Source organism: Nocardiopsis sp. NPDC055551, assembly GCF_053619415.1.
The window spans coordinates 226637-283759 of sequence record NZ_JBSHJJ010000009.1 but is presented as its reverse complement, the minus strand read 5'-3'; the positions used below and the strand labels follow the sequence as shown (position 1 = coordinate 283759).

Annotated in this window: 50 protein-coding genes and 1 riboswitch (1 of these 51 running past the window's edge); of the genes, 28 read left to right on the top strand and 22 right to left on the bottom strand. The window is 68.8% G+C overall.

Features of this window, described 5'->3' with window-relative positions:
• The 4 genes from ACWGSK_RS18220 to ACWGSK_RS18205 all read right to left on the bottom strand — a co-directional run.
• A protein-coding gene (locus ACWGSK_RS18220; RefSeq protein ID WP_452456317.1) for an AfsR/SARP family transcriptional regulator crosses the window boundary here: on the bottom strand, nt 1-1582 show its 5' portion. The gene continues 1526 nt to the left of window position 1, outside the view; 1582 of the gene's 3108 nt are visible here — the first part of the coding sequence; the start codon lies at nt 1580-1582; the stop codon falls past the left edge of the window.
• A 348-nt stretch (nt 1583-1930) separates the two neighbouring features.
• A complete protein-coding gene (locus tag ACWGSK_RS18215; protein ID WP_358513890.1) occupies nt 1931-2095 on the bottom strand; it encodes a hypothetical protein in 165 nt (54 codons plus the stop codon).
• A 174-nt stretch (nt 2096-2269) separates the two neighbouring features.
• A complete protein-coding gene (locus ACWGSK_RS18210; protein WP_358514480.1) occupies nt 2270-2923 on the bottom strand; it encodes a response regulator transcription factor in 654 nt (217 codons plus the stop codon).
• On the bottom strand, nt 2920-4125 hold the full coding sequence (locus ACWGSK_RS18205; protein WP_452456316.1) for a sensor histidine kinase: 1206 nt from the start codon (nt 4123-4125) through the stop codon (nt 2920-2922). Before ACWGSK_RS18205 ends, ACWGSK_RS18210 begins: the two co-directional genes overlap by 4 nt.
• Before the next feature lie 124 nt (nt 4126-4249).
• Between ACWGSK_RS18205 and ACWGSK_RS18200 the strand changes: the two genes are divergently transcribed.
• Both ACWGSK_RS18200 and ACWGSK_RS18195 read left to right on the top strand, forming a co-directional pair.
• Complete coding sequence (locus ACWGSK_RS18200; protein ID WP_452456315.1) at nt 4250-5413, top strand: DUF418 domain-containing protein; 1164 nt, start codon at nt 4250-4252, stop codon at nt 5411-5413.
• 124 nt (nt 5414-5537) lie between these two features.
• Nucleotides 5538-5930: a helix-turn-helix domain-containing protein gene (locus ACWGSK_RS18195; RefSeq protein WP_358514474.1), complete on the top strand. Its 393-nt coding sequence runs from the start codon at nt 5538-5540 to the stop codon at nt 5928-5930.
• Between the two features lie 116 nt (nt 5931-6046).
• Here the strand turns inward: ACWGSK_RS18195 and ACWGSK_RS18190 are convergent, their stop codons facing one another.
• The 3 genes from ACWGSK_RS18190 to ACWGSK_RS18180 all read right to left on the bottom strand — a co-directional run bounded on the left by ACWGSK_RS18190 (nt 6047) and on the right by ACWGSK_RS18180 (nt 8038).
• Nucleotides 6047-6658, bottom strand: a complete 612-nt coding sequence (locus ACWGSK_RS18190; RefSeq protein WP_452456314.1) for an ATP-dependent Clp protease proteolytic subunit — start codon at nt 6656-6658, stop codon at nt 6047-6049.
• Nucleotides 6655-7311 carry a ClpP family protease gene (locus tag ACWGSK_RS18185; RefSeq protein ID WP_452456313.1) on the bottom strand — a complete coding sequence of 219 codons (657 nt, stop codon included), beginning with the start codon at nt 7309-7311 and terminating at the stop codon, nt 6655-6657. Before ACWGSK_RS18185 ends, ACWGSK_RS18190 begins: the two co-directional genes overlap by 4 nt.
• A 232-nt stretch (nt 7312-7543) precedes the next feature.
• Nucleotides 7544-8038, bottom strand: a complete 495-nt coding sequence (locus ACWGSK_RS18180; protein ID WP_358514468.1) for a MarR family winged helix-turn-helix transcriptional regulator — start codon at nt 8036-8038, stop codon at nt 7544-7546.
• Nucleotides 8039-8289: 251 nt separating this feature from the next.
• On the opposite strand from ACWGSK_RS18180, the gene ACWGSK_RS18175 reads away from it, so the two are divergent.
• The 6 genes from ACWGSK_RS18175 to mnhG are packed head-to-tail and all read left to right on the top strand — an operon-like array spanning nt 8290 to nt 15088.
• Entirely contained in the window at nt 8290-11262 is a 2973-nt protein-coding gene (locus tag ACWGSK_RS18175; protein WP_358514482.1) for a Na+/H+ antiporter subunit A, read from the top strand.
• Nucleotides 11259-12092 (top strand): Na(+)/H(+) antiporter subunit C, encoded by an 834-nt coding sequence (locus tag ACWGSK_RS18170; RefSeq protein ID WP_358514466.1) that lies wholly within the window; start codon nt 11259-11261, stop codon nt 12090-12092. The genes ACWGSK_RS18175 and ACWGSK_RS18170 overlap by 4 nt, the downstream gene beginning before the upstream one ends.
• A gap of 2 nt (nt 12093-12094) precedes the next feature.
• Nucleotides 12095-13753: a Na+/H+ antiporter subunit D gene (locus ACWGSK_RS18165; RefSeq protein WP_452456312.1), complete on the top strand. Its 1659-nt coding sequence runs from the start codon at nt 12095-12097 to the stop codon at nt 13751-13753.
• Nucleotides 13750-14358 (top strand): Na+/H+ antiporter subunit E, encoded by a 609-nt coding sequence (locus tag ACWGSK_RS18160; protein ID WP_452456311.1) that lies wholly within the window; start codon nt 13750-13752, stop codon nt 14356-14358. The genes ACWGSK_RS18165 and ACWGSK_RS18160 overlap by 4 nt, the downstream gene beginning before the upstream one ends.
• Entirely contained in the window at nt 14355-14687 is a 333-nt protein-coding gene (locus tag ACWGSK_RS18155; protein ID WP_358514460.1) for a monovalent cation/H+ antiporter complex subunit F, read from the top strand. The genes ACWGSK_RS18160 and ACWGSK_RS18155 overlap by 4 nt, the downstream gene beginning before the upstream one ends.
• Nucleotides 14684-15088: a monovalent cation/H(+) antiporter subunit G gene (gene mnhG, locus ACWGSK_RS18150; protein WP_358514458.1), complete on the top strand. Its 405-nt coding sequence runs from the start codon at nt 14684-14686 to the stop codon at nt 15086-15088. Before ACWGSK_RS18155 ends, mnhG begins: the two co-directional genes overlap by 4 nt.
• Nucleotides 15089-15149: 61 nt before the next feature.
• Here the strand turns inward: mnhG and ACWGSK_RS18145 are convergent, their stop codons facing one another.
• From ACWGSK_RS18145 to ACWGSK_RS18135, 3 genes are all read right to left on the bottom strand, one after another.
• A complete protein-coding gene (locus ACWGSK_RS18145) occupies nt 15150-15533 on the bottom strand; it encodes a DUF779 domain-containing protein (protein ID WP_358514456.1) in 384 nt (127 codons plus the stop codon).
• Nucleotides 15533-17056 (bottom strand): acetaldehyde dehydrogenase ExaC, encoded by a 1524-nt coding sequence (gene exaC / locus ACWGSK_RS18140; protein ID WP_358514454.1) that lies wholly within the window; start codon nt 17054-17056, stop codon nt 15533-15535. Before exaC ends, ACWGSK_RS18145 begins: the two co-directional genes overlap by 1 nt.
• A 128-nt stretch (nt 17057-17184) precedes the next feature.
• Nucleotides 17185-18450, bottom strand: a complete 1266-nt coding sequence (locus ACWGSK_RS18135) for a GAF domain-containing protein (protein WP_358514452.1) — start codon at nt 18448-18450, stop codon at nt 17185-17187.
• A gap of 170 nt (nt 18451-18620) precedes the next feature.
• On the opposite strand from ACWGSK_RS18135, the gene ACWGSK_RS18130 reads away from it, so the two are divergent.
• From ACWGSK_RS18130 to ACWGSK_RS18110, 5 genes are all read left to right on the top strand, one after another.
• The gene (locus tag ACWGSK_RS18130) at nt 18621-19304 is read left to right on the top strand and encodes a hypothetical protein (RefSeq protein WP_452456310.1); all 684 of its coding nucleotides are present in this window, start codon (nt 18621-18623) and stop codon (nt 19302-19304) included.
• A 348-nt stretch (nt 19305-19652) separates the two neighbouring features.
• Nucleotides 19653-20501 carry a hypothetical protein gene (locus ACWGSK_RS18125; RefSeq protein WP_358514448.1) on the top strand — a complete coding sequence of 283 codons (849 nt, stop codon included), beginning with the start codon at nt 19653-19655 and terminating at the stop codon, nt 20499-20501.
• Nucleotides 20502-20601: 100 nt separating this feature from the next.
• Complete coding sequence (locus tag ACWGSK_RS18120; protein ID WP_452456309.1) at nt 20602-21258, top strand: hypothetical protein; 657 nt, start codon at nt 20602-20604, stop codon at nt 21256-21258.
• 55 nt (nt 21259-21313) lie between these two features.
• Nucleotides 21314-23011 carry a serine/threonine-protein kinase gene (locus ACWGSK_RS18115; RefSeq protein ID WP_452456308.1) on the top strand — a complete coding sequence of 566 codons (1698 nt, stop codon included), beginning with the start codon at nt 21314-21316 and terminating at the stop codon, nt 23009-23011.
• The gene (locus ACWGSK_RS18110) at nt 23008-24555 is read left to right on the top strand and encodes a serine/threonine-protein kinase (RefSeq protein ID WP_452456307.1); all 1548 of its coding nucleotides are present in this window, start codon (nt 23008-23010) and stop codon (nt 24553-24555) included. Before ACWGSK_RS18115 ends, ACWGSK_RS18110 begins: the two co-directional genes overlap by 4 nt.
• Here ACWGSK_RS18110 and ACWGSK_RS18105 read toward each other — a convergent pair.
• Nucleotides 24552-25958, bottom strand: a complete 1407-nt coding sequence (locus ACWGSK_RS18105) for a short-chain fatty acyl-CoA regulator family protein (RefSeq protein WP_452456306.1) — start codon at nt 25956-25958, stop codon at nt 24552-24554. The genes ACWGSK_RS18110 and ACWGSK_RS18105 overlap by 4 nt on opposite strands.
• 1159 nt (nt 25959-27117) lie before the next feature.
• Here ACWGSK_RS18105 and ACWGSK_RS18100 point away from each other — a divergent pair.
• The 6 genes from ACWGSK_RS18100 (at nt 27118) to ACWGSK_RS18075 (ending at nt 35612) form a co-directional block, all read left to right on the top strand.
• Nucleotides 27118-28485 (top strand): DUF222 domain-containing protein, encoded by a 1368-nt coding sequence (locus ACWGSK_RS18100; protein ID WP_452456305.1) that lies wholly within the window; start codon nt 27118-27120, stop codon nt 28483-28485.
• A gap of 1070 nt (nt 28486-29555) precedes the next feature.
• Entirely contained in the window at nt 29556-31064 is a 1509-nt protein-coding gene (locus ACWGSK_RS18095) for an MmgE/PrpD family protein (protein WP_452456304.1), read from the top strand.
• Complete coding sequence (prpB, locus tag ACWGSK_RS18090) at nt 31064-31957, top strand: methylisocitrate lyase (RefSeq protein WP_358507078.1); 894 nt, start codon at nt 31064-31066, stop codon at nt 31955-31957. Before ACWGSK_RS18095 ends, prpB begins: the two co-directional genes overlap by 1 nt.
• Before the next feature lie 15 nt (nt 31958-31972).
• A complete protein-coding gene (locus tag ACWGSK_RS18085) occupies nt 31973-33109 on the top strand; it encodes a bifunctional 2-methylcitrate synthase/citrate synthase (protein WP_358507080.1) in 1137 nt (378 codons plus the stop codon).
• 160 nt (nt 33110-33269) lie between these two features.
• The gene (locus ACWGSK_RS18080; protein WP_358507082.1) at nt 33270-34295 is read left to right on the top strand and encodes a methyltransferase; all 1026 of its coding nucleotides are present in this window, start codon (nt 33270-33272) and stop codon (nt 34293-34295) included.
• Between the two features lie 141 nt (nt 34296-34436).
• Complete coding sequence (locus ACWGSK_RS18075; RefSeq protein WP_452456303.1) at nt 34437-35612, top strand: beta-1,3-glucanase family protein; 1176 nt, start codon at nt 34437-34439, stop codon at nt 35610-35612.
• A gap of 74 nt (nt 35613-35686) precedes the next feature.
• Here ACWGSK_RS18075 and mmsB read toward each other — a convergent pair whose 3' ends face one another.
• The 4 genes from mmsB to ACWGSK_RS18055 form a co-directional block, all read right to left on the bottom strand.
• On the bottom strand, nt 35687-36604 hold the full coding sequence (gene mmsB / locus ACWGSK_RS18070; protein WP_452456302.1) for a 3-hydroxyisobutyrate dehydrogenase: 918 nt from the start codon (nt 36602-36604) through the stop codon (nt 35687-35689).
• Nucleotides 36601-37677, bottom strand: a complete 1077-nt coding sequence (locus ACWGSK_RS18065; protein ID WP_452456301.1) for an enoyl-CoA hydratase/isomerase family protein — start codon at nt 37675-37677, stop codon at nt 36601-36603. Before ACWGSK_RS18065 ends, mmsB begins: the two co-directional genes overlap by 4 nt.
• Complete coding sequence (locus ACWGSK_RS18060; RefSeq protein WP_452456300.1) at nt 37677-38819, bottom strand: acyl-CoA dehydrogenase family protein; 1143 nt, start codon at nt 38817-38819, stop codon at nt 37677-37679. The genes ACWGSK_RS18065 and ACWGSK_RS18060 overlap by 1 nt, the downstream gene beginning before the upstream one ends.
• Entirely contained in the window at nt 38816-40315 is a 1500-nt protein-coding gene (locus ACWGSK_RS18055) for a CoA-acylating methylmalonate-semialdehyde dehydrogenase (protein ID WP_358507091.1), read from the bottom strand. Before ACWGSK_RS18055 ends, ACWGSK_RS18060 begins: the two co-directional genes overlap by 4 nt.
• A riboswitch (adenosylcobalamin (AdoCbl) riboswitch) is annotated at nt 40313-40463 on the bottom strand. Its footprint overlaps the gene before it by 3 nt.
• Nucleotides 40464-40881: 418 nt before the next feature.
• Here ACWGSK_RS18055 and ACWGSK_RS18050 point away from each other — a divergent pair.
• Together ACWGSK_RS18050 and ACWGSK_RS18045 are read left to right on the top strand one after the other, a co-directional pair.
• A complete protein-coding gene (locus ACWGSK_RS18050) occupies nt 40882-42258 on the top strand; it encodes a hypothetical protein (protein WP_452456299.1) in 1377 nt (458 codons plus the stop codon).
• Between the two features lie 136 nt (nt 42259-42394).
• Nucleotides 42395-42664, top strand: coding sequence for a hypothetical protein (locus ACWGSK_RS18045; protein ID WP_358507095.1), 270 nt, complete (start codon nt 42395-42397; stop codon nt 42662-42664).
• 20 nt (nt 42665-42684) lie between these two features.
• Here ACWGSK_RS18045 and ACWGSK_RS18040 read toward each other — a convergent pair whose 3' ends face one another.
• Complete coding sequence (locus tag ACWGSK_RS18040) at nt 42685-44889, bottom strand: hypothetical protein (RefSeq protein ID WP_452456298.1); 2205 nt, start codon at nt 44887-44889, stop codon at nt 42685-42687.
• A 57-nt stretch (nt 44890-44946) separates the two neighbouring features.
• Between ACWGSK_RS18040 and ACWGSK_RS18035 the strand changes: the two genes are divergently transcribed.
• A complete protein-coding gene (locus ACWGSK_RS18035; protein WP_358507099.1) occupies nt 44947-45117 on the top strand; it encodes a hypothetical protein in 171 nt (56 codons plus the stop codon).
• Nucleotides 45118-45137: 20 nt separating this feature from the next.
• Here the strand turns inward: ACWGSK_RS18035 and ACWGSK_RS18030 are convergent, their stop codons facing one another.
• On the bottom strand, nt 45138-45731 hold the full coding sequence (locus tag ACWGSK_RS18030) for a TetR/AcrR family transcriptional regulator (RefSeq protein WP_358507101.1): 594 nt from the start codon (nt 45729-45731) through the stop codon (nt 45138-45140).
• Between the two features lie 526 nt (nt 45732-46257).
• Here ACWGSK_RS18030 and ACWGSK_RS18025 point away from each other — a divergent pair.
• Both ACWGSK_RS18025 and ACWGSK_RS18020 read left to right on the top strand, forming a co-directional pair.
• Entirely contained in the window at nt 46258-47361 is a 1104-nt protein-coding gene (locus ACWGSK_RS18025) for a WD40/YVTN/BNR-like repeat-containing protein (protein ID WP_452456297.1), read from the top strand.
• A gap of 1 nt (nt 47362) precedes the next feature.
• Nucleotides 47363-47647, top strand: coding sequence for a MoaD/ThiS family protein (locus tag ACWGSK_RS18020; protein WP_452456296.1), 285 nt, complete (start codon nt 47363-47365; stop codon nt 47645-47647).
• Nucleotides 47648-47651: 4 nt separating this feature from the next.
• Here the strand turns inward: ACWGSK_RS18020 and ACWGSK_RS18015 are convergent, their stop codons facing one another.
• Nucleotides 47652-48830, bottom strand: coding sequence for a DUF418 domain-containing protein (locus ACWGSK_RS18015; RefSeq protein WP_452456295.1), 1179 nt, complete (start codon nt 48828-48830; stop codon nt 47652-47654).
• Nucleotides 48831-48979: 149 nt separating this feature from the next.
• On the opposite strand from ACWGSK_RS18015, the gene ACWGSK_RS18010 reads away from it, so the two are divergent.
• The 3 genes from ACWGSK_RS18010 to ACWGSK_RS18000 all read left to right on the top strand — a co-directional run bounded on the left by ACWGSK_RS18010 (nt 48980) and on the right by ACWGSK_RS18000 (nt 52005).
• A complete protein-coding gene (locus tag ACWGSK_RS18010; RefSeq protein WP_452456294.1) occupies nt 48980-50203 on the top strand; it encodes a sensor histidine kinase in 1224 nt (407 codons plus the stop codon).
• Complete coding sequence (locus ACWGSK_RS18005) at nt 50200-50850, top strand: response regulator transcription factor (protein ID WP_358507111.1); 651 nt, start codon at nt 50200-50202, stop codon at nt 50848-50850. The genes ACWGSK_RS18010 and ACWGSK_RS18005 overlap by 4 nt, the downstream gene beginning before the upstream one ends.
• Nucleotides 50851-50991: 141 nt before the next feature.
• Nucleotides 50992-52005, top strand: a complete 1014-nt coding sequence (locus tag ACWGSK_RS18000; RefSeq protein ID WP_067604607.1) for a zinc-binding dehydrogenase — start codon at nt 50992-50994, stop codon at nt 52003-52005.
• Nucleotides 52006-52014: 9 nt separating this feature from the next.
• Here ACWGSK_RS18000 and ACWGSK_RS17995 read toward each other — a convergent pair whose 3' ends face one another.
• Entirely contained in the window at nt 52015-53481 is a 1467-nt protein-coding gene (locus ACWGSK_RS17995) for an SDR family NAD(P)-dependent oxidoreductase (protein ID WP_358507113.1), read from the bottom strand.
• A 197-nt stretch (nt 53482-53678) separates the two neighbouring features.
• Between ACWGSK_RS17995 and idi the strand changes: the two genes are divergently transcribed.
• Nucleotides 53679-54236, top strand: a complete 558-nt coding sequence (gene idi, locus ACWGSK_RS17990) for an isopentenyl-diphosphate Delta-isomerase (RefSeq protein ID WP_358507115.1) — start codon at nt 53679-53681, stop codon at nt 54234-54236.
• Between the two features lie 9 nt (nt 54237-54245).
• Here idi and ACWGSK_RS17985 read toward each other — a convergent pair whose 3' ends face one another.
• From ACWGSK_RS17985 to ACWGSK_RS17975, 3 genes are all read right to left on the bottom strand, one after another.
• Nucleotides 54246-54545 (bottom strand): DUF6221 family protein, encoded by a 300-nt coding sequence (locus ACWGSK_RS17985; RefSeq protein ID WP_358507117.1) that lies wholly within the window; start codon nt 54543-54545, stop codon nt 54246-54248.
• 130 nt (nt 54546-54675) lie between these two features.
• A complete protein-coding gene (locus tag ACWGSK_RS17980) occupies nt 54676-55503 on the bottom strand; it encodes a glutamate ABC transporter substrate-binding protein (RefSeq protein WP_452456331.1) in 828 nt (275 codons plus the stop codon).
• 43 nt (nt 55504-55546) lie between these two features.
• Entirely contained in the window at nt 55547-56941 is a 1395-nt protein-coding gene (locus ACWGSK_RS17975; RefSeq protein ID WP_452456330.1) for a hypothetical protein, read from the bottom strand.
• Nucleotides 56942-57123: the final 182 nt, after the last annotated feature.

Sequence of the window (57123 nt, the reverse complement as noted above, 5' to 3'; positions counted from 1 at the left end):
CCGCGTGGTCCGGAACCACCGTCGTGGGGTGCAGACCCACACAAAGAAAGACCTGTCGGGCCCACACGTCCAGAGTTTCGTAGGTGTCGATGAAGACCGCCAAAGCCTCCGAATCCGCACCTTGCTCGGACGCCCTCGTATGCCTCTCAAGGTGATCTGCGAGACGGTCCAGGCTCCACGTGAACCGGCGCCTCAGCTGAGCCGAAGCGATCCACAACCCGAGCGGCAACCGATCGGCCAAGGCCACGACCCGGCTCACGCCCTCTTCCTCGACGTCACGCCCGCTGAAGGCGGCGAACATCCGTACAGCGTCTTCTTCGTCCAAAGGTCGTAGCCACAGCCGACGAGCGCCGTGGAGTCCGGCGAGGCTGCGTCTGCTGGTCACGAGTACGACGCTCCCAGCGGCCCCCGGAATCACCGGCACCACCTGGTCGTGGTGGTCCGCGTTGTCCAGGAGAAGGAGCACCCGCCGACCCGCGACCTGATTGCGCCACAGCGCCACACGCGCCTCGGGTTCTGTGGGGATACCGCTGCCCGAAACCCCGAGCATCTGTAACAGGCGGAAGAGGACCTGGTCCGAACTCGCTCCGGTCAAATCGGTCTGCAATCTGACGTCGAAGGCGTCTCGCAGGCGATGAGCGGCGTGCACGGCCAGGCTCGTCTTACCGACTCCGCCCAGGCCATGAATCAAGTGCACCGTCGATCGGCCATCGGAAGCACGCACTGAGGTGAGCAGGGTTTCGAGTTCCTCGTCCCGTCCCAGGAAGTCGGAGACGTCGGCTCGAAGAGTGTCCACTACCTCTCGACGGGGCTCCGCGAGGGGAACGGGTTCGGCCCATCGGCCTTCGTCGCCGTCGGCCTCGGTAAGGATCCGTTGGAAGAGCACTCGTGTTCGGGGACTGGGCTGGATGCCCAACTCGGCGACCGTGTGCTCCCGTAGCTCGGTGTAACACTCGATCGCCTCGGTGTGCCGACCGCACATCTCCAGGGCCTTCATGTGCAGGTACGCCAAGGTCTCGTCACGAGGGTGGTCCTCCAGCCGGAGGAGGGCCTCTTCGGGACCACCGAGGACGAGCCCCACCTCCGCCCACTGGCCGAGCAGACGGCGGTGCCCATGGGCCATGCGCCGCCGTAGGGAATCCGCCCACACCCCGGCGAACTCGGTGAGGGGTTCGCCGTCCCACAACTCCAGGGCCTCTTCCAGGAGCGCGAATGCCGCCGCGTGCTCTCCCCGTTGGGTGAGCTTGCGTGCTTGGTCGGAGAGGTTCCGGGCCCGATGCCAGTCGACCGCGTCGGGGTCGACCTCCAGGGTGTAGGTACTGGACCGACGTTTGATGTCGGTCGGCACGCCCGCGTCCTTGAGGCTTCTCCGGATCCGGCTGCAATAGGAGTAGACACTCGTGTGCACCGAGTCGGGCGGTGCTTCGCCCCAGACGCGGTCGATGAGGGTCGAGGTCGGTACGGGACGACCGACGGACTCTGTCAGTACCGCGAGGACGAGGCGGGCCTTGGGGGAACCCACGTCGACCGATCGGTTCTCGACCAGAATCTGTGGGACCGGGGTGAGGATTCGTATTTCCAACTTGTCACCACCCAACACGAACCATCATGACATCCGAATTACGGATTGCCAAGATTATTGATTCGGTCATCTTCAAAGAGTCCAGAATAAGACCCCATGAACAGGCAGGATACCCGCCAGGCAGGCGACAAACCTCGATGCTCGCATTCACACAGGTCGCGCGGTGTACATTCCGGCCCAATGGCGCTAGCATTCTCGAAACCGTGCACGTGAATTGCGCACGTTCCGCCGCACGTCATTCTGCACATTCCTCGGCACGTGCATATGTTCGGGCATACGAAAGGTGCCGTGTCGAACCCCGCTCGACACGGCACCTCGCTCACGGCCTTGAGCCGTGGCTCCCCGGCCTCAGGCGGCCAGGGTGTGGGAGCGCGGTGTCCGAATCCGCGCCCACAGCCTGCGCAGCCCCGGCCCGCGAGTCTTCACCGAGGCGACGAGACGATCGTGACGGGCCACACGCTCGGCCTCGGCACGGTAGAGGTCGGCGGCCTGGGCGCTGAGGTCGGCGTGCATGGTGATCTCCTCCGGGGTCTGTGCCGGGGCTGTTCTCCCGACTGATTCCAGATTCGCTCTAAGGCCCCCGGCCGCACATCGGAAGAGTGCAGCGGATCCGCCTCTCGGGGATGCCTTAGGTCGAACCGCAGACCGCCTTAGAGATCGTCTCGCCCGGTCGACACGAGGACGTGCTCAGTCGTCCGCCCAGGTGGTCAGTCCATGGCGATAGGCGTAGACGGCCGCCTGCACCCGGCTCTCCAGCCCCAGCTTGGCCAGGATCCGGGTCACATGGACCTTGGCCGTGCCGTGGGTGATGCTCAGCTCCCCGGCGATCCGGGCGTTGCTGCGTCCCTTGGCCACCAGCACCAGCACCTCCCGTTCTCGGGGCGTCAGCTCTTCGACCAGCAGTGGGGGCCTGCGCGGCGAGGTCCTCGCGAAGCGCTTCACCAGGCGCGGTGTGACCCGTGGATCGATCACCCCTTGACCTGAGGCCGCTGCTCGCACCGCCTCCACGTACAGTTCCGGGTCGCTCTCCTTGAGCAAAAAGCCCACCGCCCCCGCTTGAAGAGCCCCGAACAGGTAGTCGTCGGTATCGAAGGTGGTCAGCATGACCGTCGACGGCGAGGGCGAGAGCCCCGATAGCTCCCGGGCCGCCTCGACACCGTCAGTGCCGGGCATCCGGATGTCGGTGAGGACCACGTCCGGGCTCAGTCGGCGCGCCATGGCCACCAACTCCCGGCCGTTGGCCGCCGCGCCCAGCACGTCGATGTCCTCGACCGGCCGGAAGAGCAGCCGCAGCCCCTCGCGGGCGGCCGGCTGGTCGTCGGCGATCAGCAGTCGGATCATTCGTCCCCTCTCACGGGGAGTACGGCCCGCACCCGCCAGCCCCGGCCCGGGCCACTCCCCGCATCCAAGACACCGCCCAGTTCCCCGACACGGTCCCGCATTCCCGCCAGGCCGCGCCCGCCCGATCCCTTGTCCCCCGTCACGCGCCGTCCGTCGTCCTCCACCGTGACCGTCAGCGTGTTCGCCGTGCGGCTCAATTCCACCCGGACCCGCCGTGCCGACGAGTGCCGCAGCACGTTGCCCAGGGACTCCTGGACGATCCGGTACACGTCTACTCCCACCCGCTCCGGCAGCCCCTCCCCGATTCTCTCGGGCATCATCAATTCCACGTGCACTCCCGTGTTCTCCAGAGCCGCCACCAGGGGCGGAAGGTCCGCCGGCCCCATGCCCGAGGCCGATCCGGTGAGCCGGTCCCCGTGTAGGGAGTCCAGCAGTTCGCGCACCTCCCGCACCGCGCGGCCGGACATCTGCGCGACCGACTCCAGCACCGCGACCGCCTCTGGGTCCCTGCCTCCCAAAGCCTGCCGACCACCGACCGCCAACAGCCGGATCGCACTGAGATGGTGACCCGCGATGTCATGCACCTCGCGGGCGATCCGCTCCCTCTCGTGCAGCCGTTCGCGCTCGAACTCGTTGCGCGTCGCGCGCCGGACCCCCTCGGCGCGGTCGGCCCTGAGCCGCCACACGTAGCCCACCAGGACGGACACGAGGATGGGGATCGCGGCCATGGAGAAGTCCACACCGTCCCCGTGCACGGACGCGGCCGGCGCGAAGGGATCCCCCGACCATTCGACCAGCGAGTTGGCGTCGGGGTAGACGACCACCAGGTAGGCGAACCACCACGCGACCGCCACCGGTACCAGCACCGGCACCGCGCCGGGGCGCTGGTGGGCGAGGGTCGCCACGGCGAACACGGCGGCGACAACGGAGCCGTCCTGGCCCACGAGCGCGAACGAGACGAACAGGAGGGATCCGGTGGCCAGAGCCACGGCGGCCGGGAACCGCCGCCGTAGCACCAGGGGAGCACAAGCGAGCAGCACGACCAGGTCGCTGAGCCGCCCCGGGGTGCCGGACTCGACGTTGGGCAGTCCCAGGGCCGCCAGTCCCACCAGTACCGTCACCACGATGTCGCGCACCGGAACGGGGAGCCACCGCCATCGCCGCATCCGCGCGACCACTCCGACACCCGTTCTCGCACCCATCCGTCCATAGTGCGGTACGTGGACGGTGTCCGCGTCCGCCGAAAGGTATACGGCCGGCGGGTGGAAAACGAGCTATGTCCTTTGGCAGATGCCCCGGCGGGCACCCACCCGCGACCATGCGCCCATGCACACGACCACACGCCCCTTCGAACCCGCTCGCATACCTCTTCTGGACGTGCTGCGCGGTTTCGCCATCCTGGGCACCCTCGCCATGAACATCTGGCTCTTCGGCTACCCCCGGACCGGCAGCTTCGGCCCCGTCGCCGAGGGGCTGCAAACCCTGTTCCTCAACGGCAAGTTCTTCGCGATGCTCACCCTGCTGTTCGGCGTGGGCCTGGCCATCCAGTACAGGGCCGCCACGGAGCGCGGTCGCCCTTGGGCGGGCCGACAGCGTCGTCGTGCCTTCCTCCTGCTGATCGAGGGGGCGCTGCACGGCGTCCTCCTCTTCAGCTGGGACATCCTCATGGGCTACGCGCTTACGGCACTCGTGGTGGTCTACGTGCTCGGTCTCTCCGAGCGGACGCGTTCGGCCATCATGTGGTCCGTCCTGGGCCTGCACCTCACCTTCGTGGGCGGGATGACGGCGATAATGCTCCTGTTCTTCCCCATCGTCCACGTGACTGAGCCCCCGGAGTCCACCGAGTCGGGCCGGCTGTACCTGGAAGGAAGCTACGCCGACCAGGTTCTATACCGGATGGCGAACTTTCTGGACGACCGGACGGAGATGATCACCAGTTTCCCGCTGATGGTGTTCCTCTTCTTGTTGGGAGCGCGCCTGTACCGGTCCGGAGCGTTCGGGGCCGACCTGGTCGGTCGGACCATGCGGGCCCGCATGGCGGTCTGGGGACTGGGGTTGGGTCTGCCGCTCAACGCTCTGGCCGTCATCTGGAACGAGCACCTCGCCTTTGCGGGACGTCTCGTCTTCTCCGTGGTGCTGATGCTGGGCTACCTGGGGCTCGTAGGAGTGCTGTTCGACCGGGTACGACGCCCCGGGCCCGTGACGGCCGCTTTGAGCTCGGTGGGCAGGACCGCGCTCAGCTGCTACATCCTCCAGAACATCCTGGCCTCGGTGCTCTTCTACGGCTGGGGAGTCGGTTTGGCCGCTCACGCGCACCACGCGGGCTGGATGGTGGCCGCCTGGGCGGTGATCGCTCTGATTCTGGTGGCGGGTTCTCGCTGGTGGCTGTCGCGATTCTCGCGAGGGCCCATGGAGACCCTGCAGGTCAAGATCTTGGCTCTGGGCACCGAGGGTAGACGCGCCTCCGGCCCTTCCCCCGTCAAGAGGTGAGACCCGCTTCGACGGGGCCGCTCGCTACTTCTGCCGTCCGCATAAGGCCACGGACACCTCTCCCCTTGGAGCGTTCGGCGGCGTAGTGTCGAGAAATCGGAGATCTCGACGGGGGAGGCATCAGATGAGCGAGAGCGTCCTACGCTCCCTGGAACAGGCGCGCAGGGGCCCGTCCCCCGCCGAGTCGACGAGCGAGCCGCTCATGCGCGACCTCATCGGTGATCTGCTGCGTCGCACCCGGGTCGAACAGGGCCGAACCCTGCGCGAGGTCGCCGAGGACGCCCAGGTGTCACTCCCCTACCTGTCCGAGATCGAACGCGGGCGCAAGGAGGCCTCCTCCGAGCTCCTCGCCGCCGTGTACCGGTCACTGGGCCTGAGCATCACCGAGGTGCTCGGCGAGCTGTACCAGCGCACCACGCTGTTCCGCATGGAGCGGGCCGGTTCCCACCAACCCCGCCTGGCCACGGTTCCCACCGCCCCGACCCACCAGGCCCGTGTGCTCTCCCTCGCGGCCTGACCTGCCGTATCCCCCCACACCAGACGGCACCGCGTTTCAGCTCATCCCAAGGCGCGCGGCGCCCGGCGGTGGTTCCGGGGCGCTCTGCCCGGAACCACCGCACCCCCGACCTCGAATCACACCGCGAGAGGTGCGAGCTCCCTCGTCGTGATCACGTTGTCCACCAGCCCGTACTCCTTCGCCTGCTCGGCGGTGAAGATCTTGTCCCGGTCGGTGTCGGCCCTCAACCGCTCCTGGGTCTGGCCGGTGTGCCGGGACAGGATGTCCTCCACCTGCGCCCGAACACGCAGGATCTCCGCCGCCTGGATCTCCAGGTCGGCCGCCTGCCCCTGCCCCTCCGTGGAGGGCTGGTGCAGCAGTACCCGGGAGTGCTCCAGCGCGGAACGCTTGCCGGCCGTCCCCGCCGCCAGGAGCACCGCCGCCGCGGAGGCCGCCTGGCCCATGCACACGGTCGCCACGTCCGCCTTGACGAACCGCATCGTGTCGTAGATGGCGGTCAGCGCGGTGTTCGAGCCCCCGGGCGAGTTGATGTACAGCTGGATCTCGGTCTCGTGGCTCTCATAGTCCAGGTGCAACATCTGAGCCATGATCACGTTGGCGACGTCGTCGTCGATGGGCGTGCCCAGGAAGATGATCCGTTCGGACAACAACCTGCTGAACACGTCGAACGAGCGTTCCCCGTTCGGGGTGCGTTCGACCACCATCGGCACCGTGTAGCGCCCGCTCATCGCTTTCCTCCCCTCGGACCGGCGAACCCGGGCGTGGCACCGCCCAGGCGCATGCCGCCCTCCATCTGGTCGGCGGTCTCCACGACGTGATCGACGAACCCGTACTCCCGTGCCTCCTCGGCGGTGAACCAGGCGTCCCGGTGCTGGTCCTTGGCGATGGTCTCCTCGCTCTTGCCCGTGTGTTGGGCGATGAGCCGCACCATGGTGCTCTTGGTGTGCGCGAGGTTCTCGGCCTGGATGGCGATGTCCGCGGCGGTCCCGCCCAGCCCACCGGAGGGCTGGTGCATCATGATCCGCGCGTGCGGCATGCTGTACCGCTTGCCCGGAGCCCCGGTGCAGGCCAGGAACTGCCCCATGCTGGCGGCGAACCCCATGACCAGGGTGGAAACGTCGTTGGGCACGAAGTTCATGGTGTCGTAGATGGCCAGGCCGGCACTGATCACTCCGCCGGGGCTGTTGATCGCCAGGGTGATGTCCCTGTGCGGATCCTCGTCGGCCAGCAACAGGATCTGCGCGCACACACGGTTGGCGCTCTCCTCGTCGACCTGGGTCCCCAACAGCACGATCCGGCTGCGCAGCAGGCGCGCGGCCAGTTGGTCGTCAAACCCACCACCGGGCGCGTACTCGGTGACGAGCGTGGGTCGTATCGGCATCGGTCCTCCTCATCGCCGGTGTTCGTACCGGTGATCCCAGCCTGCGCCGGGCGGGACCTCGACCGCCACGATTTCGCCCGGGAGCAGATCTGCCAACGGCAGAGCCACCCCCGGCCCACCCCCGAACATGACGAAAGGCCCCGGGTGGGGGCCTTGGAGATGCTCGGACTCGGGGCCTGGGAGTCCTTGGCGGCGGGGGGTGGAGGGAGGGAAGGGGGATGAGGTTCGTCGATCAGGTGTCGTCTATGGCGGCGCGCAGGTCACGGAGAACGTCGAGCACCAAAGGCCGAAGGGAGGGCCTTATGGCGTCGAAGACCTGCTTCTGTTTTCGCTCCAGGTGCTTGCGGCGCTCGGCGAGGACTCGTTCGCCCTCCGCCGTGATGGTGACCACCGTGCTGCGTTCGTCACGCTCGGACCGGCGTCGGGCCACCATGCCCTTGCGTTCCAGCTGTTGGATCATCCGAGTGGCGGAGGGTGAGGAAACACCCACGATGTGAGCAACCGCACCGACACTCGGATTGTCCATCCCGCGCACCGCCTCCATCAGGAGCGATTGTGTCAGTGTGATCTCCTCCGCACCACGATGCCCATGCCCGCCCCGAGAGCGGGCGTGTAGCGCCGCGTTGATGAGTTCGGTCCAGACGCGCTGGAACTCTTCGAGTTCAGCCGCGTTCGGATGATCGCATTCCTGCTGCTCAGAACAGGAATCGGGGGTCTCTTCGAGCAAGAAACGGTCCTCGCTGGATGGGCTCTGCACACGGGTCCCCGACCCGCGCGGTGGTTTGACGTATGTGTAGTCTAGCTATTAAATAGCTTGCGCACGCAAGTTCAAGTAGATCCATGCCCCACCAAAACGGAAACGACACTCCCGTCCCCTGATCTGTTCCTGGACGGTCTCGTTCTCCACCGGGGTGGTGGACGTCCGCCCGGGCACGTCGGGCGGGCCCGGACCGGTCCGGGAGGGGCGCATTGACGACAGTGCTGGTCGCGCATTTCATAACAGCTGCGGTCGCGCCCTTAGTGATACGCCAGTGGGGCCGTAACGGTTTCTACGCGCTCGCGATCGTCCCCGGCCTGGCGACCGTGTGGACCCTGTTCCAGCTCCCGACCATCCTCAACGGCGGCACGCTGTCGGAGTCGGTGGAGTGGGCCCCCGAGTTCTCCCTCCGGCTCGGCACGCACATGGACGCCCTCGGTCTGGTCATGACGCTCATCGCCGCGGGCGTGGGCACCCTGATCCTGGCCTACTGTGCGCGCTACTTCAGTGACTCCGACGAAGGTCTACCGCGCTTCGCGGGCGTGTTCGTCGCGTTCGCCGGCGCGATGCTGGGCCTCGTCCTCGCCGACGACCTCATCCAGCTCTTCATCTACTGGGAGCTGACCACGGTCTTCTCCTACCTCCTCGTCGGTCACAAGGCCGAGTCGAAGGACAGTAGACGGGCGGCGATGACGGCCCTGGTCGTCACCACGTTCGGCGGCCTGGCGATGCTGGTCGGCATGATCATGCTCGGCGAGACCGCCGGGACCTACGTGATCTCCGAGATCGTCGCGGACCCGCCCACGGGCGGAGCGCTGGTCAACTCGGCGCTCGTGCTGATCATGGTCGGCGCGATGTCCAAGTCGGCGTTGTTCCCCTTCAGCCTGTGGCTGCCCGCGGCCATGCAGGCGCCCACACCGGTCTCCGGTTACCTGCACGCCGCGGCTATGGTCAAGGCCGGTGTCTACCTGGTCGCCCGTCTCACGCCCGCCTTCGGCGACGTGGCCGTGTGGACGACGATGGCGCTGTTCTTCGGTGTCATCACCATGATCTTCGGCGGGTGGAAGGCGCTACGCCAGTTCGACCTCAAGCTCGTCCTGGCCTACGGCACCATCAGCCAGCTCGGTTTCCTCATCGCCCTGCTCGGCACCGGGACCCGCGCCGGCGCCCTCGCCGGTATCGCGATGCTGGTGGCGCACTCCCTCTTCAAAGCTCCCCTGTTCCTCATCGTCGGCATCATCGACCACAGCACGGGAACCCGGGACCTGCGCGAGCTCTCCGGCCTGCGCAAGTCCATGCCGGCCACCTTCTGGACCACGATCGTGGCACTGGCCTCGATGTCCGGTCTGCCGCCCACCGCCGGGTTCGTCGCCAAGGAACTCGCCTTCGGGGCCTATACCGAGGGCGGTGGCGTCGACACCCTGGTCCTGGTCGGCCTGGTCCTGGGATCCACCCTCACCGTGGCCTACAGCCTCCGCTTCCTCTGGGGTGCCTTCCTCGACAAGGAGGGTGTGCAGCCCAACGAGGTCCACTCCCCCGGCCCGCTCTTCCTCGCGCCCGCGGTGGTCCTCGCCGCGCTGAGCCTGATCGGCGGAATCGTCTCCGGGAGGATCGACCGACTCTTCGCCACCTACGCGGACACCGTCCCCCTGGGACCGAGCGAGGAGTACCCCACCTACCTGGCCCTGTGGCACGGCTGGGAACTGCCGCTGCTGCTGTCGGCGGTCTGCGTCGTCGGCGGTCTGGTGCTGTTCTACTTCCGCCACCGGGTCGCCTGGCTCGGCAACCGGCTGGCCTACGTCAACCCCGAGCGCAACTACCGGCGGATGATGGCCGGCCTGGAGACCCTGGCGTTGCAGGTCACCGGTAGCACCCAGCGAGGTTCGCTCCCGGTCTACCTCGGCACCATCCTGGTGTTCCTGGTGGTCACCGCCGGAATCCCGATGATCACGGGACGCCTGTGGGAGGGCGACTACCCGACGCTGCGCGTGTGGGACACCCCGGTGCAGGTCATCCCCGCCCTGATCATCGTGATCACCTGCCTGATGATCCTGTTCGTGCGACGCCGCCTCTTCGCGGTGATCCTCGTCGGCATCGGCGGTTACGGCGTGGGCGCCCTGTTCTACCTGCAGGGCGCGCCCGACATCGCGCTCACCCAGTTCCTCGTCGAGACCGTCAGCCTGGTGGTCTTCGTCCTCGTGCTGCGCCGCTTCCCGTCCCACTTCTCGGCACCCGCGCTCAAGGGCCGCCGGATCTGGAACATGGTGATCGGCGTCGCCACCGGCCTGCTCGTGTCGGCCATGACGTGGTTCGCCCTGGCCGGTCGACAGGAACCCTCCATCGCGGTGGGCGGACCCGACGGGCCCTCCTACGTGGAGGCGGCGGAGGAGGCCGGCGGGGACAACCTCATCTCCGTGCTGCTGGTCGACGTCCGCGCCTGGGACACCATGGGCGAGATCTCGGTGCTGGCCGCCGCCGCCGCGGGTGTGGCCAGCCTGATGTTCGTGCGTCGCCGGGCCCAGCCCCGAAAGGCCCCCGGTGGCGTGATGGCCCTGTCCGTCACCCAGCCGCCCACACCCACCGACGGACACGACCGGCTGGACCTGAGCAACCTGAAGGTCGCACCGCGGAACATGCACGTCAAGCCCCAGTGGAACCGTGCCTGGCTGCCAGGGGCGGAGGCGATGCCCACCGAACGCAGGTCGATCATCTTCGAGGTGGTCTCGCGCTTCCTCTTCCCGGTGATCATGGTGATCTCGGTGTACCTGCTGCTGACCGGGCACACCGACCTCGGCGGTGGTTTCGCCGGTGGCATCGTGGCGGGCCTCGCGTTCATCGTCCGCTACCTCGCGGGTGGTCGCTTCGAGCTGTACGCCACCGCGTGGGTGCAGCCGGGCGCTCTGATCGGTGCCGGTCTGGCGCTGGCGACGGGCACGGCGATCGGCGGGGCGATCTTCCTCGACGACGTGCTCGCCGGGGCGGACTACTACCTGAACTTCGGGATTCTCGGCGAAGCGCACGTCACGGTCTCGATGCTGTTCGACATCGGCGTGTACCTGCTGGTCATCGGACTGATCCTGGACATCCTGCGCAGTCTCGGCGCCCGCATCGACGAACAGATCGAACGAGACGCCGCGCACTCGGAGGCCATCGATCCGGGTACCTCCGCACGAACCGAGGAGGCCACCTCGTGAACGAGTCGCCAAGCCTGACACTCGTCATCGTCGTGGGCGTCCTCGTCGCGGTCGGCGTCGTGCTCATGTTGGAGCGCAGCCTCACCCGTGTGCTGCTGGGCTTCATCGTGTTCAGCAACGGCGTGAACCTGATGATCCTGGCGATGGCCGGAGAACCGGGCGGTCCTCCGATCCGGTGGTTCACCGACGACGTCAACGAGATGACCGACCCGCTACCACAGGCGATGATCCTGACGGCCATCGTCATCACCCTCGGCATCACCGCGTTCCTGTTGGCGTTGGCCTACCGGAGCTGGCAGTTGGAGGGCAACGACGAGGTCCAGGACGACGCCGAGGACCTCCGTATCGTGCAGGGCGAGGGCCGGCGCGCCGTGCGTCAGCGCTTCCTACAGGAACGTCGCCGGCTGCGCGCGGACATCCGCAGGCAGCGGGCCGAGCTCCAGGCCACCATCGCCGCGGCCGACGCCCAAGAGCTGGCCGAACAGGCCCGCATCAAGGCGGAGATCGCGGCCGCCCAGGCCGAGCTCGCCAGGTTCGAGGTCGAGGCCGAGGACGGCGACATCGACGAGCAGTCCCAGGAGACCATGCGTCGTCTGACCCACCGTCGGCAGAGCATGGTCAACCAGGTGACGGAACTGCGCGGCCGGATCCGCATGGGGCGCAAGCGACTGCGGGAGCACAGGCGCGCCGACCGCGCCGCCGAACGCGAGCTGTGGCGCGAGCTGCGCCGCCGCATCCGTTCGCAGCGGCGTCAGGCACGTCAGACCATGCGGGCCGAGCGTGAACGCTTGGCCCGCGCGGAGGACAGCGACCTGCAAGGGAACGACTGACCATGGAATGGGACTACCTCGCCGGAATCCTGCACTACCTCGTTCCCCTGCCGGTGGTGTTGCCGCTCTTCGCGGCCGGTGTCAAGCTCGCGATGGGTATCCGCTGGCCCCGTGTCCAGCAGTGGTTGAGCGTCATCGCGTTGACGCTGGTCCTGCTGATCGGTGCCGCGCTGATGGTGGGCGCCGACATGTTCGGCCCCCAAGCCGTCCAGGTGGGCGGTTGGGAGACCCCGATCGGCATCACGCTGGTGGCCGACCGGTTGTCCGCGCTGTTGGTGACGGTCTCCGCGGCCATCACCCTCGCCGTGCTGATCTACTCGATCGGTCAGGGCATGGCGGGCAAGGGTGAGGTCGCGCCGCTCTCGGTGTACCAGCCGACCTACCTGATCCTGGTGGCCGGTGTCTCCAACGCCTTCCTCGCCGGTGACCTGTTCAACCTGTACGTCGGCTTCGAGATCCTGCTGACCGCCAGCTACGTGCTACTGACGCTCGGCGGTACACAGTCACGGATGCGGGCGGGCGCCATCTACGTGGTGGTGTCGCTGGTCTCGTCGGTGCTGTTCCTGATCGGCATCGCGCTGGTCTTCGGCGCGACCGGCACCGTGAACATGGCGCAGCTGGGCGAGCGACTGCCCGAGATCTCCTCGGAGTTGGCGCTGGTCCTGCAGGTCATCCTGTTGGTCGCCTTCGGCATCAAGGCCGCCGTCTTCCCGCTGGCCGCGTGGCTGCCGGACTCCTATCCCACCGCGCCGGCCCCGGTCACCGCGGTGTTCGCGGGTCTGCTCACCAAGGTGGGCGTGTACGCGATCATCCGGACGCAGACCCTGTTCTTCCCCGGCGAGCAACTCAACGACGCCCTGATGTGGGTGGCCCTGGCGACGATGATCCTGGGCATCCTGGGCGCGGTGGCGCAGACCGACATCAAACGTCTGTTGTCGTTCACCTTGATCAGCCATATCGGCTACATGGTGTTCGGTGTGGCGCTCGGCAGTCAGTTGGGGATGGCGGGCGCCGTGTACTACATCGCCCACCACATCACCGTTCAGACCACGTTGTTCCTGGTGACGGGGTTGATCGAGCGAAGGGGCGGGTCGACGTCGCTGGACCACCTGGGTGGTCTGGCGAAGATGGCGCCGTTCCTGGCCATCCTGTTCTTCATCCCGGCGATGAACCTGGGCGGCATCCCGCCGCTGTCGGGCTTCCTCGGCAAGATCGGGCTGATGCAGGCCGGTGTGGACGCGGGCACCCCGCTGGCGTACACACTGGTCGGTACCTCGGTGCTCACCAGCCTGCTGACGCTGTACGTCATCGCGCGGGTGTGGAACTACGCGTTCTGGCGCACCCCGTCCGAGGGCATGGTCGCCGAGCCCGGCACGATCCTGGAGGACACCGAGGAGGAGGACGACTCCACCGCGGCCCTGGGCCCGGGTGAGGCCGTCGGTCCGAGCTCCCGGCTGAGCGACACCTCGACCGCGGCCACCCCGGTGGTGACCTCGGTGGTCCTGCCCAAGAGCATGGTGGGCGCCACGATCGGCCTGGTCGCCTTCGGTCTGGCCATGACCGTATTCGCCGGACCGCTCATCGGCTACTCGTCGGACGCCGCGACCGACCTGCAGGAACGTACGCCCTACATCGAGGCGGTCCTCGGAGGGTCCCGATGAACGCTCTACAGATCAAGAAGAAGATCGGTGCGCGCGCTCTGCGCAGCCGCATCGGCAAGGTGCAGATCCCCGTCGCCCTCGGGATGACCGTGGTCTGGATGCTGCTGTTCGACGCCTTCCGGCTGCGCCCGGAGACGTTGGGCATCGCCGTCCTGGGTTTCGGGGTGTCGGTGCTCATCATGATGGTCTTCCCACTACCGCCGATCGTTCCGGGCTTCCGGTTCTGGCCGTTGCGGGGGCCCTACATGGTCCTGTACATCCTGGGTCAGATGTTCGTCGCCAGCGTCGAGGTGAGCTCCTGGGTGCTCCGTCCCGGGCCGCCGAAGAGCTCGGTGGTGGCGGTGCGCATGCGCACCGAATCCGACCTGATCATGGTGTGCGTGGCCATCGCCACCTCGATCATCCCGGGCAGTGTGATCGTGGAGGCCTCCCAGCCCGAACGCATCCTGTACGTGCACGTGCTGGGCGCGCAGAACGAAGAGGAGGCGGCCGAGGCGAAGAGGGGCATCCACGTACTGGAGGAACGCATCGCCCGCGGAATCGGCACCCGGGAGAACATCGCCGAGCTGGAGGCCGCCCTGGCCACCGAGCGGAGGAACACGTGAACATCCTGTGGACCGTCATCGCCCTCCTACTCGGTGTGGCCGCGCTGCTGGGCATGATCCGGCTCCTGCTGGGGCCGAGCATCCTCGACCGGGCACTGTCCGTCGACGCACTGTTGGCCTTCGCCGTGACCGGCCTGGGCGCCTACGCGGCGTTCAACCGCGACCCCACGGTGCTGCCCACCTTGTTGGTGCTGTCCCTCCTGGGTTTCGTGGGATCGGTCAGCGTCGCCAAGTTCGTCGCCCGCCGTACCCAGGAGGACGACGACGATGAGCAGATCGTGCTCCCCGTCGTCGAGAACACGGTCGAAGAGGAGGGGAAGAGGTCATGAGCGATCAGGTCGTCCAGATCCTGGACTGGGCCGGAATCCTGTGCATCCTGGCCGGGGCGCTGCTGTCCTTCGTCGCCGGCATCGGCCTGGTCCGCTTCCCCGACCTGTTGTCCCGCATGCACGCGGCCTCCAAACCCCAGGTGTTGGGGTTGCTGCTGGTGTTGGTGGGGATCGGGTTCCGACTCCTTCCCGCGGAGGAGACCGGCGTCTTCAGCCTCGGCACGCTGTTCCTGGTGGGACTGTTCCAGGTGGTGACGGTACCGGTGGCCGGTCACATCGTGGCCCGGGTGGGGTACCGGACCGGTCGGATCCGCCACGACCTGGTGAGCACCGACGAGCTGGCCGAGCGACTGGCCACCCGACGCTCCGCCCCCGACACCTCCGAGGACACGGTTTCCTAGGATTCACGCAGGCATGACCGGGGCCGGTCGGGTCCCCTCCTCCCGACCGGCCCCGGTTCTCTTATTCGGTAGTGGTCTCCGCGTCCAGTCGAATCGCCTCCTCGTCGCTCATCAATCGGGACCGGATCAGGAATCGCTGTCCGGTCGGGGCCTCCACGGAGAACCCCGATCCCCGGCCGGGAACGACGTCGATGGTCAGGTGGGTGTGGCTCCACAGCTCGAACTGCGAGCGGGACATCCACACCGGCACCGGCTCCGGCAGCCCCACGTCCAGGTCTCCGAGGTGCACGTCGGAGGCTCCGGTACGGAACTCCCCCAGCGGATAGCACATCGGTGAACTGCCGTCACAGCAGCCGCCGGACTGGTGGAACATCAGCGGACCATGGTCGGCGGTCAGTTCCCGCAGCAGGGTCGCCGCGGGGTCGGTTACCGCCACCCGTTCCATCAGAAGAACCCCATCGCCTGGTCCGAGTAGCTGACCAGCAGGTTCTTGGTCTGCTGGTAGTGGTCGAGCATCATCTTGTGGTTCTCGCGCCCGATCCCCGACTGCTTGTAGCCACCGAAGGCGGCGTGCGCCGGGTAGGCGTGGTAGTTGTTCACCCACACACGACCGGCCTGGATGTCGCGACCGGCCCGGTAGGCGGTGTTGCCGTTGCGCGACCACACGCCCGAGCCGAGCCCGTACAGGGTGTCGTTGGCGATCTTGATGGCGTCGGCGTAGTCGTCGAACCGGGCCACGGAGACCACGGGGCCGAAGATCTCCTCCTGGAAGATGCGCATGTTGTTCTGGCCCTCGAAGACCGTGGGGGTGACGTAGTAACCGCCCGCCAGGTCGCCCTCCATCTCGGCCCGGCCGCCACCGGTGAGCACCTTGGCGCCCTCCTGACGGCCGATGTCGATGTAGGACAGGATCTTCTCCAGCTGATCGTTACTGGCCTGGGCGCCCATCATGGTGTCGGTGTCCAGCGGGTTGCCCTGCTTGATCCGACCCACCCGCTCCAGGGCGTCGGACATGAACCCGTCGTAGATGGAGTCCTGGATCAGCGCACGGGACGGACAGGTGCACACCTCGCCCTGGTTGAGGGCGAACATCGTGAAGCCCTCCAGCGTCTTGTCGTAGAACGCGTCGCGCTCGGCGGCCACGTCCTCGAAGAAGATGTTGGGGCTCTTGCCACCCAGCTCCAGGGTGACCGGGATGAGGTTCTCCGACGCGTACTGCATGATCAGCCGACCCGTGGTGGTCTCACCGGTGAAGGCGACCTTGCGCACGCGCGGGTTCGAGGCCAGCGGCTTGCCCGCCTCCACGCCGAAGCCGTTGACGACGTTGAGCACGCCCGGCGGCAGCAGGTCACCGATGATGTCCATCAGGAGCAGGATGGACGCGGGCGTCTGTTCGGCGGGTTTGAGGACGATGGCGTTGCCGGCCGCAAGGGCCGGGGCGAGCTTCCAGACCGCCATGAGGATCGGGAAGTTCCAGGGGATGATCTGACCGACCACACCCAGCGGTTCCTGGAAGTGGTAGGCGACGGTGTCGCCGTCGATCTGGGAGCTGTGGCCCTCCTGGGCCCGGACCGCGCCGGCGAAGTAGCGGAAGTGGTCGATGGCCAGCGGTATGTCGGCGGCCAGGCACTCACGGACCGCCTTGCCGTTCTCCCAGGACTCGGCGACCGCGATCCGTTCGAGGTTCTCCTCCATGCGGTCGGCGATCTTGTTGAGGATCAACGCGCGTTCGGCCGCGCTGGTGCGGCCCCACGCGGGCGCGGCTCCGTGCGCGGCGTCGAGGGCGAGTTCGATGTCGTCGGCACCACTCTGGGCCACCTCGGTGAAGGTGCGCCCGGTGATCGGGGTGGGGTTCTCGAAGTAGCGTCCCTTGACCGGCTTGACCCACTCGCCTCCGATCCAGTTGTCGTAACGCGGCGCGTACTGAACGACGCTGCCGGCCTCACCGGGGGGAGCGTAGATCGCCATGGGTGTGCCTCCTTCGACGTGGGAGCGCCGGTGGTCGCCGCCCCGGCGCGGAATTCCCAGGGACGGTCGAGTGTGACGCTAGTTACGTCGAGGTTGCGACCACGTTGCAACGGTGCGCCGACCCGCCTTCAGTAGCCCGACCTGCGCAGACGAACCCGGAGTGTGGCGTGCCGGGGCGACCCCGGGTCGGTGGCGCGCAACGCGGCGTCGAGCACCCGAGGATCCTCCCGCCACTCCGGCTGTTCCGACCACACCAGCAGGGTCCACGGGTCGGCGTGCGTGGCGAGCACCTCGCACACCTCCGCCTGGAGTTCGTCGCGTTCCTCCACCACGCCCGGTGCCTCCGAACGCGGCAGCACGTGCCCCTCGTAGACGTTGACGGCCTGGCGATAGTCGCCCTTCCCCAGGTGTTCGCGCACCTCGTCCAGGTCGGTGCGTACCGGCCGGAGCAGCCGGTAGGGGCGGGAGGCGAGCAGGTCTTTGCCCAGCAGACGGCGCATCCTCGACATCTCCGCCCGAATCGTCACCGGGGAGGTGTCGCGTTCGTTCAGCAGGACGCCGAGGGCATCACCGGTCAGACCCCGTGGGTGGCGCGTCAACAGCAGGAGGATCTCGGAGTGACGGGTACTGAGCTCGACGGAGCGACCGTCCACTTCGAGGAGCCCCTGGTCACGGCCGAGCACCCGGAACCGGGCCGGGGCGCGCGGGTCACGTGGAGTAGGTAGCAGCCCGCTGAGTCGACGGGCCCGGATCTCCATCTCGGCTGCGGCCGCCGCGGCTCGGACCAGTGCCAACGCCTGCGGCGAGGCCAGGTGGTCGCCGCCGGTGAGGTCCAGGACTCCCAGGAGCCCGCCGGTGTCGGGGTCGTGCAGGGGCGCGGCGGAACAGCTCCAGTGCTGTACTCCCCGACTGAAGTGCTCGCTGGCGAAGACCTGCACCTCGTGGTCCAGGGCCAGGGCGACCCCGGGGGCGTTGGTGCCGGCCGAACGTTCGTGCCAGTTCGCGCCCGGCATGAAGTGCATGTCCTCGGCCCGGGTACGCAGCCCGTAGTCGCCCTCCACCCACAGCAGGCGCCCGGACACGTCGCCGACCGCGAGGATCTGTGGTCCCGGGGCGCCTTCGAGCAGCAGCCGTCGCAGCAACGGCATGGTGGCGGCGAGCGGGTGCGCGTCGCGCTGGTCGTCCAAGGCGGGTCCGGTGACTTCGAGCCGGGGAAGCGTCCGGTCCGGATCGACCCCGTGCCGGGCGCTGCGCCGCCAGGAGTCACCGACCACCGAGCGCACGCGCCCGCTGAGTCGGCCGGAGTCGGTGAAGCGTTCGTGCGCGACGGCCACGTCCCGGCGCACGCTGTCCGGATCGGTCTCCCATGACCACGCGTTCCATGCCCTGGACATCGGTGGATCCCTCCGTCGCGGTGGCTGCGCTCCCAGCGTCCATTCGCCTCTGGACCCTGATTGAATCCCCAGGTGAGGGTCTTGACAAGGGGTTCACCGGAACTACTGAAGAGTTGCCCCACTCACGACATGTATGTACCCGCGAGGCCCCACGTCTCACGGAGACCAAGGTGCTCGATTCCGCTTATGTCAGGGCGTTCTGCCACACTTCGTGTATGCCCAATCCCCCTCAGCACCCACATGGGAACCCCGTACCACCCGCGCCTTTCGCCGGCCCTGGTCACCCGGGTGGCCCCTCAGAGGTACCGGCATCGGCGCAGAAGAAGACGTCCGTTGCACGCGACTACCGGTGGTCCATCGGCCTCACGATCGCCGCGGTACTGTTGTTCGTCCCAGCTCTCTCGTTCGGTCTGAATCCAGCGTTTCCCACACCGGACATCGAGGAGCGCATCAGCGGCACCGATCGCATCACCTTCGAAGTCATCGAGGGAGAAACCAGAGCCTGGGGCGTCTATTCCGACTCCGAAACAACCGTCCTCCCTTGCCGCGTCTTCCCTCCCGAAGAGGACTGGGAATACACCTATCCGGAGTGGGACAAGGCCTCCCACCTCACTTTCGGGGACTGGCGCGGCGAGGGCATCTTGGACACCCCGGAGCCAGGGACCTACACGCTGGCGTGCGTAGGCGACGACGAATACGCTCTCGGCGCCTCCGGGCCTTTGCGAATGGTCCATCCCATCTACAACATCCTCGCGATGGTCATTCTCGGTGTCGTGCCGTCCCTCACCTTCGCGGCGATAGTGGTCGCGGTGGTGACCACCGTGCGTCGCCGTTCCGCCGTCCGACAGTCCTGATCCGACCCAACCAGGTACCCCCATGTCGCAACCACTCGAACCGTCGCCTTCCCCCAATTCCGGAGAGGAACGGGGGTCGGTCCAGCCGTGACGCTCCTTTTGGAAACCACCGAGACCTCCGAGGCCCTCGCTCCGGCCCTGGCCGGCCCTCCTCCCGGGTCGCCGCCGCCGGCACCACCCACCGGACCACCCGGACCCCCTGATCCCCCCGGCCCTCCCGACCCTCCCGGTCCGCCGCCTCCTCTTCCGCCGGGCCCGCCACCCCGGCCGACTCCGCCGATCCCTCCGGAGCCGGACCCGAAGTCGATCCGTCCGAGTCGGCGCTGGTACTGGGTCGGGGGCTCCCTGATGCCCGCGGCGATCGTCTTCATGGTCGTGGTGCTGACCCTCACCGAGTGGTTCGAGGTGCCCGCTTGGGTGGGCGTGCTGACCGTCCTGGTGCTGGTCCTCGCCATCTTCGCCACGTTCGGCATCGTCCTTGGTGTGTTCATCACCAGGTCCACCCGTCTGGCGCGGCTGAACGCCGTGCGGAACCAGGCGATCATCGCCGCCGAGCAGGCGCGGTTCGGCTTCCGCCCCATGCCCGCGCCACCGCCGCGAGCACCCGCGACCCCGGCCAAGGACCGCCGTCCCCGACGCAGGTGGTTCTTCCTCGTCCCGCTCATCCCGCCCGCCTTCGTCGGCGTCGGATTGCTGCTCTTCCACCTGTTCGGCGGCGGGCTCCCAGGCCCCGACAAGACCCCCGAACTCGTCTCCGACGTGGTGGAGGGGAGCGGGTCCACCGAGTTCTACGTCCAGCCCGAGAACGTCGGAGAGCTCGGCCTGTACGCCTCCCCCTCGGAGCTCCACGTGGGGAACTGCGCCATCGACGGCCCCGAGTACCCCCGGATCACCGAACGCGAGGTCGGCCACAGCTGGGACGACTGGCGACTGGAGTACTCGGTGAACGTCCACACATCGGGCCTCTATACACTGACCTGCGACGGAGCACTCGAACAGTCGCACGTGATCGCGGAGACCCGAACCGCCCACGAAGCCGATCAGCGGGGCATGTTCCTGGCGTTGACCATCCTCGGGACCATTTTCCTCGGAGTCGTCGCGATGATCGCGACGTTCATCACCCTCGCGATCCGGCGGGCGACCTACACGGAGCGAATGGCGAGACGGGCACGCGGGGCGGCCGGCCGAAACGGTTGACCGGGTTCGTGCAACGAAGTCCGACCGGCGCGCGTCTCAACGAACAACCGCCGGCGGACCGCCCACCGGCACTTTCACACCCGGTCGAGGTAGAACTGCGATGAGTCAGCACCCGCCTTACGGTCACCCCGGCCCCCACGGCCGACCGAACATCCACGTCGACGCGCGCGAGGTCCGGCCCGGGAGGGGCTGGTTCGTCATCGGCGCCCTCGTCATCGTCGGCGGTATCGCGACCGCGATCGTGGGTTTCGTGCTCTCCCTGGTCTCCACGGTGAGCATCCCCGACTTCGAGGCCCGGGTGACCTCGGGTCAAGAAGGCTCCTTCACCGTGGCGGACCCCGGGTTCCAGCTCGGTCTGTACTCGTCCTCGGGCAGTGGCCGACAAGCGTGCGTCCTGCTGCTGCCCGACGGCGGCAGGGCCGACTTCGACAGCCCCGGGTACAGCCACAACGTCGACACCGGCGGCGAGAGCTGGTCCCTGGTGGGAACGTACGAGCTCAGCGAGGCGGGCGAGTACACCCTGTCCTGTTCCGACGACTCAACCACCACCGAGTTCGCGGTGACGAACAACGGGGACGGTGGCGTCGAGATCGTGCGAGGCGTGGGCTCGACCCTCCTGTGGGCGCTCGTCCCCTCCTTCCTGGGCCTGGTGCTCGGACTGACGATCATCATCACCACGGCGGTGCGGCGCGGCCGGTTCCAGCGTCGCCTGATCGCCGAACGACAGCAGCGGTACCACGGTCACGGGCCCCGCTAGGGCACACCCGCTCGCGCCGCGCACACCTTCGCATCCGCATCCCCCGGGAGTGCCCGTGACCGCCGACCTTCCGTCCTTTCCTCCCCTGAAGCCCCGCGATCCCGTCGAGATCGGCGGGTACCGGACCGTGGGTCGCCTCGGCGCCGGCGGCATGGGCGCCGTGTACGCCGCTCGGTCCCCCGCCGGTGAGTTGGTCGCCGTCAAGCTCGTCCACGGTGACCTGGCCATCGATCCCGAGTTCCGGGCGCGGTTCCGACGTGAGGCCGACCTGGTCGGTCGGGTCGTCGGCCCGTGCGTGCCGAGGTTCCTGGCCCAGGACACCGCCGCGGACCAACCCTGGTTGGCCACCGAGTACGTGTCGGGGCCGACCCTGCGTCAGCACGTCCGCGAACACGGTCCCCTCATGGGGACGTCCCTGCACGCCTTCGCGACCGGTGTCGCCGAGGCGTTGCGGGCCATCCACACCGCCGGGATCGTGCACCGCGACCTCAAACCGGGCAACGTCATCCTCGCGCCCGACGGACCCAAGGTGCTGGACTTCGGCATCGCCCGGGCCATCGACGAAACCGCCATCACCCGCACCGGTGGGCTGTTCGGCACACCGGGTTGGGTGGCCCCCGAACTCCTCAAGGGCGGCCCGCCATCGGTCGCCGCGGACGTCTTCGCGTGGGGTGGGTTGGTCGCCTACGCGGCCACCGGGCGTTCCCCCTTCGGGACGGGGTCGGCCGAGACGATGGCGGTGCGGGTACTGGACGGGAAACCGGACCTGGCGGGAATCCCGGACTCGCTGATGCCCTTGGTTCGGGCCGCGACCGGGGGTGATCCCGCCCGGCGGCCGACCGTGGAGCAGGCGCTCGCGGAGCTGCTCGGCGCGGACCGGGCCACGATCGTCGGTCCGGGACCGGAGGCCACCGAACTCGTCACCCGGGTGCTGCGGCAGGGGTGGGAGGCGCCGCCCCCGCCCACCGTGTTCACCGGGGATCCGGCCCCGCGCCGGCGTCCGAGACGGCGTCGGCCCCGGCTCCTGGTGGGGGCCGCCGTGTCCGCGCTGGTGTTGGTGGCGTCGGTCGCGTGGGTGGCGGGTGATCGGTTCGCACAGGAGCCGGTGGAGACGGACGTGGGGGCCGGTGGAGGGGCCGGTGGAGGATCCACCGAAGAAGTCGGCGACGGGGCCGGCGAACAGGTGGCGGTGGAGATCGCCTCGAACGGTCTGTTCATGGTGCACTCCGATCCCGACGGGACCCTCGACCTCACCCCCGGCTTCGACGGGGCCGGTTCCGCCCTGCCGAAGGGGGTGGATCGGGCGGAGTTCGTGGTGGCGAGCGTCGACGTCAACACCGTGTACGCCGACGTCCAAGAACAGAGCGGCATCCGGGTGTTCGGTGAACTGGAGTACCTGGCGGACGAGGGCGAGTTCACCCTGCGGGCCGGCGACTTCGTCCTCCTCGAAGTGGGCGACGAGTGGGCTCCGCTGCCGGATGACCCCACCGCCGACGGACGTCCCGCGCACACCGCCCCTGGTGAAGAAGTGGTCGCCACGGTCTCCGCGGACGCGCCGAACGCGGAGTTCGCGGTGGACTTCGCCGACGCCCCGCAGAGCGGGCTGCTGACCTACCTGCCGGCCGCGAACGTCGTCGGCGGTGCGGCCGAGGTGGCCGGTGTCTACACCTGCTACATGAACTGGCACCCCTATCCCCCGGTCGACATGACCGATGTGGAGTACGTGCCCTGTCCCGCGGAGCGACCCGAATGAGCGGCCACACGACCACGGGTTTCTCCCCGTTGCGCCCCGACGACCCGGATACCGTCGGCGGCATGCGCGTCGTCGGGCGGATCGGTACCGGCGGCATGGGCACCGTCTACGCCGGGATCGGGCGGCGGGGCCGGTACACGGCGATCAAGGTCATCCGCGAGGAACTGACCGAGGACCCCGGACTGCGCGAACGGTTCACCCGGGAGATCCGACTGCTCGGGCAGGTCGAGAGTCGGTGCGTACCGGCGCTGCTCGGGTCCGGTCGGGACGGCGGCGTGCCGTGGCTGGTCACCGAGTTCGTGCCCGGGTTGTCGCTCTCCGCCCATGTGCGAGAACACGGACCGCTGCCGCCGAACCTACTGCGCGGGTTGGCCGGTGGTGTGGCGGAGGCCCTGGTCGCCGCGCACACCGCGGGGATCGTGCACCGCGACCTCAAACCGGGCAACGTCATCCTGGCACCCGATGGGCCCAAGGTGCTGGACTTCGGCATCGCACGGGCCATCGACGAGACGGCCCTGACCCGTACCGGTGGGCTCGTGGGCACACCCGGATGGATCGCCCCGGAGGTGCTTCGGGGAGCGGCGGCCACGCCCGCCGCCGACCTGTTCGGTTGGGGTGCCTTGATGGCCTTCGCCGCGACCGGCCGGCCGCCCTTCGGCGCGGGTTCCACCGATTCCCTGGCACACCGGGTCCTGGACCGAGCGCCCGACCTGGCGGGTGTCCCGGAGGCGCTGTGGCCCCTGGTGACGGCCGCCCTGGGCAAGGACCCGGCGCGCAGGCCCACGGCGGCGTGGCTCGCGGCGACACTGACCGGCCACCCGGGTGGGGATGGGCTTTCGGACGCGGTGGGCGCGCTGCTGGACCGGGAATGGGTGGGGGTGGCCGCCGAGCCGCCGGCTCCCCCCACGGGTGGAGGTCGAAAGGTCTTACCGGCCGTGGGCGCGGCCGTGCTCGTGCTCGGCGTGGCGGGCGGTGGGCTCCTGGCCGCCCGAGCGCTCACCGATGAGGGAAGCGAAGTCGCGGCGGGGAACGAGGCCGCAGAAGGGACCGAGGCCGTGGAAGGGACCGAGGGCGGCGGCGAGGAGGCGTCCGAGGAACCCGAGTGGGACCCGCCCGCGCCGACCCCCTTCGGCGCCAACGCGGAGTGGGAGGCCCAGACGTTCGTCTCCCCCGACGGGTACACGACCTTCCAGGCGACACCGGACCGGTTCGAGACACTCACCTATGTGTCGGTGACCTCGGTGGAGGACGTCGCCGAGGGAGTCCGGTTCTCGGTGCGCGTGCTCAACCTGGTGGAGGGGCACGACGTTCCCTCGATGCTCACCGTCACCACTCCGCAGGCTCCACTCGCGCCGCTGGAGTCACCCGGGCCGGTGGGGATCGGCGACGAACTCGACCTGACCTTCCCCGACGCACCCGACCAGGGACAACTCACCTTCTCCGACGCCGACCACGTTCCCGGGGTGTCCGGATTCCCGCCGATCAGCCTCTGCTACGACGCCTCGGCCGGCGCCCTATCGCCCGACGCGCGGGACTGCGCCTAGGGTTCGGCGACCGGATACGGGGAGACGGTGCCGGCGTTCTCGTTGACCAGCAGCGCCCGGCCCGCCGGCGGGAAGGCCCGCTGTGGGCAGGCGGGGCGTTCGCAGACCTTGCAGCCCAGGCCGATCGGGGTGGCGGCCGATGGGTCCTCCAGGTTCAGGCCGGTGGAATAGACGAGACGGTGGGCGTGGCGCAGCTCGCAGCCCAGGCCCACCGCGAAGGTCTTGCCGGGTGCGCCGTAACCGCCATAACCCCGGGTGACGGTACGCGCGACCCAGAAGTAGGTGCGTCCGTCGGGCATCTGCGCGATCTGCCTCTGGATGACACCCGGGGCGGAGAACGCGGCGTAGACGTTCCACAACGGGCACGTGCCGCCCGAGCGGGAGAAGTGGAAGCCGGTGGCGGACTGACGCTTGGACATGTTGCCGGCGCGGTCCACCCGGACGAACGAGAACGGGACGCCCTTCAGGCCGGGGCGCTGCAACGTGGACAGGCGGTGGCAGACCGTCTCGAAGCCCACCCCGAACCGGTCGGCGAGCAGCTCGACGTCGTAGCGTTCCTGTTCGGCGGTCATCCGAAAGTCCCTGTAGGGCAGGATGAACGCGCCCGCGAAGTAGTTGGCCAGCCCGATCCGTGCCAGCCGGACCGCCTGTTCGGTGGTGAGTTCCTCGCCGCGGGCGAGTTCGTCCAACAGGTCGCCGTGCTCCAGGAAGGCGAGCTGGGTGCCGAGCTGGAAGGCCCGCTGGCCGGGGCGCAGGTGCCCCGCCAGTGACAACACGCGTCGTTCGGGGTCGAACGTCCGGTTCTTGGACGATTGATCGACGGTCTCCACCCTGACCCCGTACCGTTCGGCCAGGAGCCGGGTGAGGACCAGGTGCGCTTTGCCCGGTTCGGCGCCTTCCCGGTGGGCCAGGTCCTCGGCGAGCTCGTCCAGTTCGCCGATGTAGTTGTGGCGTTCGTAGAAGAAGTCCCGGACCTGTTCGTAGGCCATGGGAGCCACGGATGTGGCGCCCCCGTCCCTGCCCTCCGCCAGCGCGGCGGCCTGACCGGCGACGTCCCGGTAGCGACGGTGCAGATCCACGAGGGCTCGGGCGACCGAGGGCATGGCGGAGGCGAGTTCGTCGAGTTCCTCCGTGCCCACCTGGTCCCCGGTGGGCACGTCGGTGAGGGCTTCGCGGAGTTCGGCGATCAGACGCGAGGTGTCGCCGGTCGCGAAAAAGCTCGGGTCCACCCCGAAGGCTTCGGTGATGCGGAGGAGGACGGGCACGCTGAGCGGACGCTGGTTGTGCTCCATCTGGTTGAGGTAACCGGCGGAGATGCCCAGCTCACGGGCGAGTTCGGCCTGTTTGAGCGAGTGTTCCTGCCGCAACCTGCGCAGCCGCGGCCCCGCGAAGACCTTGCGCACGGCGATCGCCCCCTTCCATCCCCGCCAGACTAACCCGAAGGTGTCTCACCAGGTGTTAGCAGGCTTAGCTGGAACGAGAGGAAGCCTTAGCCGAACTCAGCAGGGAGTGGAATCGAGTTATCCACAGGCGAGTGGGAGTGGGATAGCGGTTGGTGGGCGGATTGGTGTCTTCTTGTATTGGGGGAGCCTTTGGTTCCGCCGGCTCCGTGCTGCCTGAAGGTGGGGTCAAAGGAGGGGGTGGGGAGGGGGAGGAGGGGAGGTGGGAGATGGGAGGTGGGAGATGGGAGGTGGGGTTCAGGTGGCTAATGCTGCGGGAGAAAGCTTCCGAGAGACCTACGTTGCTTGCGTGAGTGCATGGGGCGCCGGAGATCTCTGGTCTTTGAATTGTTGGGCGTTACTCGGGTGGCTGGTGGAGCGCCTGGAGTGGGGAGTCTTGGGGTTGTAGGGCGTTGTGTGGGGCGGGTTGGTGGGGCGCCTCGGGTCGAGGTCCTACCGGTTGTTGGGCGGGGCGGGGGTGGGTTGGTGGGGCGCCTCGGGTCGAGGTCCTACCGGTTGTTGGGCGGGGCGGGGGTGGGTTCTCCCTCCTTCCCCGCCGCGTGATTGTTGCCGCCCGCACCGTACGCGTCAAGGCAATGTTGAGTGCTGTAGCGATCGGGCTGGTGGCCTTGACCCGTACGGCACGGGCGGCGGTTTGGCGGCTATCGGGGAAGGGGGGAGAGTGGTTGAGGTCCCAACGGCCCCGGGCTTCGCCCGGTCCGGCCGTAGCCGGCCGGATTCCTTCCCCCGTCTGGCTTTCTCGTGGGGCGCGTCGCCACTACGTGACCGGCCCGGTCACGAAGAGCCCGCTACAGGCCAGGCACGGGGCCGGGCGCGTCCCCGCGGTAGCCGGCACCGGCGCCCCTTTGGCGATGATCTTGCTCCTAGCGCCCATTTGGGCGCCCAACATGGCGCTACGGACAAGATCGTTTCCATTCAGAGCCCCTTCCCTCGAATTCGCCAGGAGTATCTCCGCGATAGACGGATCCGACCATAGCGAAAAGGGGTTGCGGGTAACCCGGAACGGGGGTCCTCGTATGGTAGGCATGCCGGTCCAAGAGTTCGGTTAATATACCCACCGGTAAGCCTGCCATTTTCTGGGGTGTTCGCATATAATCAGAGTATGATCTTTCCTCCCCACACTCCGCGCCCGACCGGGAACACCCCGGTCGATAAGGCGATGGCGGGTGCGCGGGAGATGGCGGTGGAATTCTCCGGACGGGATATCCCGTTCGGGTGTGAAGCCGATGTGCTCGCCCAGTTCGGCCGGATCAACCAGGAAACAGACCGCATCCGCTACGGGATGCTGCCCGCCCTGGCCCGCATGGAGACCACCGGCGCCCTGTTGGAAGAGGGTGGCCAGCGCAGCATCCAAGCGTGGATCACCCACCAGTGGGGCACCTCCCCGGCCGAGGCCAAGAGCTTTGCCACCCTCGCCCGAGCCCTACACCGGCAGCAGCTGCCCCTGGTGGAAGAAGCCTTCCAGAACAAGGTCTTGTCGTTGGGTGAAGCGTGCGCCATCGCGACCTCCACCGAAAAAGCCACCACCGAGTGGGCCAAGGTCCTCGAAACGGCGGATGAGGAATTCCGTGCCCAGCGCCCTTCGGTGGAGGGGTTTCGGGCCCGGTTGGAATTCGGGCTGATCGGCTTCAAGGCCGAGTGCCCGCAGGCTTCGGTGCGCCAACTGCGGGACGCGACGAAATGGTTCGTCGCCCGTCTGGACCCCGACAAAGCCGACCGGGACTACGACGAAACGTTCGAGAACCGGGGCGCCCAATTCTCACCCACGTTCGAGTCCGGGTTTTTGCTGCGGATGTGGGGGCCTGGGGCCGACCACGAGCTCATCCAGGCCGCCCTAGAGGCCTACGCCGAACCGTACGGGCCCGAGAACGCCGCTACCCCGAAGCATCAGCGCACCTATGACGCGATGATGCGCATCTTCGAGACCGCCCTGACCCACCGGGGTTGCTCCAGCCTGAGCCGCCAACCGTTGGCCACGTTGAACATCACCGTCCCCCTCAAACGCTTCCTCGGAGACGGCACCGCAGAGCCGGCGGTGACCGAGGACGGTGTGGTCATCCCCGACCAGATGGTGGCCCGCCTGACCCCGCAGAGTTGGCTGCGCCGGTTCGTGACCGACGCCCAGGGTCGGACCCTGTTGGATGTGGGGCGCAAGCAGCGGTGCGCCCCGGACCCGGTCCGCCAAGCGGCCGGGTTCAAGAAGCCCTACTGCGAGTGGCACCAGGGCTGCGACATGCCGCGTAGCTGGTCGCAGTACGACCACATCGTCCCCTTCTCCCACGGCGGAGCCACCAGCGCCGAGAACATGCAGGTGCTCTGCTCGACCCATAACCGGCTCAAGCACCGGTTGCAGGCCAAGGTGAACCGGCAGATCTGGGAACACCACCACGCCCAGAACCACCAAGAAGCGGGAAAGGACAGCGGGTCCGGGGATGGGGAAGGCGAGCCAGCCCCAGCCACCGCCCCCTAACCACCACCCGCTTCTACCAGGTGGAACACCACCCCGACGAGATCACCCCCGGTTGGGTGTCAGACCCCAAGGGCCCTGTGTCCTGTGGGGATATCGGCATGTCCCCACCCTGAACCCCCGCCCGGAGTCATATCCCGGGGCCGGAGTGGCTCCCGTTGGGGGTCTCGGCGCCACTGCCACCATAGGTACCGGCCCACCGGCACCATCAACCCCGTGTTGTCTCTTCATCATGATGATCTTGTCCGTAGCGCCATGTTGGGCGCCCAACATGGCGCTACGAGCAAGATCATCAGGGAGAGAGCTTCACCAGAGCCGGCTACCGCGGGGACGCGGCCCGCCACCCGTCCCACCTGTAGCGGGCACTTCGTTACCCCACCGGTCACGTAGTGGCGACGCGCTCAACGAGGACACCAGAGGGAAGGGAAGGGATCCGGCCGGCCACGGCCGGAGTGGGCCGAAGGGCCCGCAGGGCCGTTGGGACCTCAACCACTCTCCCCCCTTCCCCGATAGCCGCCAAACCGCCGCCCGCACCGCACGGGTCAAGGCCACCAGCCCGATCGCTACAGCACACACCATCGCCTTGACGCGTGCGGTGCGGGCGGCAACAATCACGCGGCGGGGAAGGAGGGAGAACCCACCCCCACCCCGCCAGGCCACCCGCAGGATCACTAGCCGAGGCGCCCCACCAACACACCCGAACAACGCCCGACAACCCCAAGACTCCCCCACCCCAGGCGCCCCATCCCTCCACCCCCACCCCACACCCGTCACTCACCCTCAACATCACTTGCCCACCCACCACCCACCCGCCCACCCGCCCACCCGCCCACCCGCGACACCCAAACTCGAAAACACTCGTTCCACAGGAACATCGGGACTCGCGGATTCTGCTGGCTTAGCGGTCTCTGCACACCCTGCACGCCCTACACACCCCGCACGCTCTGCGAACTTGGCGAACTTAGCGGAATCACCCTTCTCCCTTAGCCGAACTCAGCAGCTTTAGGGCCTTCCACCTGCCCTTTCACCCATGCCAATCTCGGCTGCACAACAACCGCGTCGAGGGGATGAACATGGTGCAGCACCACGTCCGGGTCCACCGGAGCTCCGAGGGGCCCGCCAAGGAGGATCAGCTGGCCCACCGGATCGCGTCCGTGGCGACCGACCCGGTCAAGGTCGAACCCGCCGTGGTGGAGATGGTCGGTAACCGGATCATCGACAACGCCGCCGTGGCCGCGGCCTCCCTGCGCCGACGCCCCGTCCGCAGCGCGCGGGCGCAGGCCACCCGGCATCCGCTGGACCCGGGTGCCTCGATCATGGGCACCCCGACCTCCACCCGGGTCTCACCGGAGTGGGCGGCCTGGGCGAACGGGGTCGCGGTTCGCGAACTGGACTTCCACGACACGTTCCTGGCCGCCGACTACTCGCACCCCGGCGACAACATCCCGCCGATCCTGGCCGTGGCCCAGCACCTGGGCAAGGACGGCCGCTCCCTGGTCCGGGGCATCGCCACCGGCTACGAGATCCAGGTGGCGCTGGTCAAGGGCATCTGCCTGCACGAGCACAAGATCGACCACATCGCCCACCTGGGCCCGTCGGCCGCCGCGGGCATCGGCACGCTGCTGGAACTGGACACCGAGATCGTCTATCAGGCGGTCCAGCAGGCCCTGCACGTCACCACCACCACGCGTCAGTCCCGCAAGGGCGAGATCTCCAGTTGGAAGGCCTACGCGCCCGCGTTCGCCGGGAAGATGGCCGTGGAGTCCGTGGACCGGGCGATGCGCGGAGAGGGCGCTCCCTCACCCGCGTACGAGGGCGAGGACGGCTTCATCGCCTACCTGCTCGGCGGTCCCGACATCGAGTACGTCGTGGAACTTCCCGCTCCGGGCGAGGCCAAGCGCGGCATCCTGGAGACCTACACCAAGGAGCACTCCGCCGAGTACCAGAGCCAGGCCCTCATCGACCTGGCCCGCCGGCTCGGCCCGAGGGTCGGCGACACCTCGAAGGTCCGCGCGGTCACCATCCACACCAGCCACCACACGCACTATGTGATCGGCACCGGCTCGGGCGACCCGCAGAAGATGGACCCGCGGGCGAGTCGGGAGACCCTCGACCACTCCATTCCCTACATCTTCGCCGTGGCCTTGCAGGACGGCGAATGGCACCACGAGCGCTCCTACGCCCCCGAGCGGGCGCAGCGCCCCGACACCGTCGAGCTGTGGCACAAGATCTCCACGGTCGAGGACCCGGAGTGGACCGAGCGTTACCACGCCACCGACCCGAGCAAGAAGGCCTTCGGCGGCCGGGTGGTCGTGGAGATGGCGGACGGAACCGTCATCGAGGACGAGATCGCCATGGCCGACGCCCACCCGCTGGGCGCCCGTCCCTTCACCCGCCCGGACTACGTCGCCAAGTTCCGCGCGTTGGCGGACGGCGTGGTCTCCCTTGAGGAACAGGATCGTTTCCTGGGGCTGGTGGAGCGACTCCCCGAGCTCACCGCCGAGGAGGTCCGTCAGTTGTCCTTCACCGAGGACGCGGCCACCGTTCCGCGCGACCTGCCGACCTCGAAGGGGATCTTCTGATGTTGAACGCCACCGCCACACCGAACGCCAAGCGCCGCCGCCTGCGCGAGGACTTGGCCTCGGGCCGGTTGCTTCGGGTCCCCGGTGCGATGAACCCGCTCACCGCGGTCCTCGTCCAGGAGCTCGGCTTCGACGCCACGTACGTGTCGGGCGCGGTGATCGCCGCCGACCTGGCCCTGCCCGACATCGGCCTGACCACCCTGTCCGAGGTCGCCGGTCGCGGGCACCAGATCGCCCGGGTCACCGACCTGCCCACGATCATCGACGCCGACACCGGTTTCGGTGAGCCGATGAACGCGGCTCGCACCGTCCAGTCCCTGGAGGACGCGGGGATCGCCGGCTGCCATCTGGAAGACCAGGTCAACCCCAAGCGCTGCGGCCATCTAGACGGCAAGACCGTCACCGATACCGACACCATGGTCCGTCGGATCCGCGCCGCCGTCAGCGCCCGTCGCGACGGGGACTTCGTGATCTGCGCCCGCACCGACGCCGCGGGGGTGGAGGGCTTGGACGCCGCCATCGAACGCGCCAAGGCCTACGTGGACGCGGGCGCCGACATGGTCTTCCCCGAGGCGATGCGCGGGCCGGCCGACTTCGAGGCGTTCCGCAAGGCCGTGGACGTTCCGCTGCTGGCCAACATGACCGAGTTCGGCAAGAGCGAGCTGCTCACCGCCGAACAGCTCGAATCGCTCGGGTTGAACCTGGTGATCTATCCGGTCACGACGTTGCGTCTGGCCATGGGCGCCGTCGAGGACGGGCTGCGCACCATCCGCGACGAGGGTACCCAGGCGGGTCTCGTCGACCGGATGCAGACCCGCAAGCGCCTCTACGAGCTGCTCGACTACCCCTCCTACAACGCCTTCGACGGCGACGTCTTCAACTTCACGATCTGAACGGATGTGGTGAGCATGACCGACACGGCGATTCGCAAGGGACTGGCCGGGGTGGTGGTCGACACCACCGAGATCTCCATGGTCGACGAGGCCTCCAACTCGTTGACCTATCGGGGGTACCCGGTGCAGGATCTGGCCGACTCGTGCACCTTCGAGGAGGTCGCCCACCTGCTCTGGTACGGGGAGCTGCCCACGGCCGGGCAGCTGCGCGAGTTCACCGCGCGTGAGCGCGCCAACCGCGCCCTGGACCGGCACACGCTGGAGCTGCTGCGGAAGCTGCCCGAGACCGCGCACCCCATGGACGTGCTGCGCACCGCCATCAGCTACCTGGGCGCGGACGACCCCACGGAGGACGACGGCTCGGTCGCCGCCAACCGGGTCAAGGCCGAGACGATGCTGGCCAAGCTGCCCACGGTCGTGGCCGCCGACCATCGACGACGCCGGGGTCTGGAGCCGATCCAGCCGGATGCGGGGCTGGGCTACGCGGAGAACTTCTTCCACATGTGCTTCGGGAAGGTGCCCGAGGCCGAGGTGGTGCGCTGCTTCGAGGTCTCGATGATCCTCTACGCCGAGCACAGCTTCAACGCCTCCACGTTCACCGCCCGGGTGGTGACGTCGACGCTGTCGGACATCTACAGTTCGGTGACGGCGGCGATCGGCGCGTTGAAGGGGTCCCTGCACGGGGGTGCCAACGAGGCCGTCATGCACATGCTCGACGAGATCGGTTCCGCGGACCGCGCCGCCGACTGGCTCGACACCGCCTTGGCCGAGAAGCGCAAGATCATGGGTTTCGGGCACCGCGTGTACAAGCACGGGGATTCCCGGGTTCCCACCATGCGCGACGCACTGGACAAGATGGCCGCGCTCAAGGGTGCCGACGAGCTCATGGAGCTGTACGAGGCCCTGGAGAAGGCGATGGTGGAACGCAAGGGCATCCATCCGAACCTGGACTATCCGGCGGGCCCGGCCTACCACCTGATGGGCTTCGAGGTCCCGACCTTCACGCCGCTGTTCGTGATGGCCCGGATCACCGGGTGGACGGCGCACGTCCTGGAGCAACAGGCGGCGAACGCGCTCATCCGTCCGCTGAGCAGCTACACGGGTCGTGATCGCCGCCCGGTGCCGCTGCCCGCGCGGCGTCTCGCCGGCTGACCGACGGTGTGTGCGGGGTCGCGTACCGGGTCTCCAGGGGGGACCGTCGGGATCACGAGTATTGACCGGAAACGGTCACCCTTCGCCGGTAGTCCGCCACGGGCCGGGGCCGCCGGATAGCCTCCCCGGAGAGTCGCAGCGGCATCACGAGGAGGTACCGATGGGTGAGGGACGAGAGGGCACCGAGGCGGCGCGGGAGGCGGCCGGGCGGCTCTGGGACCTGGCCAGTCCGGTGACTCCGATGGCGATCCGGGCCGTGGCCACGCTGCGGGTCGCCGACCACCTGGCCGAGGGACCCCGCACCGCGGAGGAGCTCGGCGTGAAGGTGGGCGCCGATCCGGACGGTCTGGACCGGGTACTGCGGTACCTGGCCCGGCGGGGGCTGTTCGACCTGAAGGGCGACCGTTTCGCCCTCACCGAGGTGGGCTCGGCCCTGCGCGCGGACCACCCGTACTCGCGGCTCGGCTGGTTCGCGGGGGACGGCGCGCACGGACGGGCCGACGAGTGTCTGTCCGAGCTGGCCGAAGCACTGCGCACGGGCAGGAGCGCCTACTCACTGCACTTCGAGGGGTCGGACTTCTGGTCCGACCTGTCCGCCGATCCGGCGCGGTCCCGCTCCTTCGACGAGCTGATGGGGACCCGCATGGTGGAGAAGGCCCACACCCTGGCCGGCATGTTCGAGTGGAACGCCTTGGACCATCTGGTGGACGTCGGTGGTGGGGACGGCACCCTGCTGCGCACCCTGATGGAGCGTTTCCCTCGCCCTCGCGGGACCGTCCTGGACCTGGCCGGCCCTGCCGAGGCCGCCCGCGCGAACTTCCGTGCGGCCGGTCTGGACGGGCGGGCCGACGCGGTCCAGGGCAGCTTCTTCGATCCCCTGCCCGAGGGCGGGGACGCCTACCTGCTGTGCTGGATCCTGCACGACTGGGACGACGCTTCGGCCGTGCGGATCCTGCGCCGCTGCGCGGAGGTGACGGGGGCGGACGGTCGGGTCCTGGTCGCCGAGTACACGGGCGGGGACGAGGTGAGCGAACTCGACCTTCGTATGCTCGCCTACTTCAACGGCCGGGAGCGGGACACCTCGGCACTGGTGCACCTCGCTGAACAGGCGGGACTCGGTCTCGCGGGGAACCATGTCTCAGAAGGCGTCTCCTTGTTGGAGTTCACGAGGCGCCTGCCAACGTGATCTACGTCACACACCACCCTCGTCACCATTGGTAACGCGCACACCACCCGAACGACCGCACTCCACCCATTGACGCGCACTCGCCTCCCCTGGCTCCATGGGTCCACCTCTTCAACCCGCTACTGAGGAGAAGTACGACTCATGATCAATCGCAGGCTCTTCCTGGGCGGGGCGTCGATCGCCGCCGCCACTCCCCTGCTGAGCACCGTCGGCTGCGCCGGACAGCCCCAGGCGGCCAGACCGGTCAACAACGCCTCCAATGTGGGAGCGCTCCCGGTCAGCGTGACCAACAACAGCGGTCGATACGGAGACGACGAGGTCCTCCTGTACATCGTCGGCACAGACCTGACGACCGACCAGCACTGCTGGGTCGACTCCTCCGGCACGCCCCACCCCGTCAGCCTCGACGACAACACCGACGACGGCTTCACGGACTACTCGATCCCCCTGGGCGCCCTCCCCGCCGACATGACGCTCCCGTACATGTCCGGCCGGATCTACCTGGCCCTGGGCGGCAAGCTCGGCATCCGCATCGTGGAGGACGGCAACGGAAACCCCGCCCTCCAACTGCCCGCCGGCTGGGTCGAGGAGGACGACTCCTTCGACGTCCTGCACGACACCGTGGAGTTCACCCACAACGAGGACGGGATGTTCTGCAACACCTCGATGGTGGACCAGTTCAGCGTGCCGATCGGCATCCGTCTGACCGGTGACGACGACCAGAGCACCGGGTTCCTCCTGCCCGGTGGTCGCGACGCGATCTTCGAGACGCTCGCCGCCGACCCGGAATTCTCCCCGCTGGTCTTCGAGGACCGCATCATCGCTCCGGGGCACGGTCTGGACAGCGGTCACTTCCCGACCGATTACTTCGATCCCTACATCGACCAGGTGTGGTCGCACTACGCGGGCACGGACCTGAGCGTGACCACCAACGCCGGCACCTTCACCGGGCGGGTGGAGGGCGACGAGCTGCTGTTCGACGGCGGGGTCTCGCCCATCGCCAGGCCCAGCACCCGGGACGTGCTGTTCTGCGACGGCGCCCTGGCCGCCCCCAACGACGGGATCACCGGACCGGTCGCCGCCATCGTCGGTGCCGCGCTCAACCGTTCCACCCTGCTGGACTCCGCCCAGCAGCCCACGAACGACCCGGCCGAGTTCTACCTGAACGAGATCGCCAACCACTACGCCGCCGTCTTCCACGAGCACACCGAGGACGGCAAGGCGTACGGGTTCGCCTTCGACGACGTGGAGGACTTCGCGTCCTACGTCCAAGATCACGGAGCCACCGGCCTGGAGATCACCCTCACCCCGTTCTGACCAGGGACGGAACGGAAAGGAGAGGCGTCCCGCCACCCACGTCGAGTCCACGTGGGCGGCGGGGCGCCTTTCGCCTATGTCTCCGGCCGCGACCGTTCGCGCACGGTCTCCACGATGGCGGAGAAGTCCCTCGGCTCACCGTCCAAGGCGTCGGCGAAGGCACGATAGACCTCGGCGGCCCGACCGCCGATCCGCGCGTCCACCCCGGTCTGTTCCAACGCGCTCATGGCCAGCCCCAGGTCCTTGGCCATGAGCGTGGCCGCGAACCCCGGCTCGTAGTCGTTGTTGGCCGGACTGGTGGGCACCGGACCGGGAACCGGACAGTAGGTGGTCAGCGACCAGCACTGTCCGGACGCGGTGGACATGACGTCGTACAACGCCTGGTGGGTCAGGCCCAGACGTTCCCCCAGCACGAACGCCTCGCTCACCGCGAGCATGGACGCGCCCAGGACCATGTTGTTGCAGATCTTCGCGGCCTGGCCGCCACCGGGGCCGCCGCAGTGCACGACCCGCCCGGCCATCGCCGACAGCAACGGTTCGGCACCGGGCAGGTCCTCCGCCTCGGCCCCCACCATGAACGTGAGGGTCCCGGCCTCGGCACCGGACACGCCCCCGGAGACGGGGGCGTCCACGGCCCGATGCCCCGCCTCGACGGCGGCCGCGTTGGCCGCACGGGCGTCGGCGACGTCCACCGTGGAGCAGTCCACGAAGAGCGTGCCGGGGCGGGCGGCGGCCAGCAGCCCACCGTCGGCCCCTTCGGTGCCTCGGTAGGCGTCGAGCAGGTGGCGCCCGCCCGGCAGCATCGTGATGACCACGTCGACCCTGGACACCGCCTCGGCGGCCGATGAGGCGACCCGGACCCCGCTCCGCTCGGCACGGGTCAGGGCGTCGGGGACCAGGTCGAACCCGATCACCTCGTGCCCGGCGGCCACCAGGTTGGCGGCCATCGGGCCGCCCATGTTGCCCAGTCCCACGAAGGCGACGGCGCTCATACGCGGCCTCCGGGGTCCTTCAGACCGAGTGGACCGTCCGGCGCGGGCGCGAACGCCGACTCGACGACGGCCGCGTCGACCTCCGCCAGAGTGGCCGGGGACCACTTCGGCGAACGGTCCTTGTCGATGACCTGCGCCCGGATGCCCTCCACCAGGTCCGGCCAGGTCAGCGTGGCGCAGGAGACCCGGTACTCCTGTTCCAGGACCTCCTCCAGCGAGCCCAGGGCCCGGGCGCGGCGCAGCGCGGACAGGGTGGTCTTCACCGAGGTCGGCGACTTGCCCTCGATGGTGTCGGCCGCCTTGGCCGCCTCAGGGTCCCCGTGGGCGCGCAGCCGTTCGACGATCTCCTCGGCGGTGTCGGCGGAGTAGCAGGAGTCGATCCACGAGCGGCGGTCGGCGAGGGTGCCCGCCGGGGCGATCTCCGCGAACCGACCCACCGCCTCGGTGACCGCGCTCTGTGAGTCCGGGCCGGCGAGCGTGGCGGTCAGCTCGGGCAGCCGTTCGGAGGGCACGAAGTGGTCGGCCAGGCCGACGTACAGGGCGTCGGCGGCCCCGATCGGCGTGCCGGTCAGCGCCAGGTGGGTACCGGTCTCCCCCGGCGCCCGCGACAACAGGAAGGTGCCGCCCACGTCCGGGACGAACCCGATGGTGGTCTCCGGCATGCCCACCTTGGAGCGCTCGGTGACCACACGGACTCCGCCATGCGCGGACACCCCGACACCGCCGCCCATGACGACGCCGTCCATGAAGGCGACGTAGGGCTTGGTGTAGTGGGCGATGTGGGCGTTGAGGTGGTACTCGTCCCGCCAGAAGCGGGCGGCTCCGTCGTCGCCGTCGATGGCGCTGGAGCGGATGGCGCGGATGTCGCCGCCCGCGCACAGGCCGCGGTCGCCGGCGCCGTCGACGAGCACCACGGAGACGGACTCGTCCTTCTCCCAGGAGTCGAGTGTGTCGGCGAGCGTCCGGACCATGTCGTGGTCGAGGGCGTTGATGGCGCGTGGCCGGTTGAGGGTGGCGTGGGCCAGCCCCTTGTCGACGCGCAGGAGCACCGTGTCTTCAATGGCGTTGGACATCAGGCGGCCCCGGTCAGTCCGCGAGCGATGATCAGGCTCATGATCTCGTTGGTTCCTTCCAGGATTCGGTGCACCCTCAGGTCGCGCACGATCTTCTCAATTCCGTATTCGGCGAGGTAGCCGTACCCCCCGTGCAATTGGAGGGCGTGGTCGGCGACGGTGTAGCCGGCCTCCGTGGCGAACCGCTTGGCCATGGCGCACAGGTGCGCGGCGTCGGCGTCACCGGCGTCCAGAGCCGCGGCGGCCCGCCACAGCAGGGAGCGCGCGGCCTCCAGTTCGGTGGCCATCTCCGCCAACCGGAAACGCAGCGCCTGGGCGTTGATGAGGGGGACCCCGAAGGCCTCACGGTCACCCAGATAGGACACGGTGTCCTCCAGGGCTCGCCGGGCGCCGCCCAGTGAGCAGGCGGCGATGCCGAGACGGCCGCCGTTGAGGCCGTTCATGGCGATACGGAACCCGTCGCCCTCCGCGCCCAACCTCCGGTCGGCGGGCAGGCGAACCCCGTCCAAGAGGACCTGTCGGGTGGGTTGGGCGTTCCAGCCCATCTTCGCCTCGTCGGCCCCGAAGGACAGCCCGGGGTCGTCGCGGTGCACGATGAACGCGGAGACGCCGGTGGCCCCGTTGCCGCCGGTGCGGGCCATGACCACGTACACCTCGGAGGCGCCCGCCCCGGAGATGAACTGTTTGGTGCCGGACAGAACGTAGTGGTCGCCGTCGCGGACCGCCCGGGTGGTGAGGGACGCGGCGTCGGAACCGGCTTCGGGTTCGGTCAGGCAGTAGCTGCCCAGGGCCTGCATGGTGCACAGGTTCGGCAGCCACCGGACGCGCTGGGCGTCGTCGCCGTAGCGGTCGATCATCCAGGCGACCATGTTGTGGATCGACAGGTACCCGGCCACGGACGGACAGCCGGTGGCCAGCGCCTCGAAGGCGAGGACACCGTCCATCCTGGTCAAGCCGGTGCCCCCGAACTCCTCGGAGACGTAGAGACCGCCCATACCGAGTTCGGCGGCCTTGCGGAGCACGTCGACGGGAAAGTGCCTGGCCTGGTCCCACTCGACGGCGTGCGGTGCGAGGTGTTCGTCGGCGAACGCGCGGGCGGTCTCGGTGAGGGCGCGCTGTTCGTCGGTGAGGGCGGCGTTCATCGCACGACCGGAATCGTGAACTCCGCGCCCTCCTTGACCCCGGAGGGCCAACGCGAGGTGACCGTCTTGGTCCGGGTGTAGAAACGGATCGAGTCCGGTCCGTGCTGGTTGAGGTCGCCGAAGCCGGACCGCTTCCAGCCACCGAAGGTGTGGTAGGCGATCGGCACCGGGATGGGCACGTTCACGCCGACCATTCCGGTGTTCACCCGGTGCGAGAAGTCACGAGCGGTGTCCCCGTCACGGGTGAAGATGGCGACTCCGTTGCCGTACTCGTGTTCGCTGGGCAGACGCAGGGCCTCCTCGTAGTCGGCGGCGCGCACCACCGACAGCACGGGTCCGAAGATCTCCTCCTGGTGGATCCGCATGTCGGGGGTGACCCGGTCGAACAGCGACGGACCGGCGAAGAAGCCCTCCTCGTGGCCGGGCACGGTGTGGCCGCGACCGTCCACGACCAGGTCGGCACCCTCCTCCACGCCCAACGCGACGTATTCGTCGACCCGTTGGAGGGCTTCCCGCGAGACCAACGGGCCGAAGTCCGCGTCGGGGTCGTCGGAGGCACCCACCCGGAGCCCCGCGATGCGGTCCTTGAGCTTGGCGACCAGCGCGTCGGCGGTCTCCTCACCCACCGGGACCGCGACGGAGATCGCCATGCAGCGTTCACCGGCCGACCCGTATCCGGCTCCGATCAGGGCATCCGTGACCTGGTCCAGGTCGGCGTCGGGCATGACGATCATGTGGTTCTTGGCGCCGCCGAAGCACTGGGCGCGCTTACCGTGGGCGGTGGCCGTGGAGTACACGTATTGCGCGATGGGGGTGGAGCCCACGAACCCGACGGCGGCGATCCGCGGGTCGGTGAGCAGGGTGTCCACGGCCTCCTTGCCACCGTTGACCACGTTGAACACACCCGGGGGCAGCCCGGCCTCGACGAACAGTTCCGCCAACATCAACGGCACGGAGGGGTCGCGCTCGGACGGTTTGAGCACGAAGGCGTTACCGCAGGCCAGCGCGGGCGCGGCCTTCCACAGCGGGATCATGGCGGGGAAGTTGAACGGGGTGATGCCCGCGACCACGCCCAGGGGTTGGCGCAGGGAGTGCACGTCGATGCCGGTGCCGGCGTTGTCGGTGAACTCGCCCTTGGACAGGTGCGGAATGCCGGCGGCGAACTCCACCACTTCCAGGCCCCGTTGCAGGTCACCGTGGGCGTCGGCGATGGTCTTGCCGTGTTCGGCGGACAGGGCCTTGGCGATGTTCGCCCGCTCGTCCTCGACCAGTTGCAGGAAGCGGAGCAGGACCCGGGCCCTGCGCTGCGGGCTCCAGGAACCCCATTCGACCTGTGCCCGCTCGGCGTCGGTGATGATCTGCTCGGTCTCGGTCCGGTCCGCGAGCGGCACCCGCGCCTGGACCCTTCCGGTGTTGGGATCGTAGACGTCGCCGAAGACGCCCGACCGGCCGTGGACCTTCTCGCCCTGCACGAAATGCGTCAGCTCGCTGACCATACGTGTTCGCTCCATCCTCGTGGATCACACGGTTCCTTGGCCGCGGGCGGTGACCTGACTTCCGAGGAGTTCCCCCGGTCACAGTGGCGGGACCGCGCCGGACTCGCACCGGCTTCCCCGCTCCGCGGTGGGGCCACCATATAGTTGGACGTCCTAATAAATCCAGACCCCTCGACCCGGTACTTGGTGTCACCCCACTCGCGCCCGGTAGGCTCTGCGACTTGTGACCGCCAAGGACGACACCCCCGCCGGCAGACCCCTCGCCCTCACCCCCGCGTGGCGCACCGCCCGCGCCGACCTGCACGTTCTCCTGGTGATCCACAGCCTCACCGCCGCCACCCGCATCGCCGACGTGCTTCCGGCCCTGTACGACCCGCGCGTGCAGCTCTACTGCACCCGGACCACCGGCGGTGTCTTCGCCAACGGTCTCGACGAATACCTCCGAGAAACGCAGATCCGGCACATCTCCTGGGAAAAGGCGAAGGAAACGGAATTCGATCTCGCGATCACCGCGAGCCTCGGGGACGACCTTCATGAATTAAAAACAAAAATCCTGCGCATTCCCCATGGCAACGGTTATAATAAAAAATGGTCGCAGGAGTCAGGAGTCAGGAGTCAGGAGTCAGGAGTCAGGAGTCAGGAGTCAGGAGTCAGGAGTCAGGAGTCAGGAGGTCTTCGGGCTCTCCGACGACACCCTCAAACACCAGGGACGGCTGGTCCCCAGCTCCATCGCCCTCTCGCACGGCGAACAGTTCGACCGCCTCGCCCAAGGCTGCCCCGACGCGCTCCCGCTCGCCTTCCTCTCCGGTGATCCCTGCTACGACCGGCTGCTCGCCGGAGTGCCCCACCGACTCACCTACCGAAAGGCCCTCGGCCTACGCCACGGCCAGAAACTCATCACCGTCAATTCCACTTGGAACGACGAATCCCTCTACGGAAGCCACCCGGGCGTCATCACCGAATTGCTCGCCCGGCTTCCCTACGACCACTACCGGGTCGCGCTCGTCCTGCACCCGAACGTCTGGTCCTCCCACGGGCCGCGCCAGATCAGAATCTGGCAGGACGAGGCCCTCCGTTCCGGCCTCCTCCTGATCCCACCCCACGAGGGCTGGCGGGCCGCCGTCATCGCCGCCGACCTCGTGCTCTCCGACCACGGATCCGTGAGCGTCTACGCCGCCGCCCTCGGCCGGCCCGTCCTCCTCAGCGCCGACGGCCGGGACTCCGTCGACCCGGACTCCGCTCTGGGACGGCTCTACGAGGTCGCCCACCCGCTCGATCCCCACGCCACCCTCGTGCCCCAGTTCAAGCAGGCCGAGAAACTACGCGAACTCACCCACGAGACCGCCCTCACCTGGGTGAGTTCCGCCCCGGGTCGGGCCCTCGACCTCATCCGCGCCGAGGCCTACCGCCTCATGGGCGCCGCTCCCCCACCCGGCCGGCCACGCCTCCTGGCCCCACCGGAGCCCGAGGTCCAGAGCCCGGAGCCGACCTCCCTCTGGGTCCGGGTACGGCCTACCGACGACGGCCTGGCCGTGTATCGCGGCCCCGCACCGGAACCCGGTGGTGTCCTCATCTGCTCCGACGCCGAGATGGACCACCGACTCGCCGCGGCGGCCGACGTCCTCACCATCGCCGAGGACGCGTTGCCCGCCGACGAACGCCTGTGGTCCGAGACGGTGTTCGCGCACCGGCCCGGCGCCCTGCTCACCACCGTGTACTCGGCCGAAGAGGTCCGCCTGCGCACTCGCGACGGGTCGCTCCTGCGGGTTCGCTTCACCGGCCCCGTCGACGACCCCGGCCTGGTCACCGGTGTGCTCGCCGAACGTCTGGTCACCTCCGGCCACGCACCCGCTCCGAAGATGCTCGCCGCCCTCACCCCGCTCCACCTGCGAGTTTCCGAGGAACGAACCCTCACGATCCCCTTCGAGACGGCCAAGGGCTGAGTTCTCCGTTTTACCGGACACGGGCCGGTCACTTTCTGTAGTTTCCTGTCATGCCCGGATTCGAACACGAGCTCCAGGTACGCCTGCTCCAGAGTCGAAGCTGAACGCTGCGGCACGGAAAATGTGGGAGGACCTGATGGCGACCGGTACCTACGAGTGGCAGAGCGACTTCGCCCGCAAGTACGTCGGCCAAGGCCGTGAAGAGGGTCGTCAAGAAGGCCGCGAAGAAGCCCGTGCGGAAGGCAAGCAGGAAACGCTGATCCGTTTCCTGGAAGCCACCTCGGCGACCATCAGTCTCGACTCACGGCGACGCATCGAGGAGTGCGACGACATCGGCCGGCTCGATGACTGGCTGGACAAGGCCTTCAAGTCCCGCATCACCGACGCCGACGAACTCTTCGACTGACCTGGCGCGGCCGGGTCCGTTCAGGCCCGGCCGTCGATCTTGTCCCGAACACGGCCGGCGGCAGCGGCGGCACCGACCAGCTCGAAGACCTCCACCGCCCGTTCCCACCGCTCCCCCGATCCCCGACCGAGGTCGCCGAGGCGCTCCAGGACCTTGCCGACCTGGTAGGCGCGGTTGGCGGACACGAAACGGTCCAGGGCCTCCTCCAACAATCCGATCGCCTGGTCGGGGTGCTCCTCTGCGATGATGCGGGCCTGGTTGACGAGGAGCTTGCCCTCGTTGGCCTGGTCCCGTCTCCGGGTGGCGGCGTGCTCGCGGAAGAACGACAGCGAAGTCCGGTAGCACTCCAGGGCCCGTCGAGGCTCCTCGGCCAGAAGCGCCACGTCGCCCATGTGCATGTGGTGCAATCCGAGCGCTTTGGGGCGCGTGTGGTCGAGTAGCGGCAACGATTCCTCCAGGAGGGCGCGGGCGGCTCCGGCGTCGCCTTCACGACGCTCCAGGATCCCCAGCCATTCCAGGGCCGCTCCCTGGCCGCGCGGGTCCGCCCCACGACCGCGAGCGGCCGCCAAGGAGCGTTCCAGGTACGTGCGCGCCTCGGCCAGGCGTCCCTGCCCGAGCATCGCCTCGCCGCGCTGGGCCAGGACCCGGGCCAGGGCGTCGTCGTTCCCCTCGGCGTCGCGTTCGGCCAGGGCCAGCAGGGTGAGCCGCTCGTCGACACGCCCGTTGGCGGTGAAGTAGCCGTTGGTGGCCTCGGCCATGACGCCGGCGTATCCGGCTGCCGGGCGGGTGCCCCGCCAGATCCGTCCGGAGCGGTGGACGAAGGCCAGGATGGCGTCCATGTTCGCCTCGAACCACTCGTCGGGGCTCGGAACGCCCGGCGCCTGTCGGGCACTGCGTTCACGGACGTGGCGCCGGCGTTCGAGCCAGGCGTCGAAGCCCACCGTGTCGGCTTCGCGCTTGGTGGCTGTGAAGTCCGGCAGGGAGCAGGGCGCCTGTGCCTCGTAGAGATCACTGACCCGCCAGCGGTCGGTGCGCACCCGGTCCGCGGCGACGGCACCGTACAGGTAGTAGTCGGCGAAGCGTCGGTGGACCTCGCGGCGTTCGGCCGGCTCCTCGCGCTCGGCGACCAGCCGCGCGTGTTCGTAGGTGAGGTCCTCCATGACGTAGCGGCCCGCCCGGTCCACCTTGACCAGACCGCGGCGCAGGAGCACGTCCAAGACCTGGTCGCCCTTGTCGGTGTCTCCGGGGAAGACCGCCCGGGCGAGCCAACGGTCGAAGTCCCGGGTGGGGTGCGCTCCCAGGGCCCGGTACAGCAGTCGGGCGTCGGAGGCGAGCTCCCGGTAGAACACGTCGAAGACGGCGGCCGGGCGGGTGGCGGTCCGGGCGGCCTCCTCCAGGTGGGCCAGTCGGCCCGCGTCCTCCATCCGGGAGACCAGGTCGGCGATGGCGAGCCTGGATTCGTCGCTGAGCAGTCCACCGGTGTGGCCGGCCAGCAGCGGCACCCCGGCGCACAGTCGGACCAGCCGGGCGAAGGCCTCGGGTTCACGGGCCGGGCGTTCGTCTGCGATCAGGTCCTGAAGCAGCGCGGCGACGGCTTCGTCCGCGAGGGGGCCCAGGGGTACGACCACGGGTCGGCGTTGGGCCAGCCCGGGCACGGGTTCGCGGCTGGTGACGACCACCACCATGCCCGCCAGGTCGGACAGGAACGGCTGTACCTGGGCGGCGGTGCGCACGTCGTCGAGGAGCACCACCACGGGCTGTTCGGCGATCTCCTGGTGGAACCGGTTGAGCTTGCCCTGGAAGGTGCCGAGTCCGGGGGCGTCGGTATCCACCCCGACCGCGTGCAGGTACTGGTCGCACAGTTCCTCGATACCGCGCCCCTGACCCTCGCCGGGGTCTCCGCCGCAGGCCGCGGCGAGCTGGGCGTGGCCGAAACGGCGGCGGTTCCGCAGGATCCAGGTGAGCGCGGTGGTGGTCTTGCCGATGCCGGGCGGTCCGACCAGGTTGAGCAGCAGGCTCTGTTCGGACTCCAGGGCGTGGTCGAGGTGGGCGTCGAGCGCGGCCAGTTCGTCGTTTCGGTTCTGAAAGAGAGTGGTCTCGCGCTGGGGGACGATCCGGATGGCCTTCGCGGTGCTCTGTCGGAGGTCCATGGAGGCATGGACCACGCCCGCCTGGATGTGGACGCCTCGGTTCTGGCCATGGGAGGTGTTGTATGTGCCGCTCACAGCGCCCCATCCTGGCCGAGAAGACCGACGCCCACCAGCCCCACAGGTCGGAACGGGTTGTCCGGTACCGGTCACGGTGTGTTCCCGGTCCCCGACCACCCGTTGGATCGGGTGAACGCCGCCATGCGCACGGTGGGCCGGGGTATGAGCGCCGTGGGCATGGCGGCCGGTGGTGTCGTGTCCTTCGGTCGTCGGCTCACCGGTCTGGTGCGCGGGCACCACGTCTGAGGCGATGGCCCTCCGGCGGCTCAGCTCCCCAAGGTGCGGAGCATCCGGTGTGCCTCGTCCATGCGGTGCGGGAAGGCGTCCGGGCTGTCGGCGAGCTTCATGGCGGTCAGTTCGCAGGCCATGGCGGTGTGCGCGGCCAGGACCGCGGTGCTCTCCTCCGTTCCCGCCTCGACCAGGGCTCCGGCGAGACGGAGCGCCCGTTGCTGCCGGGTGAGCAGGTAACGGGAACGCAGGTCCACGCTCTCCCGGAGCAGGCGGACCAACACCGCCGAGTGCGCCGGGGACAGTGACGCGTAGGGCCGGGCGACCGCGCCGGCCTCCCGGATCAGGCCGATCGCCGCGGCGAGGTCGGTGCCGGGCGAGCGCCCGGACTTGTCCCGAACATAGGCGCACATGTGGTCCACCTCGGCGGCGTCGTCGGCGAAGAGGACCTGCTGCTTGTCGCCGAAGTACCGGAAGAAGGTGGTACGGCCGACCTCGGCCCGCTCGGCGATGGCCGCGACGGTCACGTTGTCGAATCCGTGTTCGGAGAAGAGTTGGAAGGCGGCTGACACGATCGTGGCCCGCGCCTTACGTCGTTTGCGCGCGTGGAGCGTGTCCGGGGGGTGTTGCATGAGGCGACCCTATCGATGGGAACTCGGTGCTTCTTGGTACGCGGGACCGTCCATAGGGACAGTGGTCCCGAAACGAACCGCGAGTCCGAGAGAGCGGGAAATCGTCCGGGCTGTTGAAGTGGTGGGATACGACCGGCGACCGTGGGCCTGGGGGAGCTTCGGGTAACCACCGGTTGGCCCGGGATTTTATTGCAAAGAGGCATGGGAGTGGCAACCGCCTTCCGCTGACCGGGGAACCCCTGCCCGGAAAGGGTTCCCCCCTGACGGAAGTTATGCCTCTCAGGGGCGCCCTTTTCCCGTGAGCTCCCCGAAACCTCGTATAAAACATCGAGGGTAAACCGTTCGGGATCCTAACTATTAACTTTCCGAGACGTCCGGAAACCCTCCACACGGCGCGATCGGTCGCCTATCGGCACGTACCGGACACCTGTTCTTCACTTTCCGATGACCTCCCTCCGGCCGGCACCTCCGGATTGTCGGAGCCCTGTGCGACAGTGGAGATCTCCATCACACTACGGAGCTCCACATGACATATCTCCTGCTCATAGGCACACGCAAGGGGCTGTTCACCGCGCGCAGCGAGGATCGGCGCACGTGGGAGCTGGACGGTCCGCACCGACTCGACGAGGCCAACGACGCCGGGATGAGCCCGGTGTACTCCGTCGGCATCAACCCGCATTCAGGACGCCTGCTCGCCGGTACCGAGAGCTGGCATTTCGGGCCCAGTGTCTGGCACAGCGACGACCTCGGCACGACCTGGACCGAACCCGCCGAAGCGCCGATCCGCTTCCCCGAGGACACCGAGGCCTCACTCACCCGCGCCTGGCAGTTCGCGTTCACCGACGACGCCGACACCGTCTACGCCGGCGTGGAACCGCACGCGTTGTTCCGCTCCACCGACGGTGGCGACAGCTTCAGCCTGGTCAGGGCCTTGTGGGAGCACCCCCACCGGGCGGAATGGTTCCCCGGCGCGGGTGGCGGAGCGATCCACACGATCCTGCCGGGCACACTCGGTACCAGCGAACGCTCACCCGAGGCCATCACCGTGGCCATGTCCACGGGTGGTGTCTACCAGAGCGCCGACTCGGGCGCGAGCTGGGCACCGACCAACCGGGGCATCTCCGCCGGTTTCCTCCCGGACGAGGAACCCGAGTTCGGCCAGTGCGTGCACAGGGTGGCGGCGGCCTCCGACGGCTCGTTCTACGCGCAGAACCACCACGGGGTCTACCGCAGCTCCGCGCCCGCCACCGAGGGATGGAGCCGGATCGAGACCGGGCTGCCCACCGACTTCGGTTTCGCCGTGGTCGCCCACCCGCACCGTCCGGAGTCGGCGTGGAACTTCCCGGTGGTGAGCCAGGAGGTGCACCTGCCACCGGACAACCGGCTGGGCGCCTACCGCACCGACGACTCCGGGGCCACGTGGCGGGCGGTCGACGACGGTCTGCCACAGGACCCCTACTTCGGGATCGTGTTGCGCGACGCGGCCTGCACCGACGGCGCGGACGTGCCCGGCTTCTACTTCGGCACCCGCAACGGCGACGTGTACGCGACCACGGACGACACCGATCGCTGGCACCAGGTCACCGCGCACCTTCCCGACGTGTTGTCCGTACGCGCGGCGGAGGTGTGAGATGCGGGTGACCGTACACCTGCCGGGGCTGTTGCGCGCGGACGCCGACGGGGCCGCGCACGTGCCCTTGGAGGTCGGTGACGCCGCCGTGCTGCGCGGGGTGCTGGACGCGCTGACCGACCGCCATCCGGGGTTGGACCGGCGGATCCGGGACGATCGCGGGGAGCTACGCCGGTACGTGAACGTTTTCGTGGACGAAGACGAGTGCCGGGCACTGGGTGGTCTGGACGCCCCGGTCCACGAGGGCGCCGACGTTCGGCTGCTGCCCTCCGTGGCCGGGGGCTGAACTCCTACGCCGGGAGCCGCTCCTCCCTGCGCAGTTCCTGTGGGCGAAGGTGGGTGACGCTACGCCAGACCCATTCCAGGGGACCCAACCGAAGCCGGCTCAGCCACCAGCGGGCGGCCAGGGCCATCACCACGAAGTAACCGGTGGCCAGCGCGTACTGCGCGAGCATGGGCACCTCGCCTTCGAAGGGCTTCATCAGCAGGAACACCGCGGTGCTGCCCAGGTAGACGGTGAGCGTCATGCGACCCAGCGGCGCCAGCGCGCCCAGGGCCTTGGCCACGGCACCGTTACGGCCCAACAGCCACCACACCAGTCCCAGGTAGAACAGGCCCCCGCCCAGGCCGGTCAGCGTGGACGCGAGGTTCACCATCATCTCGGCCGGCAGCGGGGTCACCGGGACACCATCGGGGCCCAGGACCGGGATGCCGTCGGCATCGAACTCCCTCGGGAAGAGCAGGTCGGAGCCGGCCATCAGCGCCATGCCCAGGACCTGTGCGACCAGTCCGCCCCAGATCATCGGCGCGATGAGTCGGTTCGGTCCCGTGAAGTCCGGGGAGAGTTCGGGGCGCCGGGCCAGCCACACACCCACGCAGAAGAACCCCAGGGTCTGCGGGATCGGTCCGATCACCATGCCCTGGATCAACCCCGAACCCATGAAGGGCTCGAACACCGGCGAGAGGAGGAACGCCCCGATCGCGAACCACAGCGGCCGGTTCTGCGACCCCGCCGTCATCAGCGGCAGCAGCGGGGCGAGGAACAGCGCGGCGAGCGCGTAGTGGGTGAGGATGTCCCCGCTGAACACCAGCAGGTGCGGGATCCCGAAGAGCACACCGAGGGCGACGTACCGGCGGAGCATGGTCACCAGGGGACGCCCGCCACGTCGGGCCACCGAGCCCCAGGCCAGGACCGCTCCCACCCCGAGCAGCACCATCAACATGGCGCGGGCGTTACCGGACATGAGCAGGTTCAGCCCGGTGTCCAGGACCGACGTGAGAACGCTCGACTCACGTTCACCGGCCATCTCCGCCGGGAAGACGACGTAGGTCGCGTTCATCAGGACGACGCCGATCATCGCGATCGCGCGGGCGACGTCGAGGAACGCCACCCGTCGACCGCGGTCCGACACGACCGGCGCGGAATCACCGCCGGCCGGCGCGGCGTCCGGGTTCGTGGCTGTGGTCAAGGTGGCGCCCCCTTCGGTTTCGACGAGGGGTCCAGCGTCGCCCGCGCACCACTTCGCGCACATCCACCGAAAAGCCGAGACGACCGCCGGCCCACCTCATACCTTCGGCCGACGCCCGGAGGGGGGCCGGCGACCTAGCCTTGGGCACCATGAACCTTGCCACCCTCACGAACGGGCTGTTCGCCTTCGTCGAGCGCAGGTCCCGGTCCCTGTCGCGATTGGCGGCGGCGGGGCTGGGGGGCGCGTTGCTCGTGGCCTCGGTGCATGATCTGCGCTACGTCCTCCACGCGCGGGCGATGGACGACTGGCCGGGGCCGCCACACTCATCGATGGACTTCGTGCCGTGGGCCTCCGGGGTCGTGTGCGCGCTGGTGGTCGCCCTGGCCGTATGGCCACGGGTCGGTCCATGGGCCACCATGGCCGCCGGGGTGACCGTTCCCACGGTGGTGCTGGTCGCCTCGGCGCTGCTCTGGCCATTGCCCATGGGCGTGTTCGGGTATTCCATCCAGGGGGCGGAGACACTCGCCCTCCTGATCGTGCTCTCCCTGGTCGCCCTGCGCTGCCACCCCTGGCAGATCCTGCCGGTGTCGGTCCTGTGCTTCTTCGCGGTGCTGTCCGACTATCTGCGGGAGTCCTTCAGTCTCCAACCGCAAGCCGCGTTGTTACTGGTGCTGGTGGGGTCGGCACCCGGTGCGTACCTGCGCTGGCGGGCGATGGAACGGCGGACCCGGGTACACCGGGTCCGTGCCGAGGAACGGTTGGCCATCGCTCGGGACCTGCACGACGTGGTGGCGCACGAGGTGACCGGGATCGTGGTGCGGGTCCAGGCGCTACGGCACGTGGCCGACCGTAGGCCGGAGCTGGTCGGTGAGGCCCTACCGGAGATCGAGGAGGCGGGCGCCCGGGCGTTGGATTCGATGCGCGGTATGGTCTCTCGGCTGCGTGATCCGGAGGAGGAGGCCCCCTTGACGTCCGACCCGGTCGACGGACTGCGGTCGCTCGCCACCCCCGCCGGGCCCGGGCATCCGGAGGTTTCGGTGCGGTTGGAGGGACCGGTGCCGGAACTGCCCGCGGCGGTCGGCACCGCGGTCTGGCGGATCGCGCAGGAGTCGGTGACGAACGCGCTGCGCCATGCCCGTGGCGCGTCACGGGTGGACATCGAGGTGCGAGACGACGCCGACGAGGTGACGCTGCGGGTGGTGGACGATGGCCGGGGCGGGGCCCGGAGCGGTGCTCCCTCCGGGGGCGGCCACGGTCTGGTCGGGATGGCGGAACGGGCCCGGGTGCTCGGCGGAGAACTGTCCGCCGGCCCCAGCGGAGGGGGGTGGACGGTGTCGGCGACGATCCCGGTCCCCAGGAGAGGAACACGTTGACGATTCGGGTGCTGCTCGCCGACGACCAGAGCATGGTGCGGACGGGTTTTCGCTACATGCTCGACGCCGAGGACGACATCGCGGTGGTGGGCGAGGCCGGGGACGGAGTGGAGGCGGTCCGCCTGGCCGGGGAACTCCGGCCGGACGTGGTCCTCATGGACATCCGAATGCCCGGGATCGACGGGTTGGAGGCCACCCGTCGGCTTGCCGGGCCGGGGCTCGACGACCCGGTGAAGGTGGTCGTGGTGACCACCTTCGACCTGGATGAATACGTGCACGCCGCGTTGACCGGCGGCGCCGTGGGCTTCCTACTCAAGGACGCGGGGCCGGCGTTGCTGATCGAGTCGGTGCGGGCCGCGGCGCGCGGCGACGCCCTGGTGTCGCCACGGATCACCGTGCGACTGCTGCGGCACTTCACTCGGCCGACGGCACGGAGGGCCGAACCCGACCCGGGAGGGTTGACCGCCCGCGAACTGGACATCGTGCGCGAGGTGGCGCGTGGTCTCACCAACACCGAGGTCGCCGCGGAACTGTACGTCACCGTGAGCACGGTCAAGACCCACCTGGCCCGGGTGCAGGAGAAGCTCGGCGCCCGCAACCGGGTGGAGATCGCCATCTGGGCGCATCGCAACGGTCTGGTCGCCTGAGTCGCCTGAACTGTCCCGCTTGACAAAAAAGTGAGCGGGTTCTGACCCTTATGACCCGTGTCGCCCCCGTACGGACTCATGTGCGGAGCGTGATGATCGTGGGGAATCGCGTTACGACGACACGTCTGCGAGGAATACCCCATGGCCACCATGCGTGCGGCCCGGTTGAACATCACCGACCGGACCCTGAAGGTCACCGACGTCCCCAAACCGGTACCTGGTCGAGGACAGGTGCTGATCCGGGTGAGGGCCGCGGGGATCTGCCCGTCCGACGTACACCTGGTCGAGGGCGATCTGTCCCCGCTCTACCTTCGGGGGGATACCGTCACCCCGGGTCACGAGGTGTCCGGCGAGATCGTGGAGGTCGGCACGGAGGTCCTGGGCCACGAGGTCGGCGGCAGGGTGGCGCTCCGGACCGACGAACACGACCACCGTGGCCGGCTGCTCACCCGCGGGGTGGACTACGACGGAGGATGGGCCGAGTACGTGTTGGCCAACGAGGACACCCTCGTTCCGATCCCCGACGCCCTGCCGTTCGAACAGGGGGCGATCATCCCGGGCGCGGTGGCCACGGCCTGGGCCGCGGTCTCCGCCACCGGCGACGTGCGCGCCGCGGAGGCGGTGTGCGTGTGGGGCGCGGGCAGTCTGGGCGTCCACGCGGTCCAGCTGCTGCGGATGGTCGGCGCGGCCCCGATCATCGTCGCCGATCCCGACGAGATCGCGCGCAAGCGTTCCCTCGACCATGGCGCCGACGAAGCCCTCGATCCCACGGCCCCGGACTTCCTCACTCGGATCGGACAGCTCACCCACGGGCGCGGGCTGGACGTCGCCTTCGACTTCGCCGGGGCACCGACCGTCCGGGAACAGGCCACCCGTGTCCTGGGCGAACACGGGCGGCTCGTGCTGGTCGGACTGGCCGACAAGCCGTTGGAGGTCTCCGGCGGCACCCGCTTCGGTTACCTGCGCCAACGGATCCTGGGCCACCACGGTTCCGAGCCCGCGCACGTGGTGGAGCTGGTGGACCTGGTGCGCGCCGGACGGGTGGAGTTCTCCCGGTCCATCAGCGACACGTTCCCGCTGGAACGGGCCCCGGGCGCGGTGGAACGACTGGCCGGACGGTTCGGATCACCGGTCCGCCTGATCCTGCTGCCCTGAGCCCGCGACCTACCAGTCGCCGGTCCTGTAGTCCTTGAGGAAGCAGCCGTACAGGTCCTCGCCCAGCTCCCCGCGGACGATCGGGTCGTAGACGCGCGCCGCCCCGTCCTCCAGGTCGAGCGGAGCGTGGAACCCGGCCTCGGCGAGGCGCTCCCGGTCCGGGTGCGGGCGTTCGTCGGTGATCCATCCGGTGTCGACGCTGGTCATGAGGATGCCGTCGGACTCCAACATCTCCTCGGCGCTGGTCCGGGTGAGCTGGTTCAGCGCGGACTTGGCCATGTTGGTGTGCGGGTGCCCGGGCCCCTTGTAACCGCGACCGAACACGCCCTCCATCGCGGAAACGTTGACCACGTAGGTACGACGGGCCGGGGAGGCGGCCAGCGCAGGGCGCAGCCGGTTCACCAGGAGGAACGGGGCACTGACGTTGCACAGCTGGACTTCGAGCATCTCCACGGGGTCGATCTCCCCGGCCGTTCGGGTCCAGCTGTTGACCGGGGCCAGGTCGGGGACGAGACCGCCGGCGTCGATCGCGCCGCCCGCACGGACCCGGTCGGGGTGGGCGGCGCCGGTGGTCAGCGCCAGCGAGGTGAGCATCTCCGGGGTGAGGGTGTGCGGTGCGACGCGGGCGATGTCCGTCTCCCCGGCGCCCTCCAGGGCTTGTGGGCGCACACCGCCGAGCACCAGGGGTTCGGGCAGGCCGTCGCCGGTGAGCGGTCGGGCCTCCGCGGCGATGAGCGGCGCGTAGGAGTCGGGCGAGCGCCGTACGGTCTGCGCGGCGTTGTTGATGAGGATGTCCAGGTGCCCGCGCCCGCTCACCGAGTCGGCCAACCGCAGGACCTGGCCGGGGTCACGCAGGTCGATCCCGACGACGTCGAGCCGGTGCAGCCACCGGTCGCTGTCGGGCATCGCGGCGAAGCGGCGCACGGCGTCGTTGGGGAAGCGCGTGGTGATGGTGGTGTGGGCACCGTCGCGCAGCAACCGCAGCGCGATGTACATGCCGATCTTGGCGCGGCCGCCGGTCAGCAGGGCGCGGCGACCGGTGAGATCGGTCCGGGCGTTGCGGCGTTCTCGATTGAAGGCCGCGCACTCCGGACACAGCTGGTGGTAGAAGGCGTCGACCTCGCGGTACTTCTGCTTGCACACGTAACAGGGGCGGGCCTTGCGCAGCACCCCGGCGAGTGCTCCGGTGCTGCCGCTGGTGAGCGCGCGACCGTTGGTCTCGTCGTCGATTCGGTCCGGCGCCGCGGTGGCCGTGGCGGCCATGACGGAGCTGTCGTGGAGCTTCTCGGCGGCTCGACGCTCCTTGCGGCGGCGTTCCTTGACGGCCTTGAAGAGACCGGAGGTGGCCCGTTGCAGGGTGAGCGAGTCCTCGTGGTCAGGGGGCAGGGTCTCGGCCTTCGCGAGGACCTCCAGGCACCTCCGAAGCTCCTCCGGGTCGATCCCGTCGGCCGTCACCCTGGTCATCGTCTCCGTCATCACCACACCCGCCGCTGTTCCTGGTGCCCGCTTGGCCGGGCCAACAGGAACCTTATGCGCAGATTCGGACCGGGACGCCCGGCTCCTCCGACCACCTGATTCGTATTCGCCCCCGTGAGAGGCGACCATGAGGGACCATGGGGGAGTCAGCGTCGACACGTGCGGCACGAGAGGTGTCCGCCAACGAGGGAGGAACCATGTCCCGGCCCGTTTCCGGACCGAGTACGGCGGAGCGCGAATTCGTGGTGCTGCTGGACGAGGAGCACCGCCCCACCGGTTCGGCGGACAAGGCCGTGGTGCACACCGAGGACACCCCTCTGCACCTGGCGTTCTCCAGCTACATCTTCGGCCCGGACGGCCGGGTGCTCTTCACCCGTCGCGCGCTGGGCAAGACCACCTGGCCGGGGGTGTGGACCAACAGCTGCTGTGGCCACCCGGCCCCGGAGGAGTCGATTCCGGACGCGATCCGCCGCAGGGCGCGACAGGAACTGGGGATCGGGTTGACCGAGATCACCGACGCCCTGCCGGACTTCCGATACCGGGCGATCTCGGCCGAGGGCATCGTGGAGAACGAGTTCTGCCCGGTGTTCTGGGCGCGCACCGAGGACGAGCCCGCCCCGAACCCCGACGAGGTGGCCGAATACGCGTGGGCGGATTGGGAGGGCGTGGTCGCCCTCGCCGAAGGCGCCCCCTGGGCGATCAGTCCGTGGGCCGTCGAACAGATCCCGCGCTTGAACGCGGTACGGAGGGGTTGACGCCCGCCTTCAGTCCTCCCAGGTGGGGTCGTAGAGGGGGTGGCCCCGGTAGACGGCGGCGAGGTACTTCACCGCGAGCCGCCAGGCCAGCAGTTCCGACCAGGGATCGCCCTTGACCTTCACGGCCGTTCCGGACGCGTCCAGGATGCGCATGCTCGCGGCGTGCGCCTCGGTGTAGCCCTGGACGATCTTGCGTTTGGCCGCGACTTCGGCCAGGGCTCTCTCCCGACCGCGCGAACCCACGGGCACGGCTTTGGACGCGCGTTCGTCCTCATCGAGACGTTCCTTCAGGAACTCGACGATGGTCAACGGCCAACTCCTCCTCTGTCCCCCAATTCGCTACATAAGGTTCAGTATCTGCCATAAGACCCATTCGGGCCACCCCGGTAGACCCCCGTCGACCGATGTTCCCCGAGTGCTCTTCCCGGCTCGAAGCGCCTTAGTCACACCCCTCGAATTGGGGCACGCTGCGGACCACTTCGAGGCCGGTCTCGCCGAACCACTTGTCGAGCAGTTCGGACGCCGTCCCGTCCTGGTACATCTCCCCGACCGCCTTGTTCACGGCCTCGCAGGCGGCCACGTCGCCATAGGGCAACCCGACCCCGTACTTCTCGTCGGTGAAGGGATTGTTGACCAATCGGAACCCGTCCGGGTTCTCGGCGAGGTAGCCGGCGAGAATCAGATTGTCGGTGGACACCGCGTCCACCTCTCCCTCGGCGAGACGCTCTATGCAGGCGCTGTAACTCTCCGCCTCCTGTAGTTCGGACACGTCGATCCCGAGTCCGTCGGTGATCCGCCGCGCCGAGTTGGAGCCCTCCCCCTGGCAGACACTGCGCCCCTCCAGGTCACGGACCCCGGACACCTCGCTCTCGTCGGCGTGCACCAGGATGTCCTGCTTGGCCACGTAGTACGGACCGCCGAAGATCACCTCGGTCTTGCGGGCCGGAGTGATGGAGTAGGTCGCCACGACCATGTCCACCTCGCCACTGACCAGCTTGTCCTCGCGTTCGGCCGAGGTGACCCCGACCAGCTCCACGTCGGTGACACCCAACCGTTCGGCGATCTCGTGGGCCACGTCCACGTCGAACCCGACCAGCTCCCCCTCCACGTCCAGGCCCAACCCGGGCTGGTCGGCCTTGACCCCGATGGTCAACGACTCCGCGTCCACCAGGGACTCCCGTCCCTCCGCCGAGCAGGCGGGCGAAACCAGCGTCGCCGTGGCGAGCAGGGCCGCCACGGACCACGCGCGACGACGTCCGAACCACATGTGCGTGTTCACCTCGATCCGACTGTTCATCCCGAACAGTCCCTCAGCGGTACTCGGCGAGCCGGGGACGGACCCCGATCACCACCAGGGTCAACAGGATCAGCGCACCGACCGGAAGACCCCAGGTCCACGGTGCGAGCGCCGTGTTGCCCCGTTCGATGCCGTCGGCGAACTCCTCCTGGTGCAGGTCGATCAGTCCGTCCAGGGCGTCCATGTAGGCGGGGAAGACCCCGTCCTCGGTGTGGGAGACCCCCATCCGGACGTCGATCGCGGTCTCTCGGTCGCCCTCCCCCACGGCGGCGCGCAGGCTCTGGTCCTCGACCTGCAGGTCGTTGTAGGCCGTCAGCACCTCGGCGAGCGCGTCCTCGTGTCCCGGAAGCAGCGCGTCCCGGGCGTCCTCCCCCAGGTAGCCCAACGTTCCGGGGTCCTCGGGGTCGGAGCCGTCCGATCCGGGCAGGTTCGGGAACGCCTCAGGTACCTCGGCGACCTGCGCGTAGTAGTCGTCCAGGGTGCTCGCCGGGCGGAACAGCACCTGCTGGGATCGTTCCAGGTAGACCTGCTGGTAGTTGTCGGCGAACGAGTCGTCGATCAGGTATCGGCTCTGGTCGGCCTGCATGTCCGTGGTGATGGCGCCCGCTCGCGCCAACGCCATCGCGGCGTCCAACCCCTCGTCCTTGGCCTCTCCCTGGTGGCCGCCGCTGCTGTTGAGCGCGAGCGTGACCCCGACGGTCAGGACGACGGTGCCGACGGTCGCGGCCAGGAGCGGGGCGTTGAACCGACGGCGGAACCGCACCCGCAGGTACAGCTGAAGGGCGATGAGGGAGGCGACGGTGGCCACCCCGACTCCTCCGACCCACACCAGCCCCAGCGCGACCGAGGACTGTCCCTCCTCGTGGTTGGCGCGCACGATCGCCGAGGAGTCCAGTCCCAGGTTGAACGCCTTGGGCAGGAGTTCGGTGTGCATCAGCTGTGTTGCCTGCCGATAGCTTCGCAGGGCCTCGGGGTCGACCTCCCCCGGCGGGGCTTCGGCCTCGTCGTTGAGCAGCCGGGCCTGCGCGGCCAACTGTTCGTAGGCACCGATCCCGTCCAGGACCGCCTGGACGTTGTACTCCTCGACCGTCTGCTCATCGGTCGGCTCGCTCGACTCGGTCAACGAGGCCGCGTGGAGCAGGGCCCGACCGGCCTGGGTCCGGCTGGTCTCATAACCGTTCTCGGCCTCCGCACGCCCCGACCCGAGGTCGTGGTCGGTACCCATGAGGAGGATGTCGGTGACTCGGGCGTCCATGTCGGCCAGGGCCAGGTACAGCTCGGTGGTGGCCATGGCCTGGGGGCCGGCGTCCCGGCCCAGGACGTCGAGTCCGTCTCGGGCCTGGCCGAGGGTGACGGTCGCGGACCCGAACAGGCCCGCGATGGTCGCCACGCACAGCAGGGACAGCATCCACACCCGGGCCGGGGTGGTGCCCAAGGTCGATCGGATCCTCGGCCCCCAGGAGCGCGACCGTGGTGTGGGGCGCTCCCTCCCGGGTGACGAGGCGACCGCCGTTCCTTTGGGGCGCGGCGCACCGGGTGCCGGGCCGCCGGGGGTCCGTGGCGGTGGTCCCGGCGGTAGGGAGGGGGCTC

Bases quoted from the DNA above. Each gene is read 5' to 3' on its own strand.
- ACWGSK_RS18085 (WP_358507080.1), top strand. From the start codon at position 31,973: ATGACCGACACGGCGATTCGCAAGGGACTGGCCGGGGTGGTGGTCGAC.
- ACWGSK_RS18050 (WP_452456299.1), top strand. From the start codon at position 40,882: ATGGCAACGGTTATAATAAAAAATGGTCGCAGGAGTCAGGAGTCAGGA.
- mmsB (WP_452456302.1), bottom strand. From the start codon at position 36,604: ATGAGCGCCGTCGCCTTCGTGGGACTGGGCAACATGGGCGGCCCGATG.
- ACWGSK_RS18135 (WP_358514452.1), bottom strand. From the start codon at position 18,450: ATGTCCAGGGCATGGAACGCGTGGTCATGGGAGACCGATCCGGACAGC.
- ACWGSK_RS17980 (WP_452456331.1), bottom strand. From the start codon at position 55,503: ATGTGGTTCGGACGTCGTCGCGCGTGGTCCGTGGCGGCCCTGCTCGCC.
- ACWGSK_RS18065 (WP_452456301.1), bottom strand. From the start codon at position 37,677: ATGTCCAACGCCATTGAAGACACGGTGCTCCTGCGCGTCGACAAGGGG.
- ACWGSK_RS18165 (WP_452456312.1), top strand. From the start codon at position 12,095: ATGGAATGGGACTACCTCGCCGGAATCCTGCACTACCTCGTTCCCCTG.
- ACWGSK_RS18000 (WP_067604607.1), top strand. From the start codon at position 50,992: ATGGCCACCATGCGTGCGGCCCGGTTGAACATCACCGACCGGACCCTG.
- ACWGSK_RS17995 (WP_358507113.1), bottom strand. From the start codon at position 53,481: ATGACGGAGACGATGACCAGGGTGACGGCCGACGGGATCGACCCGGAG.
- ACWGSK_RS18160 (WP_452456311.1), top strand. From the start codon at position 13,750: ATGAACGCTCTACAGATCAAGAAGAAGATCGGTGCGCGCGCTCTGCGC.
- ACWGSK_RS18120 (WP_452456309.1), top strand. From the start codon at position 20,602: ATGAGTCAGCACCCGCCTTACGGTCACCCCGGCCCCCACGGCCGACCG.
- ACWGSK_RS17975 (WP_452456330.1), bottom strand. From the start codon at position 56,941: ATGCTGTCCCTGCTGTGCGTGGCGACCATCGCGGGCCTGTTCGGGTCC.
- ACWGSK_RS18030 (WP_358507101.1), bottom strand. From the start codon at position 45,731: ATGCAACACCCCCCGGACACGCTCCACGCGCGCAAACGACGTAAGGCG.
- ACWGSK_RS18205 (WP_452456316.1), bottom strand. From the start codon at position 4,125: ATGGGTGCGAGAACGGGTGTCGGAGTGGTCGCGCGGATGCGGCGATGG.
- ACWGSK_RS18010 (WP_452456294.1), top strand. From the start codon at position 48,980: ATGAACCTTGCCACCCTCACGAACGGGCTGTTCGCCTTCGTCGAGCGC.
- mnhG (WP_358514458.1), top strand. From the start codon at position 14,684: ATGAGCGATCAGGTCGTCCAGATCCTGGACTGGGCCGGAATCCTGTGC.
- ACWGSK_RS18080 (WP_358507082.1), top strand. From the start codon at position 33,270: ATGGGTGAGGGACGAGAGGGCACCGAGGCGGCGCGGGAGGCGGCCGGG.
- ACWGSK_RS18190 (WP_452456314.1), bottom strand. From the start codon at position 6,658: ATGAGCGGGCGCTACACGGTGCCGATGGTGGTCGAACGCACCCCGAAC.
- ACWGSK_RS18200 (WP_452456315.1), top strand. From the start codon at position 4,250: ATGCACACGACCACACGCCCCTTCGAACCCGCTCGCATACCTCTTCTG.
- exaC (WP_358514454.1), bottom strand. From the start codon at position 17,056: ATGGCGATCTACGCTCCCCCCGGTGAGGCCGGCAGCGTCGTTCAGTAC.
- ACWGSK_RS18020 (WP_452456296.1), top strand. From the start codon at position 47,363: ATGCGGGTGACCGTACACCTGCCGGGGCTGTTGCGCGCGGACGCCGAC.
- ACWGSK_RS18075 (WP_452456303.1), top strand. From the start codon at position 34,437: ATGATCAATCGCAGGCTCTTCCTGGGCGGGGCGTCGATCGCCGCCGCC.
- ACWGSK_RS18095 (WP_452456304.1), top strand. From the start codon at position 29,556: ATGGTGCAGCACCACGTCCGGGTCCACCGGAGCTCCGAGGGGCCCGCC.
- ACWGSK_RS18055 (WP_358507091.1), bottom strand. From the start codon at position 40,315: ATGGTCAGCGAGCTGACGCATTTCGTGCAGGGCGAGAAGGTCCACGGC.
- ACWGSK_RS18060 (WP_452456300.1), bottom strand. From the start codon at position 38,819: ATGAACGCCGCCCTCACCGACGAACAGCGCGCCCTCACCGAGACCGCC.
- idi (WP_358507115.1), top strand. From the start codon at position 53,679: ATGTCCCGGCCCGTTTCCGGACCGAGTACGGCGGAGCGCGAATTCGTG.
- ACWGSK_RS18110 (WP_452456307.1), top strand. From the start codon at position 23,008: ATGAGCGGCCACACGACCACGGGTTTCTCCCCGTTGCGCCCCGACGAC.
- ACWGSK_RS18045 (WP_358507095.1), top strand. From the start codon at position 42,395: ATGGCGACCGGTACCTACGAGTGGCAGAGCGACTTCGCCCGCAAGTAC.
- ACWGSK_RS18025 (WP_452456297.1), top strand. From the start codon at position 46,258: ATGACATATCTCCTGCTCATAGGCACACGCAAGGGGCTGTTCACCGCG.
- ACWGSK_RS18125 (WP_358514448.1), top strand. From the start codon at position 19,653: ATGCCCGCGGCGATCGTCTTCATGGTCGTGGTGCTGACCCTCACCGAG.
- ACWGSK_RS18145 (WP_358514456.1), bottom strand. From the start codon at position 15,533: ATGGAACGGGTGGCGGTAACCGACCCCGCGGCGACCCTGCTGCGGGAA.
- ACWGSK_RS18185 (WP_452456313.1), bottom strand. From the start codon at position 7,311: ATGCCGATACGACCCACGCTCGTCACCGAGTACGCGCCCGGTGGTGGG.
- ACWGSK_RS18100 (WP_452456305.1), top strand. From the start codon at position 27,118: ATGATCTTTCCTCCCCACACTCCGCGCCCGACCGGGAACACCCCGGTC.
- ACWGSK_RS18195 (WP_358514474.1), top strand. From the start codon at position 5,538: ATGAGCGAGAGCGTCCTACGCTCCCTGGAACAGGCGCGCAGGGGCCCG.
- ACWGSK_RS18210 (WP_358514480.1), bottom strand. From the start codon at position 2,923: ATGATCCGACTGCTGATCGCCGACGACCAGCCGGCCGCCCGCGAGGGG.
- ACWGSK_RS18215 (WP_358513890.1), bottom strand. From the start codon at position 2,095: ATGCACGCCGACCTCAGCGCCCAGGCCGCCGACCTCTACCGTGCCGAG.
- prpB (WP_358507078.1), top strand. From the start codon at position 31,064: ATGTTGAACGCCACCGCCACACCGAACGCCAAGCGCCGCCGCCTGCGC.